This is a genomic window from Agitococcus lubricus (assembly GCF_003051055.1).
Taxonomy (GTDB): domain Bacteria; phylum Pseudomonadota; class Gammaproteobacteria; order Pseudomonadales; family Moraxellaceae; genus Agitococcus; species Agitococcus lubricus.
Genome location: NZ_QAON01000006.1, coordinates 57,672 through 115,342 on the forward strand (window position 1 = coordinate 57,672; position 57,671 = coordinate 115,342).

The following is a 57,671-nucleotide window of genomic DNA, read 5'->3' on the forward strand; positions in this document are numbered from 1 at the left end:
CATCACCGCGTGCAAATAGATAGGTATTATTACCCGATGCCCCGATAATTGAATCATTACCTTTAGCACCTTCAAAAATGTCGTCTCCACCTGCACCATCTAGCGTATTATTGCCAGCATTGCCTGTGATTTGATTAGCTGTACTATTGCCTGTAGCATTATTGTTTGACGAGCCTAATAAGACAAGATTCTCAAAATTAGCTAAGAGTGTATAGCTGGCTTCGCTATACACAGTGTCTGTTCCTTCATTCGCGACTTCTGTCAGCGTTTCACCCACAACATCCACAAAATAAATATCATCACCTAAACCACCAATGAGTGTATCGACACCTGCCCCACCATCTAAGGTATCGTTACCAGCTAAAGCCGTTAAGGTATTAGCAGAGTTATTACCTAATAGGTAGTTGGCACTTACATCTCCCAATAGGTTCGCTGTACCGACAATATCGTCTAATATATAGTTTTCTATGGTGCCAGAGACAGTATAGGCACCAGCAGTTTTAACTACGATAGTATCACTACCTAAATTACCGCCCGTTGTTTCATCAACAGTATCGCCTGTTCCTACAATATAAATATCATCACCACCTAAACCGCGTAAAATGTTTGCGCCACTGTTCTGCGAACCATCTAATAAGTTAGCTAAACCATTACCCGTACCGTTAATGGCTGTAGTACCCAACAGAATAATATTTTCGACATTAGTGGCTAAAGTATAGGTTGTACCAGCGGTAGTAATATTCACATTTGCGGTATCGATGCCCTCGTCTAGCAATTCAGTAAGAGTGTCACCAACAACATCAACAATAAAGGTGTCATTACCCAAACCACCAACCATCGTATCTGAACCCGCTAGGCCATCTAAGGTATTATTCCCTGTATTACCCGTGACAGTATTGGCGACACTATTACCTGTACCGTTGATATCTGCACTACCTGTCAAGGTTAGATTTTCCACATCATCTGAAGCGGTATCAATAGAGAAGGTAATACTGGACTGTACGACATCTGTACCTCCCCCCCCTACAATAGAGTCAGAGAGATTATCTACTACTAAGGTATCGTTACCTGTACCACCGTTTAGAGTATCAGCCCCTATGCCACCATCTAAGGTATCGTTACCGCCGCCTCCATTATTTAAGACGTTATTAAAGCTATTGCCTAGTAAGTAATTAGCTGAACTATTACCTGTACCTGTAATAATAGTTGCATCTTCGATAAAAATCAGTTGTTCTACGGTCGTATTCGTGATGGTATAATTATTAGTGTACGTATAGACAATATCTGTACCCGCACCACCAACGACGCTATCACCTGCGCCTACAAAATAGAAATCATTACCACCATTACCTGTTAAGGTATTCGCACCTGTACTAAAATTACCATATAAATAGTTAGTAGATGTATTGCCTGTTAAACTACCTGTATGCGTACCAGAAACAGCAACCACTTCTAGCTCAACGCCTGAAGTAATGGTAAAGTTACCCGCTAAGACCCAAACAGTATCAAATCCATTACCCGCTGTCTCGGTGACGGTATCATTTAGGCCAATATAATAAACATCATCACCTGCTCCTCCATTGAGGTTTTGCTGTATGGTTGGGTTAGTGACATTGCCTACATAATCACCCAAAAGCGTATTACTTTGATTATTCCCATTAATGGTGATAACTTGATTACCGTCAGCAAGAATGCGTTCAATATATTGACTGTCTAATAAAGTATAAGTTGCTGTCGTATTGGCTGACACTACTAACAAATCATCATTACCGCGGCCTAGCTCCTCTATGACATTGTCCCCCTCACTGATATTAATATAGTAGGTATCATTACCATTACCGCCACTCAGCTGGTTTGCAGCAGCATTCCCAGTTGCTACCATGAGGTTATCTTCATCATTACCAATACCATTGCCCGAACCAGTCACATACAACTGCTCTACATAGTCGCCCAAAGTGTAGGTTGCCGTACCACTATAATTTACTCTATCAGTTCCTTCGTCAGATAATTCAGTGACCAAATCGCTAGGATTATCTATACTATAGATATCATTGCCAGCACCACCAATCAGGCTGTCATTACCCGCACCACCATCTAAACTATCATTACCTGTACCGCCATAAATAGTATCGTTATCATTGCCGCCATTTACTGTATCATTACCTGTTCCCGCATCGATAAAGTCATTACCAGCGCCACCTATTAGACTATCTTGCCCTGCATAACCGTATAATAAATCGTTACCATTGCCACCCGATAATGTATCATTAGCAGGGCGTAGTTCTGAACTATTCGCACGAATAATATTATCCGCGTCATTACCTGTAATATTGAGTGTTGGGCTCTGTGCTAAACGAATTTCAGAGACCTGCACCAAGGTATCACCACCGCCACCACGAATCGATTCAAACACAATACGATAATAGCGATAGGCTGTTTCATTAGCAAAATAGATATCGGGATAGGCTGTATTACGTGCATCCGGCGGAGCAAGGGCTCCACTGCTGATGAGTACCATACCTGCTGATGTACTGGTATTAGAACCGTAAATACTGTAACTGGTAGGATCTCTATACATTGCATCATTGGCTGTCGTTAAGCCTAGACCTGTAATCAGACGAGCAGTTCCCATATCAACTAACACACCTGTAGAAGCCCCTGAGTTATTAACATATTTTGTTCCTGTATTATCATCAAAGGCCTTAGTAACGTCTTCACCTGCCGGTGAAGTTCCTCCATAAATAGCGACTGCTGTTCCACTAGTTGTTAAATCCGTTGCAATTACTGTATCTTTAGTTGATAAGGTAAAGTTTTCAATACGACTACTCCCACCAAATGCACTGGTTAAATCAATGGTTACTGTATTAGTGTCAGCGACTAGTAGGTTAACGGTATCTATTCCCCCAGTAGTTCCATTAGCTTCGGATGCAGCAACAATATCTGCTACTTGGTCAATATAATAAATATCATTCCCCGCACCACCAATTAGTGTGTCAGTACCCGAAACATCATATAAAACATCATTTCCATTACCACCAGATAATGAATCATTTCCTACACCACCATCAATTGTGTCACTACCGTCATTACCATTGATGACATTAGCGCCACTTGCACCAATTAAAATATTATTAGCGCCATTACCATTAATGTTTTTGGAATCATCCCCATAGCCCAGACCTGTATAAAAGATGACATTCTCTAGATTACCACCACCAACAAAAATCGTCCCTGGATGGGTAAAATCATTTGTACCCGTATTTAGGTCTATGGTAACCGTTTCTTTACCTGTATTAGCTGTTAAAATAGGCCCTGTATAAGAACCACCACCATCGATTTCCTCGTCATCAACATCATTCCATATGATAATCAGAGTGTCAGAGCCAGTCGTACCCGTTTCTGTAATAGTATCGACAATACGCGGTATCTGACCCACTAAGAAATCATCATCAGAAAGAATGCCATCATTATTTACATCATATTCATCAAAAGTATTAACAACATAAGTATCACTCCCTTCACCACCAATTAAGGTATCACCTGTTATTAAATCAAGTCCAGATGTACCCTGCACCGTATTACTACTGTCTAAGTAATCATCGCCAGCACCACCATCTAAGGTGTTGCCTGTACTATCATTACTAACGATAGTGTTATTACGAACATTACCTGTGACTGTAGTCGCTCCACTGCCAGTAGCAAGTATGACATTTTCAAAGTTTGCATAGGTTGTTGTCAGGTTTACAGTACCTGCGGCTGTCCCACGATAATCTATCGTATCTGTTCCTTCATTTGTAGACTCATTCAAGATATCGAGTGTTAGACTGTCTATAATAAAGGTATCATCACCCATGCCACCATTTAAAGTATCATTACCCGCTAAAGCATCTAAGCGGTCATTGCCCGCATCACCATTTAATACATCGTTATCATTACCACCCGTTAAGGTGTCATTACCATCTCCTCCAATTAACGTATCATTCCCCGCATCACCGTTAATAGAGTTATCCTCAGAGTTACCTGTAATCGCGTTAGCAACCGTGTTACCTGCACCATTTACGGCACCAGTCTCCAAAACTAAATTTTCAAAATTAGTGAGAAGCGTATAATTAAAGGAGGCACGTACAGTGTCTGTACCTGCGCCTGCACCTTCGTTAATTGTATCCGTGCTATCTATATAATAAGTATCGTTACCCGCACCCCCTGCTAAACTATCTGTACCTGCACCCCCACTCAAGGTGTCGTTACCTGTACCCGATGTTAGCGTATCATTACCTTGTCCGCCTTCTAGGTAATTATTACCATTACCACCAACCAAACTGTTGTTACCTGTATTACCAATTAGCTGATTATCTTCTGCGCCACCTGTGGCATTAATATTTGCTGTTCCTGTTAATTCAACTCGTTCAAATGCACCACCCAGTCCTGATACATCTACTGTGGCATTAATCTGAATGGTGTCAAAGCCACCCGAATCAGAAATAGTATCTGTGCCTGCAGTAATGATAAATAAATCATCACCTAATCCGCCTACGAGGGTATCGTTACCTGAGCCACCATCTAAGGTATCGTTACCATCCCCCCCGACTAAAGAGTCAGCTCCTAAATCATCTACTAAATAATCGTTACCGTCTAAACCTGTTAAGGTGTTATTACCACCACCACCTGTTATCACATTGTCTGAGGTATTACCCGTTGCATTAATGCCATTCGTAGCAACAGTAATCAGGATATTTTCGACATTAGTAGAGGCTGTATATGTAACTGAGGTTTGTATCGTATCAAAACCTTCATCTGTATATTCTATAACCACATCAGCCGTATTATCTACAACAAAAATATCATTACCAGAACCACCATACATGGTATCTGCACCACCTAACCCATTAATAGTATTAGACTCTGTATTGCCATAAATGATATTTGCGTTCGCATCGCCATTGGCATTAGTTGCACTGTCAATCAGTCTTAATTCTTCGACATTAGCGGCAATTGTTGTGGTTCCAATAATGCTGGAGTACATGATGTCTGTACCTTGTCCTGCTGCTTCTGTAACGACATCTGTTGTACTATCAATATAATAAATATCATCACCGAGTCCGCCAACAAGCGTATCTACACCGCCATTACCAATCATGGTGTCATTACCATCGCCACCTGATAGTGAGTTATTCCCTGTTGTACCACTCAGTAAATTATTTAAGGTATTGCCTGTTGCATTAATATTACCCGTTCCTTGTAGATAGATATTTTCGACATTGGCACCATTAGTGGTTAAATTAAATGTTTGGCTGGCATAAATAGTATCTATACCCTCACCCACTAATTCGGTCACCGTATCTAGATTATCTACATAATAGGTATCATCACCCGCACCACCATAAGCAGTGTCCGCATCTGCAATAGTATTTTGTATTATGATAGTGTTATTTGCACTATTACCACGAATCACATTTTTTAAGGTATTCCCTGTGCCATCAACATTATTTGAGCCAACTAATGTTAAGTTTTCCAAATTATTGCCTAGCGTATAGCTAATCAGGCTATTTACTTGGTCATTTCCTTCAGCAGTAAACTCAACAATCACATCACCGGTACTGTCTATATAATAAATATCGTTACCAATACCACCGACGAGGCTATCGTTACCGGCTTTACCGTCTAAAATATCACTCCCTCCTAAACCTATTAAGGTATTGCCATCCGCATTACCTGTGATGGTATTATTTATATCATTACCTGTACCATCTATACCTGTACCATCTAATTCTAAATCTGTCTCTAGTAATACTAATTTTTCAAAATTAGCATTTAATGTATAATCAAAGTCAACATAAACAACATCAATACCTGCCCCCACTGCTTCACTAATTGCAACGTCAGAAGCATCTATATAATAATAATCATTACCGTTGCCTCCCACTAAGGTATCAATACCTGTACCGCCCATTAAGGTATCGTTACCATCACCGCCCACGAGTGAATTATTTCCTTCATTACCTTTTAAAACATTATTTCCTGTATTACCTGTTGCATTTAAGTTACTTGTGCCTAGTAGTTTAATATTCTCAACATTAATTGAGGCTGCAATCGAATAACTCACTTCAGAAAATAGCCAGTCATTACCGTTACCTGTAGTTTCATCAACAACATCACCTGCATCATCAATATAATATGTGTCGTTTCCTAATCCCCCAACCATACTATCAATGCCGAGTCCACCGACAAAAGTATCATTACCGTCACCTCCGACTAAGGTATCATTGCCTTGTTCACCATATAAAAAGTCATTGCCTATTCCCCCTGTGGCACTATCGTTTCCTTCACCAGAACGAATAATATCATTACCATTTTCACCATTTAGAGTATCATTACCTTCTCCTCCCCAAACAGTATCATTTCCATCGCCTGCATTTATAATATTTGCTAAATTATTGCCATTAATGACATTATTTGCAGTATTACCATTACCATTAGCAACCCCAAATGTTAAATAAAGATTTTCTGTATTCGCTGCTAAGGTATAACCTGAAAAGCTCGCATGAACTGTGTCTGTTCCTTCGGCAGCAAGCTCTACAATAACGGCATCATTACTATCAATATAGTAAATATCACCTCCTGTACCACCAACAAGCGTATCTACACCATCTCCCCCATCTAGGACATCATTTCCGCTACCACCAACTAGACTATCATTACCAACTCCACCAAACAGCTGGTCATGATTTGCTCCACCATCTAGAGCATCATTACCGTCCTCACCATATAAAGCATCGTTTCCGCTACCACCAAATAAACTATCATTGCCTAGAGCTCCATAAATTCGGTCAGAACCTAACAAACCACTCAAGACATTGTTGGAGCTATTTCCGTAAAGAAAATCGTTATAATTTGAGCCTGTCAAATTAGTAATTGCAATTAAAGTATCTGTACCAAAACCATAGGTATTTTGAGCAGTCGTGATGGCTAGGCTGACATTAACCCCCGCCGTAGTGCCCGACACATATGAGCTATAAGAGGCTGTATCTGTACCACCACCGCCATTTAAGGTATCGTTACCTATTCCGCCATCTAGGGTATCATTACCCAAGCCACCGTTAAGACTATCATTTCCATCAAGACCATTAATGGTGTCATCTGTTGCTGTACCATTTAAGGTTTCACTTGCATTAGTACCGTTAATAACTGCCATTTTGATGACTCCTGTTGAGATAGCGTATTTAAATCAGTGTAGTCGCTATTCTGATGATTCAATCGATATGGAATAGATTTTTAGCGACGCATCGAGTTATTTTTATTTAACGCTACTCTAAGAGTAGCGCCAGCCAAATAATTACTGGGGCTTTAATGTCAGTTTAGTATAAAGTTGACCACTAGGGATAACTAATTGACCAAAACGGTAGGTTTGAGGCGATGCTCCACCTGTAATAACCTGAACATCGTTAGCGGTATAAATACCAGCATCAGGTGATATATCTAAGGTATACTCGAAGGTGATGGAATCATTTAGTGCATCACTGACAGTATCAATTTTACCATTCACAATATCAATACGCCCTGTAATGTCACCATATTGAAAACGAGGACTATTGCCACCTGTAGAACTAGGTTCACTCAACGTAATCGAGTTACTATTTACGGTATCACCATCTAAAGGCGTATCACCAAATCGCAAAGAGCCACTAAAGCCTAAATAGTTACCTGACGTTGGAGGTGAAAAGGTTAAATGTGTACCAGAGCCACTTTCTATATCAATTGCCAAACCAAAGCCGTGTCCTGTTGTTGGCATACTAGTAATCGAGCCGCCATCCGGCAACTGCCCGACGGCAAACTGGCCACTCGCGGAAAGTTTTAAACTTTCAGCACTGATACGAATACCATTCACACCGTCATTCACCGTATCAGCCACATACAATTGGCCTTGCCTAATCTCAGCAGCTAGATTGACATTACGCCAACCTAAATAAGTCCCAACAGCAGGGTCAGCTACTAAAATATGGGTACCCTCAGTGCCTGACGCATTACGGCCTTTGGTCGTCAATTGCATGTCAAAGCCGATACCGCGTTGTTGTGCCGCAGCAAGACTAGGATGACCGCCACCCATCATTACTAAATTTGCATCTAAATCATGGAGAGTACTAATAAATGCCCAATTTTGAGCATGTGCGACGTTAGTATCCACATCAAAAAAGCTAATCACTTTTGCATAGGCTTGGAAGTTTAAATCACGTACTGCGACAAATAATGCATTATCCACCGTTGTCCATGGACTAAATGCTAAGCTCGAAACAGGACTAGTGAGTGCAGGGACTGTCACACCCGAGCCTAAGAGATTAAGATACATATCGCCCAAGCTAATATATGGACTAGAAGGAGATATTGCAGCACCGTTAGAAAAATCTACCCATTGAGAAAAACGGATACCATCAGCACCTGTACCATTACCCGCCTCTGAAAGCTCAAGTGCAAAGTTACCGCTGGACAAAATACCGCTAGTACTGATTTTAATCCCCGAACCACTCCCCATGAGGCTATTATCTGGACGCATTCTAAAATCAAAGTTATTAATTGTTCCTGAAATCCCCACACGCAACATACCTTTTGAACCTACATTGGTAAAACCTGTTGGTATACCTTCATTATGAGAAATATCAAATTGGAAGCCATTATTCAAACCTGAGCGAATGAGAGAAAGCGTCCCTTGTGCACGAATCCCCTCAGTTGCATCAATAGCAAATTTACCATCAAAACGGCTATTAATAATAAGATTATCTAAAATCGCTAAGCTGCGGCGCCCATTAAAGGTTTGTGCCAAATACAACTCCGCATCATTAATATTGACACGTATGCGCGCATTACTCGATGTACTATCAAAAAAACCATTGGTATTAAAAAAACTAATGGTACTATTTTGATTCGTGAGTAATGCAAGCTCCCCCATTGTCTTAGGATTACTCGCACCATTAACGCCACAATTGGCAGCATTGGCCGCAGTGACACATAGTTGACCGAAAGATAGCGTAATAGGGGGAACAACCACATTGATTGAAACAGCTGGTGTACCCGATGCAGTCGCCGTACTCGAACCAATATCAACGCCAATGGTTGCTAAGGTAAAATCAGACACTGATTTGGGGGTAATACTCAAGCTACGAAGTTGTAACTCTCTTCCATCTTCTTGCCAATAAGCACGCTCTGCGGTGACTTGACTGGCAACAGACATCAATTGAATACCATCTTGACCCGCAACCTCACCTAAAGACTCGTCATTCAGAGCATCCAATGCATATACTGGTATCGCAGTAGTAGATAAAACACTCGCTAATATATGACAAACGCGTTTATTGTATTTTTTAGCCATGATGTTTGTCCTAACAAAATTTTAGCGTACCAAAACAGTTATCAACTGTCCCTACACCTAAATCAAGGTTTTCGAGGTTTACCCCTTCATTCAAGGCAGCAATAACATCACCTATCGCATTAATTGGCGGCGCATTTGCAGGCAAATTCAAAATTCTTAATCCTGGTAAATTAAACCACCAACCTGTATTAGCAGGTGTAGAAAAGGCAGTACCTGCAAAATTTGGATAAGAAACTCGCTCACGCTGAGATGACATACCAAAACTATCAGGCACACTGCCATCAATACTAATTTGATGAATCATTTTTAGACTTTCTTTTACATCAGCGAATGCTTGGTCAATCCCTAATAAAGCCAATGCAAAAGAGCGGTTATACACATTTAAGGGAATATTTGGAATTAAGACGTTACTCATCCTCGTGCCGACTGCACTGGCAAAAAACTTATTGCCAGGCCCACAGTTTGCTATTGCATCAGCATTGCCTGCAGTCACGTGGCCAAAACAAGCATCAGCAGTACCCACTCCACCTAACACACTAATTGGTGTGTAACCAGACATTTCAAAACCTAAGTTACCACTAATAAAGTTAATGCCTGAGTGACAAGAGGCACGACCTGCTGCATTGTTTGCCGCAGTACTGGTATTACAAATACCACCATTGCCATTGTATAAGCCATCATTGGCAAAATCTTCTTCTATATTCATTTCACCGTTGTTATATAAACGGCCAATACCCATCATACCATCAGCAAACTGCGAACCAATCTTATAACCTACAATTTCACGTAAGCTGGCGGTATTATCATTTTTAATCGCAAACTCAAAGTAAGGTCGTGTCAAAATAAAACTACTGGTCGCTGCAGCGCCTTGAGCAGAGCCACTTCTACCCATAAAACTAAAAAAGTCAATATCAATATCACACCCCACTACGAGATTATCATTAACACCATTACATCCTAACTGAAACTTATTAACGTTAGCGTTGAGTCCTAACTCAACATCTAAACCAACACGATAGAAAGTAAAGTCATCAAATGTTGAGCCACCTGCAGGCCCTGTAATTTTATCCGCCACAAATAAGGCTTGACCAACAACGGCATCTAATTCGTTATTTTCGAGTTCTGTCCATGCATATGCCTGTTGCTGACAAAGACTTAGTGCAAGAACTGTGATTATGTTTTTATATTTATTTATTGCTTGCATAACTAAAACCTTAGAATCCATAGACTAAAACACGACCATCAATATCTATCTTGGCTGTTAAATTTTGACCACTGACATAAGCACCATTACTATCTGCGACTCTAAAGCCGTTATAACCAGGATTGGTACTGGCGCTATATCCCGCGGCAGAGACTTCCATTGACAACACACCATTCGCTAAAATTTCATAGTCCACTTCTGTTGTCGTCGCATTACCTGCAAAACTGAGTTTTAATGCAGGCAGACCATTTGGAGTACATCCCGCTAAAATACATGCCCCCGTACTATCCTTAAAACGATTGGCATCCGCATAAACACTAGAGGTAGAGGGCAATGTGGTTGCATCTAAGCGCAGATTATTCAGTTTTAGCACCATATAAAAGTTTTTATATACTAACCATTCGTTAGTTCTATTATTAGCTTGCCAAGCCATGCGACAGGCATTATTGCCATTTAATCCAGTACAGCTATTGTACGGAGCAGCTGCCAACGGTGAACCATCCGCATTTGCATTAAGGCGCATCTCTAAGTCAAGTGCCACACCAGCTTGCCCCGTTGTTCCACGTAACTCTTGGTCGTCTAAGGGAACTTTGTCTGCCCAAACACCACTTGAAATAGATGAAAGACATAAACAGAGCAGACTTTTTTTATACTTATTCATCAGTTTGCTCCCAACATCTTGACGTATAAATGGTGAACCAATAAACCATCAACTTGACTATCTCCCAAGTTGACTACTTGGCGAGGAGTCAAGGTATAAGATAAAGTAGGTGTTGTTGCCACATCCATATTGCTCGTATCAGGACGCGAGGCAAAAGGGACAAAATTAGAAACGCCCACATAATATAGACCATCAGTTTGGTCTATGGAGCGATTTGCGACTGTACCTGTATCATTAGCGTTACCTGACTGCCCCCATACAATAAAACCATGCGTCTCGTTATAACGTGCAGGACGATTTGTACGTTGATAACCACAGTTAGCACCTGTACAACCTACCGTAGGTGCACTATAAAAATCATTGTAGACAGAAGGATTATTGGGAATTTGAGTAATTTCTGTAGTCACGTTACCTAAAGGAGCATTATATTTTTGTATTGGGCTAGTTGGACTGGTTGCCTTAAAGGTCATCGACTGATAGTGCAATTGCCCTAAAGGAACATGCGCTTGCACTCCTTTTAAGAACATACCTTCATTATCACTAAAATTAGGTACGACTCCCATACCATCTGTATTATTTTTTTGATTAAAGCTGAGGCGAAAATCACCTGTAAGATGACTATCATATACTAAGGCATAGGTTGGGTCGGCAGGGTCTGATGACGTTGTAAAGCGCATGGCCGCACCTTTATTACCATACTTGGTGGTAGTCGCCTTTCCCATAATAATCATTTGGGATTGTAAATAACAACGGTCATCTGTCACACCACCGTTACCATCACAATCATTAACGCCGCTCGCTGGGCGACCAACCTCGGCCTCACCCCAAATTGCAAAGCGCCATGTAGGTTGATTGGTTGGGCCTAAAAACTCTAACACTGTACGATTACGACTAACACCATCAAACTCAATTTGATTATAGTCAAATACACGGAGTAAGAAGGGGTTGTCATGGGCAGCCATACTAAACGTACCCGTGCCTAGTGGACAACGAACATCGCCCGCAGAACAAGCTGAACCATCAAAATTAGTCCCAGATGTCCCACCAGGTGTCCATGACATACCATAATAACGGACATCGGCGCGTTGCAAATCGGTGGTACCTACAGGCGTTCCGCCCACCAGTTCGATATAGCTCGTTGGTGCTGTTACAAAACGAATATCGTCAAAAACAAATGCAATGCCTTCACCTGTTGCTTCACTGAGCGCATTTTCAGATAAGGCTTCTAATTCCGCATGTGAGACACTCGCCATGGCACACAATAAAGGTAACATAGCAAATTTAGGCTTAGTGGTCATAAACGCGCCCTATTTTTGTTGTAGTGCTTGCTTAGGGTATTACTATGGATTGAGCAAGCATCGTTTTATCATCTCCTGATTATGCCGCGTTTTCGCAATTTTGCCAAAGGGATAAACCTGTCAGACAGTCGTATTTTTGTAATAGGCGATAAATGGCTGCTTTTTCATGGCACATGGTATAAAAAACAATCATTTTAGAGGGTAGACCACGATGGAAATGCTCCATCCGTGGTCTTTAGGTCATTACATCGTATCGGCTGGTACTCGCACTACCCCTTCCATAATAATGCGTGCACTGCGGCTCATGATGGCTTTAGTGACTGTCCATTCACCATTCACTTGTTTAGCTTCTGCACCGACGCGTAATGTGCCTGATGGATGGCCAAAACGTACTGCTTGACGCTCACCGCCCCCTGCCGCCAAGTTAACTAATGTGCCTGAAACGGCTGCGGCTGTGCCAATGGCAACAGCGGCTGTGCCCATCATGGCATGATGTAATTTACCCATTGATAAGGCACGAACCAACAAATCGACATCACTGGCTTTTACTTGCTTACCACTGGATGAAATATAATCTTTGGGTTGTGCAACAAAAGCAATTTTTGGTGTGTGTTGACGGGTTAATGCTTCATCTGGGTGTTTAATTAAACCCATACGTAAAGCACCCGCAACACGAATCGCTTCAAATTTAGCCAATGCTTTGGCATCACTGTTAATGGCTTCTTGTAATTCTGTACCTGTATAACCAATGTCTTCCGCATTGACAAAGACGGTTGGAATACCTGCGGTAATCATGGTCGCTTTTAACGTGCCCATATTGGGGACATCTAAATCGTCAATTAAATTTCCCGTTGGGAACATTGAGCCACCCGCATCGCCCTCACCTTCGTCCGCTGGATCTAAAAACTCTAAAACGATTTCGGCAGCAGGAAAAGTCACACCATCTAATTCAAAATCACCTAGCTCTTGAACTTGGCCGTTCGTGACAGGTACATGGGCAATAATCGTTTTGTTAATGTTGGCTTGCCAAATTCTGACCACACAAATACCATTTTGAGGAATACGTGCAGCATCAACTAAACCCGCATGAATAGCAAATGCTCCCGCAGCAGTCGATAAATTGCCACAGTTTCCACTCCAATCGACAAAAGCTTTGTCGATGGAAACTTGGCCATATAAATAATCAACGTCGTGTTCTGGCTGGCTACTTTTTGACAAAATCACACATTTACTGGTGCTTGATGTTGCACCACCCATACCATCAATGTGTTTGGCATAAGGGTCTGGGCTACCAATGACGCGCATAAATAAACGGTCACGGGCAGCGCCCGCTTTTTGGCAGGATTCAGGTAAGTCTTGGAGACGAAAAAACACTCCCTTACTAGTGCCACCACGCATATAGGTTGCAGGAATTTTAATTTGTTGACTCTGTGTCATGACGATTCCATGATTGATGAAGTAAACGAGACCGTATGTCTCAAAGTATAAAACACGTTGTACGCACTGTATGTATTTGCATACAACTTGCCCTGTCTATCTTAAGATATCGCTTTAAGCGTATAACCTTGACGTGGAAAATGAACGTGTAAGGTGCCTAGCTCTGTATCTTGACGCGCCACAATATAACGCTCTGTGTTTGCACCCACTAAAACACCCATAGTCGGTTCGCAACCATAATCGGCAGGGGTAATGGTGACGGTATGTCCAATTAATAAATCTTGGCGATATGTTTCTGGAATCGTACGGGGTTCAGCTTTGGCGGCTAGCAAGGCATGTGCTTCATTCACATCACGACTGAGGCCATGTCCAAAATTTTTCATACGTGCCATCCATGCTAATAATTTAGGATGGCCTTGCAAAAATGGCGCTTCGGCTAAATCGTGAATAAACCACAAACTATGATAGGTGGAGAAATCGGCATGGGTTGGTTGTGCACCAAACAAGAACTCTTGACTTAAACGCTGCTCTAAATCCGCAATATGCTGCTTAATCACGGCTTTAGCTTTTAAGGGACTCACCGCTTTTACACGTGCTTTACGACCAACATTAATACGGTCAACTAAAAAACGACCGATATCTAATAAAGACATGGCTTTTAACACTTTTATATTGAGTGTCATGGTACCTGATACAAACAAACTGGCAAAAAATAAATCTAAATCCACTTTGCTAATATAGGCTTGTTGCTCAGCGTCTAAATTTTCGACCGCTAATAGAGGCTTTTGGCTTAATTGCGCAATTTCGGCGGCAATAATTTTGCTATCACAAAAAATATCTGCGCCCATTTGTGCCACAGGAATTTTACGATAACCACCTGCTAAACGCGCTAATAACGGACGCGGTGGCATTTCACGGGTCACACATGACAACCAATTTACTTGGGCATAACCGAGCATGACACGGATTTTTTCGGAAAATGGGGACATCGAATAGTGATGCAAAATAAAATCAGCCATATTCACTCCAAAACAAATGACAATAAAGATGGCTGATTATAAGCATTTAGCGTATTAAAATAGTGATTTGATGGCTAGATTTTTCATCTTAAGGTGATTTCACCTTGATAATTTTTGCTCTGCATCATTCCTCTCCCAAAAAACCACCACTTTGTCTTGCCCATAAACGGGCATACAAACCATTAGCGGCTAGTAGTTCGGTATGTGTCCCTTGCTCAATAATTTTGCCTTCATCGACTACGACTAACCTATCCATTGCCGCAATCGTTGATAAGCGATGCGCAATCGCAATGACTGTCTTCCCTGCCATTAATTGATATAAACAGGTTTGAATCGCAGCTTCGACTTCAGAGTCTAAGGCACTGGTTGCTTCATCTAATAATAGAATAGGAGCATCTTTTAACATGACACGAGCAATCGCAATGCGTTGACGTTGTCCACCTGATAATTTTACGCCACGTTCCCCAACATGCGCTTCAAACCCCGTACGCCCTTCTGCATCTTTTAAGGACAAAATAAAGTCTAAAGCCTGTGCTTTAGTCACCGCTTCTATCATGTCTGCTTCTTGAGCTTCTGGTCGACCATACAATAAATTATCTCGCACTGAACGATGTAATAAGGAGGTATCCTGTGTCACCATACCAATATGACTGCGCAAAGAATCCTGTGTGATTTGGGTAATATCTTGTCCATCAATCAGAATTTGACCGCGATTGACCTCGTAAAATCGTAATAATAAATTGACTAAGGTACTTTTTCCTGCACCTGAACGACCCACGACACCAATTTTTTCGCCCGCTTTTATGGTGAGATTAAAGTTATGAAATACGCGTTTGTGAGGATTATAGGCAAACTCTATCTCCTTAAAACAAATTTCACCTTGTTGAATCGTTAAGGGTTTAGCATTCGGAGCATCACTGATACTGTGTGGTTTTGACAATGTACTCATCCCATCACGAATAGTGCCAATATGCTCAAATAACATCGCTAACTCCCACATAATCCAATGGGAAATACCATTCAAACGTAAAGCCATTGCTGTAGAAGCCGCCACCGCACCGACTGACGTATCACCTTTAGACCATAACCATAAGGCGAGGCCTGCGGTACCTGCGACTAAAATCATATTCACTAGCTGGTTGACGGTTTCAAACAAAGAGACCAAACGCATTTGCTGATGTACCGTGACCATAAACTCTTGCATTGCATGTTTGACATAAGCCGATTCACGCTGACTATAGGAGAATAGTTTAACGGTACTGATGTTGGCATAGGCATCGGTAATACGACCTGTCATCAACGCACGTGCATCGGCTTGACGCTCGGCAGTACGGCCTAACTTGGGAATAAAGTAGGTCAATGCCAAACCAAAAAGGAGTATCCAGACGGCAAATGGCAGTAACAGCCACATATCAAAACTTTGTAAGACAACACCACACGTAATAAAATACACCAACATAAACATGACCATATTGGCAATTACCATAATGGCATCACGAACGGCCAATGCTGTTTGCATCACTTTTGCCGAAACACGGCCTGCAAACTCATCTTGATAAAAACCTAAACTATGGTCGAGCATTAAACGATGGAAATTCCAGCGCAAACGCATTGGAAAATTGCCTTGTAAGGTCTGAAATTTGACGAGGGCTTGAAGTAAGACCAACAAAGGACTAGCTAAGACCATCACAGCCATTATCGTTAAATAATGACCTTTTTCTTGCCATAACTCGGTTGGACTGAAATGATTTAACCAGTCAACCACACTTCCCATCATACTAAATAGAAAGGCTTCAAATGCACCAATCAGCCCCGTCACTAACATGAGAGTGATAATCCATGGTCTAAAACCTTCGGTACAAGAATAAATAAATGCCCATAACCCTAATTTGGGGGTTGTTGGTGCATCTTCAGGATAGGGATTAATGCGGCGTTCAAACCAAGAAAACATGCTGGCTCACAATGTATTATCGTTGAAAATAGATTAAGGTCTGTTGATAGGTTGATTGAATCTAGGCACGATGATAAGCGGAAGCACAAAACACTTTTTCTCATATCACAAGCATCTTAGCGATGAAGAATCTTGGTATAACGTATGCTTTTGGCTTCAGTCTCTAACTTGCTTAAATTCGTGCTGACCGATGGCTCATCGCTAACACGTCAACAATCCCTCGTACCATTTGGCTGGTTGGTGCTCAACAGAAATTGAGCTCAAGGGGCTATGACTGTATTAAAGCGTCTTTGGCTCAACATCACAATAAAAAAATCGTTGAACAAGATACCCTCTCTGTTATGCCTTAAACTGTATTGTTGTGACATAACAATAGATAACGAGACACTTACTAATGATATTTATATCTGTTTGTGTTATACAAGCTCGCGCCTAATAGGCAAAAGGTACATTATTCAAGCAAAATAGACGTTAAATAGGAAATAAACCGCTACGTTATGCTTTATTTTAGTCATTTTGACTGCAATGATGTGTTTCATATCACCATGTTATAACCACAACCGCACCACTGAGGTTTAATCATGTTAAAAAAATGGGGAATAATTAGCGTCATGCTGTTGTCTAGCCTATCGGCTGGCACTTATGCTGCTAATGATGACTTAAGCGAACTCCGTGATACCAATCCTGATGAATGGCAACTTGTCAAAAATGATGCCCGACGTGATATCAAAACCTATTCCAAACGGGAAGACGGTAAACGTATACGCTCGTTTAAGGTGGATATGATTGTTGACGCACCGCTAGAAGCTGTGGCACGTTTGCATTTTGATTATGAAAACTATCCACGCTGGTACTTTAAGGCCAGACAATCCCGTTTACTCAAAAAAGTCTCACCAACCGAGCTCTATTATTATCAAGTCTTTAGTGCGCCCTATGGTCTGCCTGACCGTGATGTGATTTTACATAATGTGATTGAGCCTTATACCCCACAAAAAGGCTTTTTACGTTTTAATATTACCGCTGTGCCTAATTTCATGCCTGAGCAACCCACCTTAGTTCGCATTTTGGCAATGAATATGACGGTAACATTTACCCCATTAGGCGGTGGTAAAACACGTTTAGAATCTGAAGGGTATTTAGACCCTGGTGGATTAGCCCCTGCATGGGCAACGAACTATGTACAACGCAACGCACCCTATGCAGTGATGTTGGGGGTACAACGTATGGTACAAAGTGATGACTATTTGAATAGTAAATTGCCGATGCCATTTAAGTATAAAGAGTAATCACAGGGCATCTTTCGATGCCCTTTTTTATTTAAGCCCCCAACACCCTTGCCATCACACATTTTAAGTAGGATGTTTCTGGAATGGCTGGATGAACAGGATGGTCTGCCCCCTGCCCACCAATAAACACTACTTGTGTAGTTTTATCTAAATGACGACTTGCGCCACGAATCACATCGACCAACTCTTCGGTTTTTAAGTGCATTGAACAAGAGCCAGAGACCAACACCCCATCTTTAACCAACAAACGCATCGCCAATTCATTAATGCGACGATAAGCTTGTAAACCATTAGCATGGTCTTTACGTTTTTGCATAAATGCAGGTGGGTCTAAGACAATCACGTCAAACTGTTCGCCTTGCTGTTTTAGCTGAGTCAATACCGTAAACGCATCACCTTGTAAGGTTTTTACATTTTCTAAGCCATTAGCTTGGGCATTCTTTTGCACAATCTCTAAGGCAAATTCCGAGGCATCCACACAAGTGACTTCGGCCGCACCAAACGCGGCGGCTTGTACGCCCCAACTGCCTGCATAAGAAAACACATCTAAGACGCGTTTGCCCTTAACAACACGTTGTAATTGAGCGCGTGATTCACGATGGTCATAAAACCAACCCGTTTTTTGTCCTTCATACACAGGCGCAAAAAATTTAACGCCATTTTCAACCAAAGGCACTAAACCGGGTACTTCGCCATAAGCCACTTCGATATAACTCGCCAAGCCTTCTAAAGCACGCGCTTTGCTATCATTTTTAAACAAAATGCCTTGTGGATTAAGCACTTTTACTAAGGCCTGAACAATCTCATCTTTCACCAATTCCATGCCTGCGGTGGTGGTTTGTACCACACAATAATCACCAAATCTGTCTACCACTAAACCGCATAAACCATCACTATCGCCATACACTAAACGATAATACGGTTCAGGATAAAAACGTTCGCGTAAACTTAAGGCTTGATTGATACGATGCACCAATAACGATTTATCTAAAGGATGTTTGACATCACGACTAATTAAACGCGCACAAATTAAAGATTGTGGGCTAACAGTGGCAATCCCTAATTTTTTACCTGCAAAGTCCTCAATCACGACTTGTTCACCAGCGTTGAGTGTTTTGAGGGGTGTTTTTGCGGTATCAATTTCGTTGGAGTAAATCCATAAATGACCTTCGCGTAAACGGCGGTCTTCGTATTTTTTAAGGGAGAGAGTTTTCATTAGAATATCCGAAAATAACATTGGCAAAGAAAAAAGGCGCAACATTGCGCCTTTTTCTATTGAGAGCTTTACTCTGCTTTAGGCTGCCAGACTAAATCTAACTCACGCGCGGCACGTACGTCATCTAAACGGCGAACAGGCATGGTATGCGGTGCGCCTTTGACCAATTCTGGTTCGGTTTTGGCCTCTTCCAAAATTTTAACTAAAGCCGTCGCAAAGTTGTCTAATTCATCTTTGGCTTCGGTTTCGGTTGGCTCAATCAAAAAGCACTCCGGTACTAACAATGGGAAGTATGTTGTTGGTGCATGGAAACCATAGTCCAACAAACGCTTAGCAATATCCATTGCCGATACACCCAAGGTCTTCGCTTCTTTGGCAAAGGTAATAATAAACTCATGCGAAGCACGACGCTCTGGATAGGCTAATTGCAAGCCAGCTTGTGCTAATTTGTGCATTAAGTAGTTGGCATTGAGTGTTGAGTATTCACCCACACGATGCAAACCTTCACGACCCAACACAGCCGCATAAAAATAAGCACGCAACAATACGCCAGCATTACCCATAAACGCAGATAAATGACCAATACTTTGTGGCAAGTCATTTTTGTCTAACCAACGATAACGGCCATCTGCTTCTTTACCAACAATCGGTGTTGGTAAAAATGGTAATAAACGCTCACCCACACCCACAGGGCCTGCACCCGGCCCACCACCACCGTGTGGTGTGGCAAAGGTTTTGTGTAGGTTCATGTGTAATACGTCAAAACCCATGTCACCGGGTCTAACTTTACCTAAAATCGCGTTTAAGTTTGCACCATCGTAATATAACAAACCGCCTGCTTCGTGAACGATTTGGGCAATTTGGTCGATTTGTTGTTCAAACACACCACAGGTTGATGGGTTAGTCATCATCAAACCCGCAGTTTGTGGGCCAACCGCTAATTTTAAGGCTTCAACATCCACGTCACCATTGGCAAGCACAGGAATTTCACGCACCTTATAACCACACATCACGGCGGTTGCTGGGTTTGTACCATGTGCAGCCGCAGGAATTAACATTTCGCTACGCTCATGGTCGTTACGTGCTTGGTGATAGGCACGAATCATCGCCACACCTGCAAACTCACCTTGTGCACCTGCGGCTGGTGTTAAGGACACACCTTTCATGCCTGTCACTTCTTTCAAGACTTCTTGCAAGTCATACATACAAGCCAAAAAGCCTTGAGAGTGCGTAACGGGTGCTAAAGGATGACGACCTAAAAAGCCAGACATCATTGCACCTTTATGCGCACCACGTGGGTTGTATTTCATCGTACAAGAGCCAAGCGGATAAAACTGAGTATCAATACTAAAGTTTTTGCGCGATAAATTGGTGTAGTGACGGACAACTTGCAGCTCAGATACTTCTGGCAACACAGCCGATTTTTTACGACGGAATTGTGCAGGAATATCAGTGGCTTCCTGACGAACTAAAGGTGCTTGAGAAGTCGCACGACGGCCTTCTTGGGAACGTTCAAAAATTAAGGTCATGGTCATTTTCCTAAGCAGCTAAAGCTTGTGTTAATGCTTGAGCAAAACGCGCTAAATCAGCGGCATTTTTGGTTTCGGTGGTACAAACCAATAAGGCATTGCCTAATTCTGGATAATAAGGACTTAAATCCAAACCACCCAACACGCCTAATTCCGCCATTTTGGCTAAAACAGGGGCAACTGGTTTATCTAACTGTAATACCACTTCATGGAAAACCACGTTATCAAACACACGCTTTACCCCTGCAATTTGACTAACTTGCTGGGTTAACGTTTGAATATTATGGTGAGAAGCTAAGGCAACACGCTCTAAACCTTCTGCACCCATTAAACTTAAATAAATGGTCGCCGCAGTCATGGCTAAGCCTTGATTAGTACAAATATTGGACGTGGCTTTGGCACGACGAATATGTTGTTCACGCGCTTGTAAAGTTAAGGCAAAACCTGTTTTACCTTCTAAATCCACGGTACGGCCAATAATACGCCCCGGCATTTGGCGAACGTGTTCTTGTTTACACGACAAGAAACCGACATAAGGGCCGCCAGAAGATAAAGGAATACCAAAAGGCTGACCTTCACCGACAACAATATCCGCGCCTTTATTACCCCATTCGTTGGGTGGTGTTAAGATAGCTAATGCCATTGGGTTAACCACAGCAATCACCAAAATATTATTGGCCTCTGCCCAACGTGTTAAGGTGTCAACGTCTTCTAATGCGCCAAAGAAGTTAGGATAAGGAATCACTAAGGCAGCATAATCTTGACCACTAAAGGCTTCTAAACTGGCAGGATTGATTGTGCCGTTATCTTGTTGATAATCTAATTCAACTAATTCAATGCCTTGCATTTCAACAATGGCTTTGACCGCACTACGATATAAGGGCGATACAGTCTTTGGCATCAGAATACGTCTAGATTTGGATTTTTTATGGGCGCGAATCGCCATTAACACTGCTTCAGATAAACCAGATGCACCGTCATACACCGAGGCGTTACACACATCCATACCCGTAATGTGTGCCATCATACTTTGGAATTCATAAATAACTTGTAACGTGCCTTGTGAGGCTTCTGCTTGATACGGTGTATAAGCAGTCATAAATTCGCCACGAGCCACTAAATCCCATACAGCCGCAGGAATATGATGCTCATAAGCACCTGCGCCAATAAAACACAAAGCACCTGCATCTTGTTGGCTACGCTCTTGCATAATACGCAAAGCGTCCATTTCGCTTAAACCATCAGGAATAGCGGTTAAGGGTTGGCAACGTAAATGGGCAGGAATCTCATCAAACAAAGCACTAACGCTGTCAACACCCATCGTGTCGAGCATCGCACGTACATCAGAGTCGGTATGCGGAATAAATGGCATGGGATTTTGCTCAGATTAAGCGGTAAACGTGGGAAAACAACATGTTCCCCTCCCTAATTTTAGGGACAGGGTTAGGATGAGGCTGTCATCTCCTCACCCAATAATCGTAGCCTGTATGGAGCATCGCGTCATACAGGACACCAAATATGCAGTGACTCCCGTGTTATCACACGGGCTACACAATCAATGCTCAGCAGCAACTTGCTCGTCGTACTCGTCGCTTGATAACAAGTCATCTAACTCTTCAACTGAAGATACACGGATTTTGTACATCCAGCCTTCGCCGTAGGGGTCAGAGTTAATCAACTCTGGTGTGTCTTCTAACGCGGTGTTAATAGCAACCACTTCACCAGAAACAGGGGCGTAAATATCCGAAGCCGCTTTTACAGACTCAACCACACCTGCTTCGTCACCTGCGGCAACGGTATCGCCAACTTCTGGCAACTCAACAAACACCAAATCACCTAATGCTTCTTGAGCGTGGTCAGTAATACCCACAACCACGATATCACCTTCTAAACGTGCCCATTCGTGGCTAGAAGCATATTTTAATTCGCTTGGCGTATTGCTCATCTTTCATCTCTCTCTATCTATAAAACCAAAAATACTCCTCCCCTTATTAAGGGAGGTCAGGGAGGGGTTTGTTGCCCCAACCCCCTCCTAGCCTCCCCCTAAACTAGGGGGGGAATAAATACAAATTTACACTAACACTTTACCCAAACGCACAAAGGGAGGCTTAACGATTTTAGCGGCTAGGCGTTTACCCCGAATCTCTACCCACACGTGGTCAAAGTGACCTGCTGGAATACGCGCTAAGGCAATCGACTTATCCATAGTCGGCGAAAAAGTACCCGATGTTGTCTCGCCTTCACCCACACCATCGATAATCACTTTCTGATGTGCGCGCAATACGCCTTTATCTAGCAATACCAAGCCGACGAGCTGTTGCGGTACACCCGCTTCTTTTTGGGCAACTAAAGCAGGTTTGCCAATAAAGTCATGTCCCCATGTCACTGTCCATGCCATATTAGAGACTAACGGCGTTGTCTCTTCGGTCATGTCGTTACCGTAGAGATTCATACCTGCTTCTAAACGTAAGGTATCGCGTGCCGCCAAACCACAAGGCACTACGTGCGCAGCCAATAATTGTTGCCAAAGCGCGGCCGCTTGCGTGTTGGGCAGTAAAATTTCTAACCCTTCTTCGCCTGTATATCCCGTACGCGCAATAAACCAGTCATTATATTCTCGCCCTTGAAAGACTTTTAAGGCTTGAATAATCGCGCCAGCTTCTGCACCTAAAACATCACTCACCACACGGTAGGCTGTTGGCCCTTGTACTGCCAACATAGCTAAATCCGTACGTTCAATGAGGTTAACGGCAAAATGTTGCGCTTGTTGTTGCATCCATGCTAAATCTTTGTCATGGGTGCCACAATTGACAATAATACGCCAGACATTGGGTCGATGTACCGTGGGAGCATAAACAATCAGGTCATCAATAATGCCCCCTTGTTCATTGAGCATCGCCGAATAAAGGGCTTTACCCGCAACAGCCAAACGGGTGACATCATTGGCTAAAATACGTTGCAAATAGGGAATGGCATCTGTGCCCGTAAGCTCCAAAAAAGTCATATGTGAGACATCAAACATGCCCACCGCTTGCCGTACTGCATGATGCTCGGCTAAAACCGAGCTGTATTGGACGGGCATATCCCACCCACCAAAATCGACTATACGGGCGTTTAAGGCTAAATGCTGCTCGTATAATGCTGTTTTGTGTCCCATAAGACTTCCCCAAAATGAATGCGCGATATTTTACACATTCTAGCGTATTCTCTCTACCTTTAATGACTAACAGGCCTAAGACAATAAAATGATTTGACCATTAGCCACAGACAGCCTATTTTTAGGACGGTGGTACTGATAAGGGGTGTTTTTGTGCGATGTAACAAAGCATGACTATTGTTACAGCAACGCTCTAGGTTATTTGCAGTCTCAAGTTTGTCTAAACAAATCTCCTGCACAACCACAATCACACCGTTAACAGCCACTAAAAACTAAAATAGTAAAAATAGAGGGTCATAATGAAGAATCTTGAACAAAAAATCGTTGTTGTCACAGGGGCAGGTTCAGGTATTGGTCGGGCATTAGCACTACAACTGGCGGCACAAGGTGCACAATTAGCCTTATGTGACGTAAATGCTGATAATCTACAAAAGACGGTCGATATCGCCTCGGCACACGGGGTTAAGGTATATAGTGCCACGGTGGATGTCTCCAAACGCGAAGCGGTACAAACTTTTGCCGACAATGTGGCGCGTGCCTTAGGAAACGCCAGTGTCATTATTAATAATGCAGGGGTTGCTCTCTCTCAAAACGTAGAAACCATGAATCGTCAAGATTTTGAATGGGTATTAAATATCAACTTTTGGGGAGTAGTGAATGGGTGTGAAGCCTTTTTGCCCCAGTTGCGTCAGCAAAAAGATGCCCATATCGTCAATATTTCCAGTATTTTTGGTATTATCGGGGTGCCTTCTCAATCTGCTTATAATGCCAGTAAATTTGCCGTTAAAGGCTTTACCGAAGCCTTGCGTCAAGAATTAAATGGCAGCAATATTCATGTTACTTGTGTGCATCCTGGTGGGATAAAAACCAATATTGCGCGTAATGCACGCGTACATAACGACATCATGGGCAAAGCGGCTGACCCCAAAAAGCTCGCCGCTGACTTTGATAAATTAGCCGCAACCACCGCCGAAGAAGCCGCACGGCAAATTGTCCGCGCCATCGAAAGTAATCAAAAACGTCTATTAATTGGCAAAGACGCCAAAGCCTTAGATGCCATTCAACGTTTATTACCCAATCATTATGATACGGTTTTGGGGATTGGTTATAAATTGATGGATAAGTTTGGTAAACGTTAAGCGCTATTTTTATTCGGGTAACCTTGCGGGTTACCCTTATACGGTTGCACCCTCATCACCTTCTTCTTAGAATAGGCAACCCTTCTGTGTGCAGCATTGCCTATCTACCATGAATAATCTTAATCCCCGTCAACAAGAAGCCGTCAAATATATTGATGGCCCACTCTTAGTCTTAGCAGGTGCGGGTTCAGGCAAAACCTCGGTCATCACCCGAAAAATTGCCTATTTAATCAATGAATGCGGGATTAAAGCGCATAAAATTTTTGCCGTTACTTTTACCAATAAAGCGGCCAAAGAAATGAAAGAGCGCGTCAGTAGGCTGGTACAAGGCAAAGAAGCCAAAGGGCTCACCGTCTCCACCTTTCATACCTTAGGCTTGACGATGATTCGTTATGAATTAGATGCCTGTGGTCTTAAAAATAATTTTTCTATTTTAGATGCTGACGATTGCCAACGCTTATTAAGCGAATTATTGCATAAAGACAACAGTCCCGAGGCTGACCAAAAACAGGCATTAAAGTGGATTAGCAAAAAAATTTCTGATTGGAAAAATGACCTCATTCCACCTGTACAGGCCGTCAGTGTCGCTCAAACCAAAGAAGACTTAATGGCAGCGCATATTTATGATGCGTATCAACGCCATCTACGCGCTTATAATGCCGTTGATTTTGATGACTTAATTGCCCTACCCACCCGTTTACTACAAGAAAACCAAGCCATTAGAGAAAAATGGCAAGACAAAGTGCATTATTTATTAGTTGACGAATACCAAGACACCAACACCGCACAATATTTAATGGTCAAATTATTAGTGGGCGTGCGTGGCCGTTTTACGGCCGTGGGCGACGACGACCAAAGTATTTATGCGTGGCGCGGTGCACGTCCTGAGAACATGGTCGAACTCACCAAAGACTACCCCCAACTCAAGGTCATTAAGCTGGAACAAAATTACCGCTCTATGGCACGCATCTTAAACGCAGCCAATGCAGTCATTGCCAATAATCCTCACGTCTTTGACAAAAAACTCTGGAGTCAACATGGTTTAGGGGACTTGATTCGTGTTATCACCTGCCCCACAGACCGTGATGAGGCCGAGTATGTTGCGAATGATTTAGTCAATACGAAATTGATGAACCGACGGACGTTTAAGGACTATGCCATTTTGTATCGAGGGAACTTTCAGGCGAAAGCCATCGAAACCCAATTACGCGAATTACAAGTGCCTTATAAATTATCAGGCGGTACGTCTTTTTATTCGCGTGCCGAAATTAAAGATGTGATGAGTTATTTACGCCTGATTATCAACCCCGATGATGACAGTGCCTTTTTACGGATTATTAATACGCCCAAACGCGCGATTGGCCCTGTTACGCTAGAAAAATTGGGCGTGTACGCACAAAGTCGAGGCGTCTCTTTACTGACTGCCTGTACAGAGTTGGGTTTAGCTGCTCATTTAGGGCAAAAAAAAGCAGTCGTCAGCTTGCATGAATTTGGTACATGGTTAGAAGAACATCAACGTGAAATTTTAGACAACACCGACCCTGTGCCCAAAATTAGGCAATTATTGAGTGATATTGCCTATGAGGACTATATTCGTGAAACTGCCCCCACGCCTCAAGGTGCGGAAGTGCGTCTAGAAAATATCAATTTTTTATTAAACTCTATTCAAAATATGCTTAACAAAGCAGAAGATGAAGAAGATAAAAATATTGAAGCCATCATTCGTAAATTGGTCTTAATTGATTTACTTGAACAACAAGCAGAAGCGGATGACAGTGACCGTGTACAACTGATGACGCTACACGCCGCTAAAGGTTTAGAGTTTCCACATGTGTATATGATTGGTTTAGAAGAAGATTTGCTGCCACATCGGAATAGTATTGATGCGGATACGGTCGAAGAAGAACGCCGTTTAATGTATGTCGGTATTACCCGTGCCAAACAAACACTCACCCTTACCTTAGCCGAACGCCGTAAATCGGGTGCTGATTTTAGAAGCACTACGCCAAGTCGCTTTTTAGAAGAATTACCGCAAGACCAAGTTGAGTGGCAAGGTCGCCGTAGTCAAAAATCGCCTGCCGAGAAAAAACGTATTGGCGGTGCACACTTAGCAAACTTGAAAGCCCTGTTAAACTCATAATGTCATAATGGCTGTTGCGTGATTGCTTAACCAATACAAGAGAAATTATCATGACTGATGAAATGTTGACTCAATTAGGCATGCAATTAGGCATTCCTGCATTAATTTTGTTTTTAATGTTTATCATTTGGGACCTAGCCAAAGAAGCCAAAGCTGGCAAAACAGGCATGATTGCCCTCTTTGTTGCACTGGGTGTCGGCATGATGGGCTATGTGATTAAGGTCATTTTACAGTGGCAGTTAGAACACTAAGTTTGCCCTAAATCCTCTCATAGGCAAGAGCCATGATGCCTTAGCTTTAATGATTGATTCATAAGAGACTCTACCCCTTGGCTACGGTTCTTTTTAACAGCTCACCTGATATCTTAGGCCGTTCTCAACTCCGCCAACAGCTACGGCATCAGCGAAGACAGTTGACTTTTTACCAACAAAAACAGGCTAGCCGCGCGCTAATACAACGCTTACAAAAACAATCTTTTTTTAAGCAGGCTCAAAAAATCGGCATCTATGACGCAATGGATGGTGAGTTAGATATTACCGCTCTCATTCAACAAGCTCATAAATCCTATTACTTGCCTGTATTACGACGTTTTCCCAAACAACGATTGGCATTTGTACGGATAACAAGTTGGCATCGTTTAGCCAAACACCGCTATGGAATGAAAGAGCCGCAATACAGACCTCGGCTGATGATTGATGATTTGGATATCGTACTCATGCCGTTAGTCGGTTTTGATAACGCTGGGAATCGACTTGGCATGGGTGGTGGGTATTATGACCGTAGTCTTGCCTATCAAAAAAAGACCACCTTAGTTAAAGTAGGCATTGCCCATGATTGTCAAGAAGTTGGTAGTTTAGCTAACATGGCGTGGGATATACCACTCGATGTGATTGTGACACCTAGCCGCTTACTCATCACCTAATCCACTGATGTTTAATGTGAAAACTGACGATAAAAGCGTAGCTTTTTGGCCGTTTCTTTGGCATCACGGTCACTGATAGATTCGGCATAATCCAAGATGGCATCGGCATATTCGCGATTTTGTCTAAACCACACTAAATCTATCACTCGGCCACTAGCCCGACGCAAAACCACATATAAACGGGTTTCTAGGGCAAACTCGTCTTCTGTTGTTACTATGTCGCGCGATAACGTCATGTACCACCCCTTTTACTTCGTCAGTCGTTCTCAGGGGCTATTGCCCCTAGCAACTCAGGATAGATAGCCTGAAACTTACTCGACTACTGCCGAAACATTTTGTAGCAATTATGCTTAAGTTTTCTACAGCAACAAATTAACAAACGCAGGGGGAATATTCGCAATCAATCGTCAAACAGTCTAACAATTCATAGACCTTTCAAGGGTTAACGGTATGTTTTTGGCGACGAGCGGTGCTTAACCGCAGACCAGCTCCCTATTATGTCTGTACGGCTAATCTTTATTTGCTATATACGCATACATGACTAGCCTCGTAAATCAAGTACCGACCAGCCCGATGCTTGGGCAACTGCCAACAACTTCGCGTCTGGATTAACCGCAACGGGGATATCGACTTGTTGTAATAAAGGTAAATCGTTATGCGAATCAGAGTAAAAATAAACTTGTTCAAACTGAACATGTTGTTCGGTTAACCATGCCTGATAACGGGTAATTTTACCCTCTTTATAACACGGTACGCCCTGCACTTTACCCGTATAGCGCCCTGCTATTTGCTCTGGCTCCGTGGCCAATAATTCAGGAATCCCCAAGGACTGGGCAATCGGCTGGGTAATAAAACGGTTGGTTGCTGTAATAATCAGTAATCTATCGCCCTGCTGTCGATGCTGCGCTATCAGTTGATGTGCTTTGATGAGTTGCAATGGCTGAATAACCTCTTGCATAAACTGTTGATGTAATTGTTGTAAATAACTGGGTTCATGTTGCGCTAAAAACTCAAACACAAATTCACTATAGGCAATAATATCTAATTGTCCCGCACAATAATCGGCATAAAATTGGTCGTTTTTGTGTTGATAACGCGCTGCATCTACCAAACCTTTGCTGACTAAAAACTCACCCCACGCATGGTCTGAGTCGCCCGCAATCAAGGTATTATCTAAGTCAAAAATCGCTAAGTTCATATTTTTTCATCTATTAGAGCTACAATTGCTAAATGATAACAGATAACGCTTGCCGCCAATGTAGTGACTAGGGTATGAATAGTACTAAGTGATTGGGTTTAAGCAATAGACGAATTTTGTACGTTTTTCAGGCTTCATATGATGCTGCCTACAAAAGCCGCGATTGTCACTAAACCCGCGACTGTTTTATTTGTTGAGTAGTGAATTGTGATTGATGCTGAAGGGTTTAGACCCAATGTGGGTATTATTTTAACGAATGGTAAAGGCCAAGTATTGTGGGCGCGCCGTCATGGTCATGACGCATGGCAATTTCCTCAAGGGGGTATCAATCAGGGTGAAACTCCCGAACAGGCCATGTTACGCGAACTATGGGAAGAAATTGGCTTAGAGCCAGAAGACGTAAAAATTGTTGCCCAAACACGGGGCTGGTTACGTTATCGTCTACCGCGACGTTATGTGCGTCACGAGAATCCGCCACCTGTTTGTATTGGTCAAAAACAAAAATGGTTTTTACTCTCCTTACAATCGAGTGCAGAACATATTTATTTGAATAAATGTCAGCCACCCGAATTTGATGATTGGGAATGGGTGAGTTATTGGTACCCACTCAACCAAGTAGTGTCTTTTAAGCGTGAGGTCTACCGAAAAGCCTTATTGGAATTAGCGCCTCGTCTGCCTATTATCGAAAGCTAAGCCCCACGCTTAGCTGAAGGCCAAGAGCACTCTTTCTTGGCTTTGAGAGAATAAAGACGGATGCGTTGGCAAAACGCCAATCGCTATGCGCTTGCATCGGTCTTAAACGGTGAATACCGTGATAATAATAATGAAACAAACGTGATTAAATCATTCTGGAATTGAGCATGTTAGATATTTTACGCAAACTGGTACAAGACGTTGATGCTGCACCCAATTTGGTGTCAGCATTAGATGTTATCGTGCAAAGTGTCAAAGATGCACTCAAAACGGAAGTTTGTTCTATTTATTTGCTAGACGAACGCAATAGCCGATATGTCCTTATGGCAACACAAGGCTTAAATCCTGAAGCGGTCGGGGTGGTTTCTTTAGGCATATCCGAAGGTTTAGTTGGCTTAGTTGGTCAGCGCGAAGAATTAATTAACCTCGAAGATGCCTCCTCTCACCCTCGTTTTCATTATTTACCCGAAACAGGCGAAGAAAAGTACAACTCTTTCCTTGGCGTGCCAATTATGAATCGGCGTAAAGTTTTAGGGGTAATGGTTGTACAGCAACAAGACAAACGCCGTTTTGGTGAAGCCGAAGAAGCCTTTTTAGTCACGCTTTCTGCGCAAATTTCAGGCGTTGTCGCCCATGCGCGTGCCTTAGGCCAGCTCGAAAATCTGCATGCCCCCAAAAGTGGGGTTGCTAGCCCCCGTATTTTTCATGGGGTGGCAGGTGCAAGTGGTATTGCGATGGGTCGTGCCGTCGTCATTTATCCCCCTGCCGATATCGAATCCGTACCAGACCGTGCAGCCGACGATATTGATGCGGAATTAGATTCTTTTGAGCAAGCCCTGAACGCAGTTCGCGGTGAAATTCAGACCCTTGATAAAAAAATGGCCGAGTCGCTCATGCCAGAAGAGCGTGCCTTATTTGATGTCTATTTACGGATGTTAGATGATAATGCGCTGGGTGGCGAAATTGTAGAGCGTATTCAGGCAGGTAATTGGGCGGCTGGTGCGTTGAGAGCGGTAATTGATGAACACATGCAGAGTTTTGCCGCGATGGATGACCCCTATCTGCGTGAACGCATGGCCGATGTACGCGATTTAGGTCGTCGCTTATTGGCACACTTACAACAACAAACGACGCCTAACCGTGATTTTCCCGAAACCAGTATTTTGATTGGGGAAGATATTTCTACCGCCACCTTAGTCGAAATGCCCTTAGAAAATATTGCCGCCATTGTCACCACGACAGGTGCAGCCAACTCACACATGGCGATTGTAGCACGCGCGTTGGGTATTCCTACCGTCGTGGGCGTGGCTGAATTACCCGTCAGTAGTCTCGACGATGCCGAAATGATTGTGGATGCCTATCAATCGCGGGTTTATGTGCATCCCTCACGCGAGCTACGCCGTCGTTATAAAGATATTATCAAAGAAGAACGGCAATTAGTGGCAGGTTTAGACGCCTACCGTGATTTGCCTGCGGAAACACCAGACGGCCACCGTATTACCTTATACGTTAATACAGGTTTAATGGCTGATGTGGCACGTGGCCGTGAACGTGGTGCCGAAGGGGTGGGTTTATATCGTAGCGAAATTCCATTCATGCTACGCGACCGCTTTCCTAGCGAAGAAGAACAGCGCAATATTTATCGTCAACAGCTCTCTGCCTTTGCTCCCTATCCTGTCACTATGCGTATGCTAGATATTGGCGGCGATAAAGACCTGCCCTATTTTCCTATCGACGAAGTCAATCCTGCGCTAGGCTGGCGTGGCGTACGTATTACCCTCGACCATCCTGAAATCTTTATGGTACAAGTCAGAGCCATGCTGAAAGCTGCTATTGGCTTAAATAACTTACAAATTTTATTGCCGATGGTGTCATCAGTCTTTGAAATTGAAGAAGCACAACATTTACTACATCGCGCTGTTGCCGAAGTACAAGAAGAAGAAAAAGTCACTATTCACCCACCTAAGTTAGGCATTATGGTCGAAGTACCATCAGCTTTGATTCAAATCAAAGACCTAGCACACATTGCCGATTTTGTTTCTGTTGGCTCTAACGACTTAACACAATACCTTTTGGCCGTTGACCGCAATAATGCACGTGTCGCCGACTTATATACCCCCTATCATCCTGCGGTCTTACGCTCACTGCAATATGTGGTTAAAGAAACCCATGCGGCGGGAAAAATGGTCAGTATTTGTGGCGAAATGGCTGGCGACCCTGGGACAGCGATTTTATTGATGGCGATGGGGTTTGACTCTCTCAGTATGAGTGCGAGTAATTTATTAAAAATTCGCAAGGTCTTGCGTACTGTGCCCATGTCTGTGGCTAAAAATTTGTTAGAGGAAGCTCTAGTCATCGATAATGCGGCGGTCATTCGCAGTATGGTCGAGTTAGAGCTCAACCGACTGGGCTTGTGGGAGCTGGTACGTCCTACCCAAAAACCCGTTGGTGGTAAAGTGCCCGCTTAACTGACGGTCGTTAAGCGGCGGGCACTGATAACATTGGGTTGTTGTTCGATTTTCGCCAACACCCGCCCCAATTGCTCTAAGGTTTTTACCTCCACGGTAATTTGCATTTGAGCTGTCCCATCTTGCTTATTTGACTGTGTATTGACGCCAGTCACATTGACATGTTCGTTGGCTAATACCCCGCTAATATCACGCAATAAGCCCGTTCTGTCCCATGCTTTGACAGCAATATTGACCGACTGAACCGCATCTACCGTTTGCTGCCAGTGTACTTCTATCACACGTTGCGGTTCTTCTTCTTGCAAGCGTAATAAGTCGCTACAGGCACGCGCATGTACACTGACACCACGGTTATGCGTGATATATCCGACAATAGGCTCACCGGGAATCGGACGGCAACACCCCGCAATATGGGTCATAATATTATCAATACCGTCAATCACAACCCCACTACTTTGGCCTTTTCGGCTACGACTGATAAAGTCACTGGCAGCAGGCTCAACCTCAACCGTGGGCAAGGTGTCAGCCACAAGATTAATCACTTGCGCTGGTCGAATATCGCCTGCACCAATACCCGCTAATACATCGTCGGCAGTTTTGACATTCAGACGCGTAGCAAAGTCCGATAAACTAATTGATTTATAGGTAAGGGATAAACGCGACAATTCTTTTTCTAAAATTTCGCGTCCTGCACTGATATTATTTTCGCGGTCTTGTAACTTAAACCATTGCTTAACTTTCGCCTGCGCTCTGGATGTCCCCAAATAGCCTAAACTAGGCAATAACCAATCGCGGCTGGGGCTTGCGCCTTTTTGGGTCAGAATCTCAACTTGGTCACTGGTTTGTAATTTATAGCTCAACGGGACAATACGGCCATTCACCTTTGCCCCCCGACAAGAATGGCCAATTTGCGTATGAATGCTATAAGCAAAATCTAAAGGCGTTGCTCCCGCTTGCAAATCAATGACATGCCCATCTCGAGTAAAGACATAGACGCGCTCATAACGAATGGCTCTTGTTAATTGGTCAGCCAATTCATCCATTTGTGTTTCGCCCATGTCCTCTTGCCACTCAAGGACTTGGCGTAACCATGCAATTTTACTTTCGTAACCTGTATCTTTATTACCACGCGCACCTTCTTTATAAACCCAATGTGCGCATACGCCTAATTCTGCTTCTTCGTGCATAGCCAAGGTACGAATTTGTACTTCTAAGGCTTTACCTTCTGGGCCAATCACGGCCGTATGCAAAGAGCGATAACCATTTTCTTTGGGGGTGGCAACATAATCATCAAACTCTTTGGGAATATGTTTCCACAACGAATGGACAACACCCAATGCTGCATAACAATCTTTTATTTCGGGGACTAAGACACGTACGGCACGAATATCATACAACTCATGAAAACTGAGTTTTTTACGCTGCATTTTGCGCCATATCGAATAAATATGTTTTGCTCGACCTTTGACCTCTGCGTAAATACCTGAGGCTGCTAAAGTCTCGCGTAATGTTTGGGTGACATTATGAATGTATTCATCGCGCTGAAGCCGTTTTTCATCTAATAAACGGGCAATATGTTTATAGGCTTCTGGTTCTAGATAGCGAAAGGATAAATCTTCTAATTCCCACTTAATATGACCAATCCCTAAACGATGGGCTAAAGGTGCATAGATATCGAAAATTTCGCGTGCCACCCGCTTTTTACGTTCATCACTGGCATCTTTGAGTTCACGAATGGCAAAGGTACGCTCTGCTAATTTGATGAGGGCAATACGCACATCATCAATCATCGAAACCAACATTTTACGAATATTATCGAGCTGTAAATGCGACTGACTAAATTTTTGGTTATGGTGATTGGGATTGATGACTTGACTGATGGTCGCCATGCGCAGGACACCATCAATTAAGTGCGCAATATCTTGCCCAAAGACTTTACTGATAATCTCTAAACTGGTCTTTTCTTCACGGACTGCCCGATATAACACGGCAGCGACTAAGGATTCTTGGTCTAACTTTAAGTCAGCCAAAATATCGGCCATTGCCAAACCCGTTAAGAAGCTGCTGGTACGCATACTCCACGAATGTTCACGGTCATAGGTTTCATCGGCTTCTTTGGCAAACAAACACGCTTTTTTGAGAACGTCTGGCGAGTGTAAATCGACACGTACCGCAATACGATTCAACCAACGTTCCAAATCGACTTGTCCATCGGCTTGTAATGGATAATCTTCGCGGACCTTCACCATAGATAACTCCATTGCACACGAGCGCAGGCAGTCTAAGACGCATTTGCTCAGAGGCTCATCAGTATTCCGCTTAGGGGCTTGATATTCGGGTTATAAGCGGATATCAACCCCCTCACAATTCAACATAGCATTAGCGTGCTATCGTCAACTAATAGCCTGTGGTTTAGGCTTTCACAAACAATGCAATAGATTCTACATGGGCAGTATGGGTAAACATATCCATCACCCCTGCGCTAACTAAAGTATACCCAGCTTTGGCTAATTCGGCAGCATCGCGGGCTAAGGTCGCAGGATTACATGACACATAGACAATACGTTTAGCACCAAAATTAGGTAAATACTTGACCACTTCTAATGCGCCAGAACGTGGTGGGTCAATCAACAAGGCATCAAAGCCCTCTTTTGCCCATGGTTGATGGGAGAAGTCTGCCGTTAAATCTTGTGCATAAAAACTGACATTGGTCAGTTGATTGTATTGCGCATTTTCATAACCGCGTTCCACCATGGCGGCATCGCCTTCGACACCAATCACCTGCTGCGCGCGTGTAGCCAGTGGCAAGGTAAAGTTACCTAAGCCACAAAATAAATCGAGTATCCGCTCGTGGGGCTGAGGGTCTAGTAAGTCAACAGCCAGTTTGACCATTTGTTGATTAATCGCCGCATTGACTTGTGTAAAGTCGAGCGGATAAAAACGCATTGTGAGGCCAAAGTCTGGCAGGCTATAGTGCAAGCGGTCTTCGCCGATAGGCGGATACACACGATGCACCGTGTCGTAACCTTGGGGCTGTAAATAACATTGCCAATCACGCTGCTGGCAAAAATCAATTAAGGCTTGCTGGTCAGTGTCAGTTAATGGGCTCATGTGCCTAAAAATGAGTGCAACACGGTCGTCGCCTGCAGCGACTTCCACTTGTGGAATATCTTCTTTAGCCGTTAGGCCATTGATTAAGGCGCGTAATGGCATGATGGCCTGTCCTAAACGCGGGTCAAGGACAGCACATTGGGTCAATTCTGCTAAATAATTAGAGCCTTTTTCTCTAAAGCCTACCAATAGGCTGTCTTTTTTGATAACAAAACGTACACCCAAACGCGCCTTACGACGATAGCCAGCGTGTTGCTGCGCTGTTAAAGGTGGCAGCCATGTTTGTGGCTGTAGATGTGCAAACTGCTTAAACTGTTCGGATAATACCGTTTGTTTTAATTGAATTTGCGCTGACGGCTCAATATGTTGTAAAGAGCATCCCCCACAAACCCCAAAATGTGGACACGGCGGTGTGACACGTAAAGGTGAGGCCTCATGTACAGTGACCGTATCTGCTTCACTGTATTTACTCCGTACTAATGTAATTTTGGCATCAACAGATTCGCCCGTTAATGCACCTTCGACAAAAACGACCTTATCTTGATAATGTGCCACGCCACGGCCATCATGAGTGAGGCCTGTAATCGTTAACGAGACAGGCTCTTGTTGTTTCAAACGCTCACGTTGCTTTCTATTCATTCGTCTCTACTTCTTGCTCTTGCCATACCGCTAAAAATTGCAATAAATGGGGCTTTTGACTACTGGCTAAATGATGTTTTAATAGGGTGATTTCTTGTTGATATTGTGGCTTCATTAGTTCGCCACGTAACAACTGAAAACGTAAATAAATCAACCATGTATTCAAAACATCGGTTTCACAATAATGGCGAATATCGGCAAGACGTCCTGCTTGATATGCGCCATAGACTTGACTGCCGTCCATGCCGAGTTTGCCTGGAAACCCCAAAAAACTGGCCATTTGGTCGAGTGGTTGTGCAGCACGTGCCTGATACAAGGATAAAATATCCATCAGGTCGATATGACGCATATGATAACGATTAATATAGTTATTATAACGGTACTCTTTATAGTGGTCGCCCAGCTCCCAATACATCGGCGCTGTCAACTCATGTAACATGGCGCGATAATGCAGAACGGGCAAATCAAAACTGCTGCCATTCCATGACACCAAACATAAATCGTATTTATCAATAGCGGTAAAAAAGCGCTTAATCATCTCTGATTCACTGGCATTTTCCTCACCCAGCGACCACACTCTGACGCTGTCACCTAAGCGTAAGACCACAGAAATACAGACTATTTTGTGTAAATGGTGTCTAAAAAAATCCGAACCGCCTGTTTCTTGACGACGCATATTTTGCAGTGCCTCGTAGGCTTCGGCATCGGATAGGCTGGTTAAACCATACAATTTTTTAGCTTTGCTAATATCAGGAATGGTTTCTATATCAAAAACTAAGGTGGCTTTTTCTCTGTACATGATTGCGCTCCCTATTCACAGTTTGGCTTTTTGTGGCTTAAGCTACGTTATATCCCTGATTATTTGCCTATGGCTGTATTTATCATCCTGTATTTGTCACGTATTCATAACAAACAGACGATGAGCGTATCGGGCTAGCCGATAAAACGATAGTAAGTGCAACATAAATTATTGACTAAATAAGCCCGTCGATAAATAACGGTCGCCTCTATCACAGACAATCGCGACCATGACTGCGTTTTGTACTTGCTCGGCTAATTGTAGCATTGCCCATACTGAACCGCCTGAAGATACACCTGCACAAATGCCTTCATAACGGGCTAAATCGCGCATGGTTTGTTCGGCAGCTTGTTGTGGAATATCAATAATACGGTCGACACGCGTGGCATCAAAAATGGTCGGCAAATAGGCTTGTGGCCAACGACGAATTCCTGCAATTTGCGCCCCATCTGCGGGCTGTAAACCAATAATTTCAATGGCAGGATTTTGCTCTTTTAGAAAGCGCGACACCCCCATAATGGTGCCTGTTGTCCCCATTGAGCTGATAAAATGCGTGACTTTACCGTCTGTATCACGCCAAATCTCTGGGCCTGTGCCTTCATAATGTGCAATCGGATTATCAGGATTGCCAAATTGATTTAAGACAATCCCTTTACCTTCGGCTTGCATTTTGAGTGCTAAATCACGAGCGCCTTCCATGCCCGATTTTTGTGATACTTCAATTAAGGTTGCGCCGTAAGCTGCCATTGCATCTTTACGTTCTTGGCTCATGTGGTCAGGCATAATCAAAATCATCTGATAGCCTTTCATTGCTGCTACCATCGCTAAGGCAATCCCTGTGTTACCACTGGTTGCTTCAATCAGCGTGTCACCCACTTTAATTTGACCACGCGCTTCTGCACGAGTAATCATGCTCAAGGCAGGACGGTCTTTGACTGAGCCCGCAGGATTATTGCCTTCTAATTTCACTAAGAGGGTATTGCCTGTTTGTGCCCCTAAACGTTGTAAACGGACTAAGGGTGTATTTCCAACACACTCCGCTAAGCTCATAATTGGCATCATTCAGCCCTCTCACCAAATTAGGCGGCGATTGTAAATCACTCTGCCTAGAATGCTGAGCTTTATTTTTTATCCCAAGAAAAGACTTGGTTTATTTGCTGTTTTTTTAAGCATTACTGGCCAAAATGCAAGGATTATAGGCATAATAAAACCGCGCATCCTCTAAAAATAATCTCTTTCGCAACCAAATTCGTCACGTTAACAAGTCCCCAATGAGACAACATGAAAACAGTCAGCCTACATTCGCGTCTATTATTAGCATCCATGATTCCAACCGCCCTATTCATGGTCATTTTTTCAATCATTGTGGTTTCTTTTCGCTTTCAAGATATCGACTCACTCAAAACCGAAACAGGCGCTATTTTATTGGGGCGTTACAGTGTTGAACTCAATCAAATCAGTGAAAATCAATGGGCTACACTCTTACAACATGCCCTAGAAGAACCCAATCTTCGTTCGATTAGCCTTGTGAATCATCAAGGTCAAATGATTCACCATGCAGGACCGCAATTGAGTTACCCTCTCGCCAATATTCAATTACCTAATAACCAAAAAAGTAGTGACTACAACCACATTCAACAGGGTGCTACCGATATTTTTATTAAAGCGACCAATCAACATATTCAACAGCCATTATGGTTATTAATCGAACTAAATCCTAACTACTTTACAATTGCTCGTTATGAAGCCCTCATTGGCGTCACGATTACTGCTTTTGGTTTAATTACGATTTTGATGTTATTGATTAGCGGCGGGATTAGACGTTGGTTAGAACCTATCAAACGTATTAGCCAACAAATTAAGAGTATTGATAGTCAATCATTACACAAACGTATCAATAGTAAATCGGTGGGTGATTTGGCATTGCTTGAAGAAGTCTTAAATGACTTTTTACAAGTAATGGAAAAAGAACATGAAGAATTAAAACATTCGATTGAGCAGGCGAATGCCGACTTAAATGAAAGTTTAGAAACAATGGAAGTGCAAAATATTGAATTACGGATGGCGCGTAATGAAGCGATTGAAGGTAATCGTGTCAAATCAGCCTTTTTAGCGAATATTAGCCATGAACTACGCACACCACTCAATAGTATTAACGGCTTTACCCAAGTCTTATTAAAAATGCAACTGGCGAGTAAACAACGCGACTGTGTAGAAACCATTCAAAAATCTTCCAATAACTTATTAGCTATTATTAACGACGTGTTAGATTTTTCCAAAATTGAGGCAGGTAAATTTTCCTTAGATAAACAACCCTTGTTACTTGAAGAAGTTATTTTTGATGTATTGGAAAGTTTATCACCACAAGCCGAACAAAAAGGCCTAGAACAAATTGCCTTTATTTATGATGATGTCCCCAAAAAAGTGATGGGCGACGCCCTACGGCTCAAACAAGTACTCACCAATTTAGTCAGTAATGCCATCAAATTTACCCCCAGCGGTGAAGTCGTTGTCAGGGTTATGTTAGAGGATACACGCCCTACCCATCATTTAATTCGTATTAGTATTACAGATACAGGCATTGGTTTATCGGAAGCGGCTAAAAATGATTTATTTAAAGCCTTTCAACAAGGTAATCCCTCAGTGAGTCGTCAATTTGGCGGAACAGGTTTGGGCTTAGCGATTTCTAAAAATATTGTCAAACTGATGGAAGGCGAAATTAGTTTTGAGACCCAACAAGAAAAAGGCTCAACGTTTTGGTTTACCTTTAAGGCGGGGCTTTGTCAGGACGACAGTGCGCATCTGATTAACTTAAAAGATAAAAAAGTACTCACCCTAGAAAGCCACGAAAAAAATGCACAACTCCTCAAAGCTAGTTTATATGCCGCACATGCCGACATGCGTGTCGTCAGCGAATGGCCAGAATTGATAGAGGCATTAACGGATAGCTATGATGTGGTTATCCTCAACGGTAAACTCTTAAATACCGAAACACTGCCCTATTTACAGCGTATTCGCCAGCGTTTTAGTGGCTTTATCATTATGTTTACAGGCATTACTGACCACAATTTAGAAGAGGCAGAATTACAACAGCTACAAATTCATAGTCTGACTAAACCCATTAGACCCCGTAATTTATTGAGTCTATTAGCGCATGGTTTTTTAACCGCTAAACTTAATCCGCAGCCCTCCAACACAAGTCTCCCGCGTCTTATTCCTGACTTACACATCCTTGCGGTAGACGACCATCCCTTAAATCTGAAGTTAGTATGTACCTTACTCAACGACTTAGGCATTAAAGTCAGCGCAGCCGAAAATGGCCAACAAGCCGTAGAAATGGCGAAAAAAGAGCACTTTGATTTAATATTTATGGATATTCAAATGCCTGATATGTCGGGTTTAGAGGCAACAAAACTGATTAGACAACAGGAACAAGATGGCCAACATGTGCCCATCATTGCTTTGACAGCACATGCCTTAGCCGATGAAAAAGAAAATATGTTAGCACAAGGCATGAACGACTACCTGACCAAACCCTTACAAGAAAACCAACTGATTTATATGATAGAAAACTGGACAGGTAAACTCTTACGCAGCAATACAACACAGACTCAGATAAGCCTACAAAAAAAACATGTCCCAACATTGGCACTGGTAGATAAGCAAGAGTGTATTAAACTCGCGGCGGGAAAAATTGATTTAGCACAAGATATGCTGAATATGTTACTCAAAGGCTTAGACAGCCAACGCGAGCGACTGATTAAATCTTATCAAGAACATAACCTACCTGCACTACTGGCACATACCCATTATTTACATGGAGCGACACGTTATTGTGGTGTACCTCGTTTGCGTACCAGTACACAAGCATTAGAGACGCATCTTAAAATGGCACTCAAGCAGGATACCTTAGCGACCATACCTGAGGTTGTGAGGCAGCATTTAGAGCATTTATTGACCGTGATTGATGAGTTGATTGACTGGCGAGATAGCCATGATGCGAATTTTATACTCCATACAACAGTATCCTGAGCTTAGGGTCTGTTGGCGCTTTCTCTGATTGAGTGCTCATACAACTTAATTTGAAACAGGTATTCTTTAGGTGTATTACGATATGCCCATGACCTTACTCGCTAAGGCCAATAAAAAAGATACAACTATTAACTTGAGAGAGTGCCTAATTTATAATAGGCGGCAATATTGTGGCTTTTAGTCAGCGATTTAGACTATCAGAGTACGTCATTAAGCATAGCTATGCTCTGAAGACCCGCCTTATTAAAGGGAAATGCTCGGATAGAAATGGGGTATCTTATAGGCTATGTGGCAGACAATAACAAAATAAAACAGAGTTTTGCGTTGTAAATTTAGCATTTTTGAAACCAGTTGGTTCTTTCATACTGCATTTACGAGTAATATTCGAGCCATTGATGCGGGTCTTAAAAAAATAATGGGGAATTTTATGAACGGCTTCAGATTAGGATTGTCGTTACTGAGCTTAGCTGCCTTAGCAGCATGTAGTACACCACAAAAAATCATTCACCCAGTCAGTAATCCAGAGTTGACACAGCTACGCGGACATATCGACCACCTGATTGATAACTATCGTCCACGCGGCTTTAGTATTGGCTCTTATCTAATGCCGACGGAAGGTGGTTTATTCCAACCTGTGCCTGTGACAGATGCTCGAAACGCGATTGTCTATATTTATCGACCATCCAGTGCATGGAATAAAGAAGAAGTCATTTCACCGAGTTTATTTCTTAATGGTCGTCGTTTACATGGTATTCGTGACGGCTCTTATTATTGGATGGAGTTACCTGCGGGCGAGTATGATTTTGCCGCTCGCCGACCGATTGGCCCTGTCTATTTAACTTATATTTTTAAGACAAAACTGCGTGTTACGGGTGGTAAGTCTTATTTCTTTCGTTACGATGAGGAAAACTTTCGTCCACAACCCGACAGCAGTTTGGGGTTGATGAAAGAAAAATACTTAACTGAACTGCCTGAAGCGATGGCTATTAAAGAGATTCGTGAAACACGTTTAGATAAACCAGGCTGGGCATTTGCCACACCGACACAAACACGCTGGAAACCATTTGACCTGTATCCAGACGGAGAGCATCCTGTCCCAGAAGAGCGTTTACAACAACAACGCGATATACAAGTTGAAAAACAAGTCTTGATGTGGAAACCCACTACGTGGTAAAGAATCAAGCCGAGCCAAGAATTGTTATCTCATTATGGCTAGTCGTTTTAGATGTCCTCGGACTAGCCATCATGGGGGTGGGGATTGCAGAGCAACTTGGCCGAGTGCACGTATTAACATCCGTTTGGCCACATCCTTATGCGGGCGCAGTATTGATGGTAATTGGGGTAGCATTCATGCTGCCCCTTTTATTATCGATTCTTAAGGGTGTACAACGTGTTAAACAAGCCGATCAGGTATGGCTACAACAATTGCCAGTAGAGTTACAAAAGAAATTAACGGAGCGAGTGAAGAATGAATCTCGAAAATAAAATAGCAATCGTCACAGGTGGCGCATCAGGTTTAGGTTTAGCCACTGTTCAAGCCTTTCTTGCCAAAGGTGCAAAAGTGGCAATTTTTGATTTGAATGCTGAACAAGGAGCTACTGTTGCCGCAGAGCTTGGGGCAAATGCACTGTTCTGCCGTGTCAATGTTGCCGATGAAGCCTCAGTGCAACAAGCGATTGCCGACACCGTTGCCAAATTTGGTGCTATTCATATTGCTGTCAACTGTGCAGGTATTGGCTCTGCCGTACGTACTGTAGGTAAAAATGGCCCCATGCCTTTAGAGCAATTTTCTAAAGTGATTACGGTCAATTTAATTGGTACATTTAATGTGACGCGTCTAGCCGCAGCAGAAATGGCTAAAAATACTCCAGACAACAGTGATGGCGAACGTGGTGTTATTATTAATACAGCATCTGTTGCTGCCTTTGATGGTCAAATAGGCCAAGTGGCTTATTCGGCGTCTAAAGGGGGCGTTGTGGGCATGACATTACCTTTAGCGCGTGACTTAGCGACGATTGGTGTGCGTGTAAATACCATTGCACCTGGTATTTTTAATACGCCACTCATGAATGCCTCTCCAGACTCAGTAAAATTGCCACTGATTGAAATGACACAGTTTCCTAAGCGTTTAGGTCATCCGAGTGAGTATGCACATTTCGCAACACACATTGTTGAAAACAGCTTTATGAATGGCGAAACCATCCGTTTAGACGGTGCCATCCGTATGGCGCCACGTTGATTTTGGAAAAGGTTTAAGCATAAAAAAACAGGGCATTTAATATGCCCTGTTTTTTTATCAGTCTCGCGTTAATCCATGTGTGATATGATTGCGTCACCAAACTCCGAGCAACGGAGTAACGTCGCATCTGGCATCAGACGTTCAAAGTCATAGGTCACGGTTTTGGCCTTAATAGCACCCTGCATACCTTCGACAATTAAGTCAGCCGCTTCAATCCAACCTAAATGACGCAACATCATTTCGGCGGACAAAATAATCGAACCAGGATTTACCTTGTCTTGACCTGCATACTTAGGTGCTGTGCCGTGTGTCGCTTCAAACATCGCAACAGAGCCACCAATATTGGCACCAGGTGCAATACCAATACCCCCGACTTCTGCGGCTAATGCGTCAGAAATATAATCACCATTTAAGTTTAATGTGGCGATTACGGAATACTCGGCAGGACGCATCAAGATTTGTTGCAAGAAGGCATCGGCAATCACATCTTTGACAATAATATCTTTACCCGTTTTTGGATTTCTAAATTTCATCCAAGGGCCGCCGTCAATTAACTGTGCGCCAAAACGTTCGGCCGCTAACTCATATCCCCAATCACGGAATGCACCTTCGGTGTATTTCATGATGTTGCCTTTATGAACTAAAGTCACCGAATCTTTATTATTATCAATTGCGTACTGAATGGCTTTACGCACCAAGCGTTGAGTCCCTTCTTTAGAAACAGGTTTAATACCAATACCACAACCTTCGGGGAAACGAATCTTTTTCACGCCCATTTCTTCGCGCAAAAATTTAATCACTTTAATGGCTTCTGGGCTATCGGCTTTCCATTCAATACCCGCATAAATATCTTCAGAGTTTTCACGGAAAATGACCATATCCGTTAATTCTGGGTGGCTTACTGGGCTAGGCACGCCTTCAAACCAACGTACGGGGCGTTGGCATACATATAAATCTAATTCTTGACGTAAGGCCACATTTAAGGAGCGCATACCCCCACCCACAGGCGTGGACAACGGCCCTTTAATACTGACCACAAATTCACGCAAGGCTTCTAAGGTTTCTTCGGGCAAGTAGTTGTTATTGGGATATAAGCGTGATGATTTTTCACCACAATAAATTTCCATCCACGAAATGGCGCGTTTACTGCCATACGCTTTACTCACTGCAGCATTGACTACTTTAATCATGACAGGAGTAATATCAACACCAATACCATCGCCTTCAATAAATGGGATAATTGGAAAGTTTGGAACGTTGAGTGAGAGGTCAGCATTTACGGTGATTTTGTCACCATCGGCTGGAACCACAATCTTTTGGTAACCCATTGTACAGGTACTCCCTTGTCGTGTTTGAGAAATATGTGAATGACTGCCGTCGTAATAAATTAGCCAGTCACTCTATTAAAGAATTTATGAACAACCCTGAGTGGTATCTTTGAGTTGTTTATCGCTTTTATCTTCAACCGACACCCGCTAAGCTACGTGTCTAGAAACAAGCAAGCAGACGAAATCATGGTTGCTACGTTGTCTAATGTTAATCGTTATTTGCAAAAATTTATGCCCCAAATTCATTTTTATAATAAATAGCGGTATAAATAAAATTGATGATATTTGAGTCTAAGTCTATGAGTCGCTTAATTTTATTTAATAAACCCTATGGCGTGTTATGTCAATTTCGGCGTACGGATGAACGACCAACACTGGCCGACTTTTTTGATGACCCGACTATTCATCCCTGTGGTCGGTTGGATTATGATTCTGAAGGCTTATTATTATTAACCGACGATGGCAAACTGAATGCACGTATTACAGAGCCGCGTTATAAGTTAGCTAAAACCTATTGGGCACAAGTTGACCACCTGATTTCTGAGAGTGCATTACAACAATTACGACGCGGTGTGGTCTTAAATGATGGCCTCACTGCCCCCGCAGACGCGCAACGCTTAGATGAGCCGACGTTATGGCCAAGAACGCCACCTATTCGTTATCGCGCCCATATTCCTACCTCTTGGCTGAGCTTATGTATTCGTGAAGGGCGTAATCGTCAAGTGAGACGTATGACCGCTGCTGTAGGCTTTCCGACTTTACGCTTGGTAAGAGTTCAAATTGGTGATTGGTCTGTGGATGGCCTCGGCGTAGGTGAATGGCGAGAAATTCGCGTATGATTTTTAGTCGCCGCGTATCGTGCATTCCGTACGCGGCTTCATACACACACGGCCTATTTACACACGTTCCATTTCTACGGCTGCGCGTGTGGCAAACATAGTCAGCACCGATAGGACAAAATCGGGATTGTGGATAGGTTCCTTAAATAAGACAAATAACTGGCCTAGATTAGTGCCTTCGGCATTATTCACTTGCCGTCCTACATAAGATTGCGCCCCAATTACTGCAAGATTTTCAGCATATGGGAAAATTTTAATCGCATCTTTAGTCACCACAAAGGACTCTTGTGTGAGTAAATATTCGCAGGGTGTTCCTTGTAGTTGATACCGCATATTGTCGACAACTTGGCCTTGAATAACCGCACTGATGGTATCTACCTCATCACTCTCTTGATGTAAACGGGTAATAAAACCAGCGATTGCGCCCAATGTTTGGGTCATACTTAAGGCTAGACGCTCCATGAATTTGTATCCCGTTGTCAACGCGATACTTTCTGAAATGGTTAAGATGGCAGATAACATTTGTTGTCTTTCTTGTTGGGCGCGGATATTTTTAATACCAAATGCTAAGTTATCGGCCAACTCTTGTAAGAGGGCTATTTCATCTACTGACAATTTTAATAGAGTGTGCGCAGTATATAACCCAAGTAGACCAAATATTTGGTCTTTATCACGTAGAGGTAAACAAATAATCCCTCTAAAGCCATACTCATAGGCTTGCTTACGCCAATACATGGCTTGGCTAATACTCACATCCTCACAAACAACCACCTGACCCGAACGAATGGCTTGACCACAAGGCCCTTGACCACGTAAATCGTTGGCATCCCACGTGACTTTGGCATAGGTTAAATAGCCACGCTCTTCGCCTGCATAAGCGACAGGGGTAATATTCTTTTCTTCATCATATTCGGTATAACCTACCCATGCCATACGGTAGCCCCCTCCGACACTGACCATTAATTGGCAAATATCCTGAAGTAGCTTTTTTTCGTCTTGTGCATGAATCAGGGCATAATTACAGGCACTTAGTAGGCGTAAAGCGCGATTAAGACGGGCTTTTTCTTGTTCTGCCGCTTTGCGATGGCGAATATCATTGACGTAAATAAAGGCATACTGCTCTTGCTGATAGGCAATATAATTTGCGGAGACCTCGACACTGATTTCTTCACCGTGAATATGTCGATAATTGGCCTCAAAACGCTGTACACCTTGGCGTTTGAGTTGTTGCCATAAATGCGGCCATCCATTGGGTGCTAAATGATGGTCAACATGATAAATCGACTGCCCTACCAATTGCGCTGGTGTTTGACCCAGTAATTGACAAGCTGACTCATTGACTGAAGTGATTAAGCCTAAATGATTCACTTGTAATAAAGCATCAGGCGCGTGGTCTACGGCAAACTGAGTCAACCTTAAGGCTTGTTCGGCGGCGTTACGTTCAGTAATGTCATGCGAGGAAGGCACTAAATAGGCAACACGACCGTTTTGCTCAAATACAGGTGTTAAAGAAAAATCAAAGGTTCTTAACTGTCCTGAGGCATCCAACATGATATGGCTAAAACGCGACGCATGACCTTCTGCTGCCTGCTCAATGGCAAGACGTAACTTTTGTCGTTCAGTGTCAGAATATGACCACCAAATGGTAGACTCTAAGGGTTTACCCACAACATCTTTTAATAACAGTCCCATACTATTTAGGGCAGCTTTATTGATGTAGGTTACTAAACCCGTTGTGGTTACTACGCCAATAAATAAAGAGGCATCGAGACCATCCATGACCTCGCGCAAACGTTTTGAAGCTTTATCCACCATTTCTAAAGGATTACTATAATATCTTCCCGCTAATGGCATGACTCTCAAACCTCGTTTCGTAAATTATTTCATTTAATTAGTCGCATCTGTTGAGATGTTGCCTGTGAACCGCACAATCCAAACATCACTAGATTACGACTTACGCATTTCAACGAAATTAGCGCATTTTTTGAGCTAAAAATCGTTAAACATGATTTTTTGGTGAGCACATAAGCGATAACCGCGTAAGTCCTAAGATGCTATTATTTGCAAGTTTATATCAGCGTAGCGCGTGGCTAAGTCATACAACAACGCCACGCCCATATCATGCATGAGAACATTTATTCATTATAGAAGTCTAAACGTATGCACACTGAGCCAGCAATGCTTAGATAAGCATGGATTGTGGAATTGACAAGTTTTTAGGATAAATGTTTGCTTATTTTTACAATAAGTCAACAATTGGCAGGTTTACTCCCTCATAAAAACCTATAAATGGATTTATAACACATCAGGTCATCTCGCTGATGCTAAACATTAGCGAGACTTAGACCTCACTCTATATCACCTCTTGGTGTAATTGTTGCAATAATTTATGCAACTGTGACGTTAGCACGACATAAGGCGCATAACTGGTTAAATCACTCGGACTTAAACGACATCGAAATTGTCGCCAATCCGCCAATTGTTGTTTGTGCCGTTCTAACCAATTTACCAACCACAGATGTTTATCTTCGGCATTCTGTTGCCATTGTCCGAGCATGTCATGCGTTAAGCTGGCCATATCTTGCAATAAACCAGCTCGTAATTGGTCGCGGGCGGCAGCCTCCCAACTGTTAGCAACCAATAAATCTTGTAAAGCACGCTGTACGTCTGTTAAGCCCAACATTTCCTCAACACGTTCATACATATACGCCGCAATTTCAATGGGCACATGACATTCTTGCGCTAAACGGCAAATATCGAGTAAAGGCAATATTTGGTCTAGCGACGACAATCGTGCGGCTAAACTATCAGGAAGTCCCTGCGTAACTAGGCCATTTTTAGCATGATTCCATGACTCTAAGCGTTTGTGGTTCAAATGTTGTGGTAGTTCATTAAGTAAGGGTAATAACATGGCGAATTGCGTAATCACCTGCTGACAGGGTTGATGTGCATAAGGCAAAAACCAACCGCAGGCGCGGCGTGCATAACGCTGTAAAGCGGCATATTGTGCTAATAAAATGCTGTGCGACACTTTATCGGTACATTCATCTAATTGTTGCCACAACTCATCTAGTGTTAATAAGTGACGGGCAATGACAAAGGCGCGTGCTACCTTTAATGGATTACTGCCCTCATGGCGTAATAAACGCGGCAGTGCCCCCATGCCCAAACGTTCCGTCATTGAGCCAGCTAAACGCGTGGCAGCCAATGACACGGCTAAGGGGTGCTTTAACAGCGTGGAGCTGTAATTTTTTTGAATAGCAACGGGAAAGAGTTTTTTAGCTTCTGCCAATAAATGTGGGTCAGTAGCTAATTCACTCAAGGCAAGTTGTGACTTAAGCCAGTTTTTACTGTATGCCAGTAAAATAGCTAATTCTGCACGTGTCAGTGGTTGTTGTGTTCGACCGCGTGATTCCCACATTTTAACATCAGGCAAGGCTTCTAATTGACGGTCTAAGCCCGCTTGACCCTCTAAGAAATCGGCGAGCGTCCCGTATTCACGATGTCTTAATAAGGCCTGATGATTGGCAATCGCTAAAAACTGCGTTTGCGCCTTGTTATCTGTAAGTACCGATTGCGCAACTTCATGCTGCCACTCTGCCAATAAACGGCTGTAATCTTTTTGTGATAAACGGCGTGCTTGTTGCTCACGCTGTAAAAAGATTTTGATGTTGACTTCATGGTCTGAACAATCGACACCACCTGAATTATCAATAAAATCGGCATGCGATAAGCCGCCGTTTAATTGATACTCAATACGAGCTCGTTGAGTTAAGCCTAAATTACCGCCTTCGCAAACAATACGTGCTCGTAATTGATTCGCATTGATACGCACACTGTCATTTGCTCTATCGCCAACATCTTGGTGGTGTTCCTCGCTGGCTTTGACATAGGTACCAATACCGCCGTTCCACAGCACATCTACGGAGAGTTGCAAAATCTGACGCACCATGTCGTCAGCCGATAACACATCGACACTCAAGCCTAATAAGGCTTTAACCTCTGGACTTAATTTAATTTTTTTATCTTGTCGACTAAAAATACCGCCACCCGCAGACAAGACAGAACGATGATAATCTGACCAGTTACTTTTGGGTAAGGCAAATAGCCGCTGACGTTCGGCAAAACTAGCTGCAGGGTCTGGGTTAGGGTCGATAAAAATATGGCTATGATTAAAAGCAGCTAGCAATTTGACGGTTGAGGTTAATAATAAGCCATTACCAAACACATCGCCCGACATATCCCCAATACCGACCATCGTAAACGTATCTGTAAGTGGGTTAAAGCCCCGCTCTTTGGCTAAGGCATGTAACGAAACAAACGCGCCTCGTGCGGTAATTGCCATTTTTTTATGGTCATAGCCATTACTGCCCCCTGAGGCAAACGCATCGCCTAACCAAAATTGATAATCTGCAGCTAGACTATTGGCCGTATCCGAAAATGTAGCCGTTCCTTTGTCTGCTGCTACCACTAAATAAGGGTCATCTTGGTCATGGCAAACGACGAATTTGGGTTTAATCACCGCATCTTTATGACGATTATCGGTCAGCTCTAATAGCCCTCTTAAAAATTCTTGATAGGCTCGTAAACCCAACTCTTGACGGTCACCGTAAATGGTACGTACCACAAATGCACCTTTCGCTCCCACAGGCACAATGACCGCATTTTTGACTTGTTGCGACTTAACCAAACCTAAAACTTCTGTTCTAAAGTCTTCGGAACGGTCTGACCAACGAATGCCGCCTCTTGCCACCGCGCCAAAACGTAAATGCGAGCCCATCACATCAGGACTGTACACAAAAATTTCGCGCCACGGTTTAGGCTCGGGCAAATCGCGTAGCTGTGTGGTATCAAACTTAAAAGCAATCCGTTGCGCTTCGATAGCCGCAGGGACATAAAAATTGGTACGTACAATCGCATTAATCAATTGCAGGTATTGGCGTAAGATACGGTCATCAGCAACAGAACTGACTTTATCTAAAGCAATTTCTATACGTTTAACGACGGATTGCGCACGCTCACTACGGTCTGCGCCCTTATTGGGGTCAAAGCGTATTTGAAATAACTCTAATAAACTACGGCCAATAGTAGGATAGCGGGTAATGGCTTCTGCTTGCGCTAAGGCCGATAAGGGGAATCCTGTCTGTTTTAAGTAGGCCGATAAGACACGAAAAATATGTGCTTCGCGCCAGCGACATGGCAAAATGGTCACTAAACGATTAAACACATCGGCTTCTACCCCACCTTGCCATAACACCTGCATCGCATCGCGCACATAGGCTAAGGATTGTGCATAAATTTCTCTGGCTAGGCCTTCGGGTAACTCCGTTCTAAAATCATGTAGCCACAAGCAACTATCTTCATGCAACAAAGGAAAGGCTTGCTCTTGTAAGACTTTTAGCCCAAAACTTTCTAAAATAGGCATGACACGGGATAACGATAACTGTTGGTGCCATTGTAATAACTTAAATCGTGCCGAATGGCCTTCACTGGGTAAGACTTCAACCGCTAAGGGGGCGTCTTGCCTCAGGGTTTCTAACAGACCAATATCGCTGATGGCATCTTGTGGCCGATAGTTGTCTTTGTAGGCTTCTGGAAAGACATTTTGATAACGTCTAAACAGTTGATTGGCTAAAACAGATTGATATTTTGCCATTAATAGGGTTAATAATTCATCTTCCCACGTACGCGCAAGACGTTTTAAGACCGATTCCGTTTCTTCTATGTTAATACGTGGCGGGTCTTTATCTTCAAAGACTAATAAGCTATGCAGCCGAATCCAACGATGCTCTGAGACAAAAGGTGTCATCACCACATCAGAGGCATTAAAGCGTGCTTGTAAAAACTCACCTGTACGGCTGACAAAGGTTTCGTTGTACAAAGGTTTAGGGAGATAAATAAAAATAGAAACAAAACGCTGCCACGGGTCTACGCGCCACACAAAACGCAATTCATTGCCATATTTTTGTTTAACCATGGGCAAGAAGGCATTTAATAAGTCTTGTTCACTGGCTAATAAGAGTTCGTCACGCGGGTGTGTACGTAACATACGGTCAAAATTACGGCCATCGTGACTGATTTTTCTCAGGCCAGAAAAAATATCTACCGTAGTAATTTTATGACGCAAGACAGGCATAGTCATCGGGTCATGCTGATTGACTCGACTGGTGTATAAGCCTAAAAAGCGATATTCACTTTTACCGTCAGGCATGGGCACAATCACGACATCGGCATAACGGTCGTGATGAATAGGCGCACGCGTTAATGATTTACCAAACAAGAGCTGGCAATTATTGGGGCTATATTCGATATCCTCTAACCAATCCATGTGTATATTTGGCCATGCGCCTAAACCTGAACACTCTACCTCGCCAGCTTCGTTACGATAACGTACCGACAAAAAGGTAAAATGACCACGCATGACCCATTGCAAAAAGGCATGCCCCTCCATACGGATGACTGCTGCCTCACCTTCTTTAGGCATTTTTTCGATAAGTTTTTGCCCTGCATCACGCAGTAAGGTTTGCATGCGCGGAAAACTATCAACCACTTTTTTTAGCATGCCCATCGCTTGATGAATTTCCGTTTCCAAGGCTTTGAGCGCATCACCTTGATAAACCTCGCCTAACTCAATATGAATTAAGGTACGGTACTCCTCACTATTGGCATTTGCTGCAGAAGGCAAAGCCGTCATATTAAAATATCTATCACGACGTAACGCGATATTTAAATCCATCAACACACTGAGGTCATGGCCACCACGTTGCAAGGCAATACGCAACGTATTGAGCAAAAAAGGTAATTCTCCGCTATACAGTTCAATCACGGTGCCATCTGCACGCCAACCTTCTTTAGTCGGTTCGGGATTAAAAATACGGATATTGATTTCTTGTCGGCTATCCTCTACGAATAACCAAAAGTCCCATAAACACGCGGCTAAGGCATGTGGCGTGTAACGTCGTAACTCGTCTGCTAATAAGGCTTTGAGTGCACGTTCTGCAAATTGATTAAACAGTTTATTGTCGCGAGCAGCACAAACATCTAAACATTGTTGACGCGCTTGTTGTGACCACGCTTCTGTTGTCGATAACATTTTTTGACTCCTTGTACTGCTTTTTGGAGATATTATTGTTTCTTTTTAGACTATTTATAAAATGTTTTTTCTACTTAGTTATAGACGATTTGCAAGTCTGTCACGTGATAAGGTAGAAAATTAAGGCTTTGATTTGATTAAGTTCAATTGCCTTTAGCAAGTAACAATGTAACGGTTAATATTCTGCCATGATACGCACTTAGTCAACGGCATTCTGCAACCAAACTGAATAAACGTGCGCTAATCGCCGATACAGAATATCGACAGGCTTCAAGCTCCGTTGAAGCCCTCACCACGAACCACTAAGCTCTTAATAAGCGATTTAAGGTTTCAAAGGTATCATTCGATAAAACCTGTTGTGCTAATTGAGTTAATACACGCTCAGCTTGCTGTTTACGTCGATTCTCTAAACGCCGCCACTTACTAAACGCGCCCAACAAACGAGAGGCAATTTGTGGGTTAATTTTATCTAACTCCGCAATTTTGTTAGCGACAAATTGATAACCTGCGCCATCGGCTTGATGAAATAGCACAGGATTAGCATTAGCAAACTGAGCGACGACCGAACGTAAACGATTAGGATTAGTCAAGGTAAAGGCCGAATGGGCGCATAATTGTTCAATATCACTCAAACTGGCTTTAGCATTAGTGGCTTGTACGGCAAACCAACTATCGACCACTAAAGCTTCATCAACAAAACGCTGATAAAAATCGGCTAATGCGCTGCTTGCTTGTGCTGCTTGACTATAGACCAAACCACGCAAAGCACTCATGCGCGCACTCATATTATCGGCTTGTTGATATTGCTGTGCAGCTAAGGCTTGTGCCTCTGTGCTGGCCGTAGATTGCAATAAATAACTCAAACATTGGTCGCGCCATGAACGCTGAGCAATCGCCGCGCTGTTGTAAATATAGCTAGTTTGCGTGAAGGCCATATATTGCGTACGGAAAAAATCAGCTAAAGCATTGGCAATCGCTTGTTGTAAGGCTTCTCGGGCTTGGGCGATATGGCTTGGGTTAATCACCGCCACCTTTTCTGCTAAATAATTTTCGGTCGGTAAACTGAGAATTTTTGCCGCTAAAGCCGCATCTTGTTGTGCTAAAGTGGGTAAAAAAGCAGCTAAGCCTGTTAACAACTCATCCATGGCTAAACCTGTTAACGGTTCTTGTTGTTGGTCAATATTAGCAATCATCGCCAACAATAAACGCTCATACAGACTTTGTGCGGCCAACCAACGATTAAAACCATTATTGTCATGCTGCATTAAGAACAATAATTCCGCATTAGAACTTTGATAATCCAAGACCACAGGTGCAGAAAAATCGCGTAATAACGAAGGCACAACGGCTTGTTCAACATCAACAAAAGTCCATGTTTGTTGCGATTTGTCCGCAATTAACACGCGCTCTTTACCTACGGCCTGTGTCTCACCTTGCAAACGTAAAGCAATCGCTTGGCCTGTGTGTTGGTCAAACAAGGCTAACTTAATGGGAATCGGTAAATACTCAGGATTCGGATAACCTTCTTTGGCAGGTGTTTGTTGGCTAATGCTTAAGGTATAGCTTTTTGCTTGCGCATTATAATCCGTATTGACGCTCAATACAGGCGTACAGGGCTGTCTGTACCATTGCATAAACGCGCTTAAATCTTGTTGATTGGCATCTGCTAAGGCTTGGACAAAGTCCTCAACTGTGACTGCTTGGCCATCGTGGCGGCTAAAATATAAATCTGTGCCTTTTCTAAAGGCGTCTACGCCTAAGACAGTATGTAGCATTCTGACGATTTCCGCGCCTTTCTCATACACCGTCGCGGTGTAAAAATTATTGATTTCAATAAATGATTCGGGGCGGACAGGATGGGCTAAAGGACTGGCATCTTCAGCAAATTGCACATTTCTCAAAACCGCGACATCTTCAATCCGTTGAACACTGGCAGAGAGTTGGTCGGCAGAAAATTGTTGGTCTCTAAAAACGGTAAAACCTTCTTTTAGACTGAGTTGAAACCAATCTCGACAAGTGACCCGATTACCGCTCCAATTATGAAAATATTCATGGGCAACCACAGACTCAACACGCTGAAAACCTAAATCAGTGGTAGTTTCGGGATGTGCTAAGACACACGAAGTATTAAAGATATTTAAACCTTTGTTTTCCATTGCCCCCATATTAAAGTGGCTAACGGCAACAATCATAAAAATATCTAAATCATATTCTCGACCATAGACTTGCTCATCCCAACGCATTGACGCTTTGAGTGATTCCATTGCATGGTGACATTGGCGCAAATCGTGCGGTTCTACATAAATTTTTAGGGCAACCTCGCGGCCAGTCATGGTGGTAAAACTATCTTCTAAACAGGCTAAATCACCTGCCACCATGGCAAATAAATAACTCGGCTTTTTGAAAGGGTCTTGCCAAGTGGCAAAATGTCTACCCTCACCTGCATCACCTTGGGCAATCAAATTACCGTTAGCTAATAAAGTGGGATATTGGTTTTTATCGGCGGTAATGGTGGTAGTAAAGGACGATAAAACATCTGGACGGTCTAAATAATAGCTAATTTTTCTAAAGCCTTCTGGCTCACATTGAGTGCAGTACATGCCTTTAGAGAGATACAAACCTTCTAAGGCCAAATTTTTAGCAGGATAAATTTTTACCACACTTTGTAGGCTAAACGGCTGATTAGGCACGTTATGAATGACTAATTCTTCACCTTGTAGTTGATAATCATCAGTTGATAATAATTGATTATCCAAATGTAAGGTTTGTAATTCTAAGTCAACACCATGTAACACCAACGCTTGATTTGCCTGTTGAGGGGTTAAATTTAGGGTTGATGTGACTAAAGTATAATCGTTAAAAATATCGACCTGTAAATTAACTTGCTCAATGCTAAATAACGGGGCTTGATAATCTTTTAAGTAAACGGTTTTGGGATTGCTCATGTGTGTATCTCATACAGATTCTTGACGAATGATGACTTCATAACCACCAAATTTACGAATATTGATGACTCCCGTATCAAAGATTAAATATTGACCTTTAATACCCATCAATTGCCCCGTTATTTCGGCTTGTGTATCTAAATTAAATGCTTTTACTTTACTGGGATATTGCATCACAGGAAATAAAAAGGACTGCACATCGGGCGTTAATAAGGCAAATTGCTCTGGAAACTGTTGTTCTAATTGTGATAATTCATCTGCACATTGTGCTAACAGTTCATCACGAATCTGTACTAAATCTTGCACTTCGGCATCTGCTTTTAATAAACGCTGCCAATGGGTTTTATCGGCGACATGTTGGGCAAACATGACTTCTAACAACCCTGCCACGCGCCGACTTGCCACTTCAAATATGGCTAAGGCTTGTGCTGCACCTTGGTCAAGCCAACGTGTTGGTACTTGTGTACGACGGGTAATCCCGACCTTAACCCCCGAAGAATTAGCCAAATAAACAATATGTGGCTTAAAACAATGGTTTTGTCCCCACTCTGGCTCACGACAAGTCCCTAAATGATAATGACAAGTTTCTGGCTTCATAATGCACATATCCGCCGATGCACTACTTCTAAAACATTTGAAACAATAGCCCTGATTAAACGATTTAGTCGTTTTTTGCCCACAATGTAGACAAAAAATTCGACCTGTATACTGTAAATATAATGTCTTACCGAGATAATCGTTGACAGGCAATGTCATTCCGCCTAAGGCTAGTTCATAATGTATAGGCGTTGTCGCCTGTGTACGCATTTTTTGTAAAATACCTTGATAAATCATCACGAGTTAAACCTGTATGTGGCCCGATATCACCCCATTATTGCAACAACTAAAAAACGAATGCTCCGATAAGGATTGGTTAATCACGGGTTATGTCTTGGATTGTCCGTTGGCTAGTGTAGACCTTGGCACAACACGCTTACAATCTATCAATGCGGAGAATTTGCTACAACGCCCATTTACTGAGCGTTATGCCGCTGCATTGATGTTGATAGAGGAACAACAGGATAAACAGATACTCGAGCTGTGTATCAGTCGCCTACGCGATGTACTAGCAGAGCGTGTGTTGGTAGTGACTCCTCAACACAACAATTACTGGTCAACTGCTAAAATGCTCGGTTTTGGCTTTAAGCGTATTGCCGAGCCGACAGGTTGGCAAGTTTGGGGCTTTGATATTCACACCTATAAAGAAGTCCCTGATTGGCTTAATGCTAAATTCTGGGCAAACCCACAAAATTGGGGCAAATATTGGTGGTAAGTTAGCCGTGATTTAATACCCGACGACGCTGTTGCCAATCGGGTAAAAATTGGCTCATCAAATTGTAAAAACGTTGATTATGGTATCGCTCTAATACATGCACCATTTCATGCACCACCACATACTCTAAACAGGACGGCGACTTTTGCGCTAAAGCTAACGCCAACCAAATACGCTGTGCTTGAATATTGCAACTGCCCCAACGCGTGTGCATCTTTTTAATGCCCCATGTGTTGACTGTGACACCCATAATGGGTTGCCAATACGCAATTAATGGCGGAATCTGTAAACGAAGCTGCTGCCGATACCATTTGTCAATCATTGTGGCACGCTGTGCAGGTGAACTGCTTACGGGAGCATAAATATCTAAATAGCCTGCACGTGGCTCAACCTTTGCCTGAGTGCTATCTGTTATGACATTCAGGGTATAGGGTTGCCCTTGAAAATACTGGATATCCCCCGTTTGATACATAGGTGTTTGTTGCACTGATTGGCTTCGACATATCTGTTGCTGTGCTAAAATCCAGTCATAACGTGTACTAACTAACTTTTCTAACGTAGACACGTCAATATGTAAAGGCGCACTCAATCTAATCCTGCCATCAGGCGGGTAAACACGTAAATGAATATGTTTAATCGCTTTACGGATGAGTTC

38 protein-coding genes (2 of these 38 cut by a window edge) are annotated in these 57,671 nt (G+C 42.9%); 13 read left to right on the forward strand and 25 right to left on the reverse strand.

From position 1 onward, the window contains the following. The 8 genes from C8N29_RS07735 to C8N29_RS07770 form a co-directional block, all read right to left on the reverse strand. Positions 1 to 7,192, reverse strand: partial view of a calcium-binding protein gene (locus tag C8N29_RS07735; RefSeq protein WP_107865488.1) — the 5' portion only. The gene continues 338 nt to the left of window position 1, outside the view; the window shows 7,192 of its 7,530 coding nt (coding positions 1-7,192); it begins with the start codon at positions 7,190 to 7,192; its stop codon lies off the left edge, out of view. 141 nt (positions 7,193 to 7,333) lie between these two features. Next, entirely contained in the window at positions 7,334 to 9,361 is a 2,028-nt protein-coding gene (locus C8N29_RS07740; protein ID WP_107865489.1) for a hypothetical protein, read from the reverse strand. Between the two features lie 10 nt (positions 9,362 to 9,371). Continuing rightward, on the reverse strand, positions 9,372 to 10,565 hold the full coding sequence (locus C8N29_RS07745; RefSeq protein ID WP_146164436.1) for a hypothetical protein: 1,194 nt from the start codon (positions 10,563 to 10,565) through the stop codon (positions 9,372 to 9,374). 10 nt (positions 10,566 to 10,575) lie between these two features. Then, positions 10,576 to 11,226, reverse strand: a complete 651-nt coding sequence (locus C8N29_RS07750) for a DUF6160 family protein (RefSeq protein ID WP_107865491.1) — start codon at positions 11,224 to 11,226, stop codon at positions 10,576 to 10,578. After that, positions 11,226 to 12,524, reverse strand: a complete 1,299-nt coding sequence (locus tag C8N29_RS07755) for a hypothetical protein (RefSeq protein ID WP_107865492.1) — start codon at positions 12,522 to 12,524, stop codon at positions 11,226 to 11,228. The genes C8N29_RS07750 and C8N29_RS07755 overlap by 1 nt, the downstream gene beginning before the upstream one ends. A gap of 243 nt (positions 12,525 to 12,767) precedes the next feature. Next, on the reverse strand, positions 12,768 to 13,961 hold the full coding sequence (gene prpF / locus C8N29_RS07760; protein WP_107865493.1) for a 2-methylaconitate cis-trans isomerase PrpF: 1,194 nt from the start codon (positions 13,959 to 13,961) through the stop codon (positions 12,768 to 12,770). A 101-nt stretch (positions 13,962 to 14,062) separates the two neighbouring features. Then, positions 14,063 to 14,980, reverse strand: coding sequence for a glutathione S-transferase family protein (locus C8N29_RS07765; RefSeq protein ID WP_107865494.1), 918 nt, complete (start codon positions 14,978 to 14,980; stop codon positions 14,063 to 14,065). A gap of 124 nt (positions 14,981 to 15,104) precedes the next feature. Beyond that, positions 15,105 to 16,931 (reverse strand): ABC transporter ATP-binding protein, encoded by a 1,827-nt coding sequence (locus C8N29_RS07770; RefSeq protein WP_107865495.1) that lies wholly within the window; start codon positions 16,929 to 16,931, stop codon positions 15,105 to 15,107. Between the two features lie 581 nt (positions 16,932 to 17,512). On the opposite strand from C8N29_RS07770, the gene C8N29_RS07775 reads away from it, so the two are divergent. Further along, positions 17,513 to 18,217 carry an SRPBCC family protein gene (locus C8N29_RS07775; protein WP_107865496.1) on the forward strand — a complete coding sequence of 235 codons (705 nt, stop codon included), beginning with the start codon at positions 17,513 to 17,515 and terminating at the stop codon, positions 18,215 to 18,217. 31 nt (positions 18,218 to 18,248) lie between these two features. Here C8N29_RS07775 and C8N29_RS07780 read toward each other — a convergent pair whose 3' ends face one another. The 5 genes from C8N29_RS07780 to gcvT all read right to left on the reverse strand — a co-directional run bounded on the left by C8N29_RS07780 (position 18,249) and on the right by gcvT (position 24,119). Then, positions 18,249 to 19,433, reverse strand: a complete 1,185-nt coding sequence (locus C8N29_RS07780; RefSeq protein WP_239986997.1) for a class I SAM-dependent rRNA methyltransferase — start codon at positions 19,431 to 19,433, stop codon at positions 18,249 to 18,251. A 68-nt stretch (positions 19,434 to 19,501) separates the two neighbouring features. Then, the gene (gene gcvPB, locus C8N29_RS07785) at positions 19,502 to 20,962 is read right to left on the reverse strand and encodes an aminomethyl-transferring glycine dehydrogenase subunit GcvPB (protein WP_239986999.1); all 1,461 of its coding nucleotides are present in this window, start codon (positions 20,960 to 20,962) and stop codon (positions 19,502 to 19,504) included. A gap of 10 nt (positions 20,963 to 20,972) precedes the next feature. Then, on the reverse strand, positions 20,973 to 22,334 hold the full coding sequence (gene gcvPA / locus C8N29_RS07790; protein WP_107865498.1) for an aminomethyl-transferring glycine dehydrogenase subunit GcvPA: 1,362 nt from the start codon (positions 22,332 to 22,334) through the stop codon (positions 20,973 to 20,975). A gap of 183 nt (positions 22,335 to 22,517) precedes the next feature. Further along, entirely contained in the window at positions 22,518 to 22,907 is a 390-nt protein-coding gene (gene gcvH / locus C8N29_RS07795) for a glycine cleavage system protein GcvH (RefSeq protein ID WP_107865499.1), read from the reverse strand. A gap of 126 nt (positions 22,908 to 23,033) precedes the next feature. After that, entirely contained in the window at positions 23,034 to 24,119 is a 1,086-nt protein-coding gene (gcvT, locus tag C8N29_RS07800; RefSeq protein WP_107865500.1) for a glycine cleavage system aminomethyltransferase GcvT, read from the reverse strand. Between the two features lie 299 nt (positions 24,120 to 24,418). On the opposite strand from gcvT, the gene C8N29_RS07805 reads away from it, so the two are divergent. The 4 genes from C8N29_RS07805 (at position 24,419) to C8N29_RS07820 (ending at position 28,320) form a co-directional block, all read left to right on the forward strand. Continuing rightward, the gene (locus tag C8N29_RS07805; RefSeq protein ID WP_107865501.1) at positions 24,419 to 25,258 is read left to right on the forward strand and encodes an SDR family NAD(P)-dependent oxidoreductase; all 840 of its coding nucleotides are present in this window, start codon (positions 24,419 to 24,421) and stop codon (positions 25,256 to 25,258) included. A gap of 109 nt (positions 25,259 to 25,367) precedes the next feature. Next, entirely contained in the window at positions 25,368 to 27,398 is a 2,031-nt protein-coding gene (rep, locus tag C8N29_RS07810; protein WP_107865502.1) for a DNA helicase Rep, read from the forward strand. Between the two features lie 50 nt (positions 27,399 to 27,448). After that, positions 27,449 to 27,649 (forward strand): DUF2788 domain-containing protein, encoded by a 201-nt coding sequence (locus C8N29_RS07815; RefSeq protein ID WP_204509300.1) that lies wholly within the window; start codon positions 27,449 to 27,451, stop codon positions 27,647 to 27,649. A gap of 77 nt (positions 27,650 to 27,726) precedes the next feature. Beyond that, positions 27,727 to 28,320: a 5-formyltetrahydrofolate cyclo-ligase gene (locus tag C8N29_RS07820; protein ID WP_170106930.1), complete on the forward strand. Its 594-nt coding sequence runs from the start codon at positions 27,727 to 27,729 to the stop codon at positions 28,318 to 28,320. Between the two features lie 11 nt (positions 28,321 to 28,331). Here C8N29_RS07820 and C8N29_RS07825 read toward each other — a convergent pair whose 3' ends face one another. Together C8N29_RS07825 and C8N29_RS07830 are read right to left on the reverse strand one after the other, a co-directional pair. Continuing rightward, on the reverse strand, positions 28,332 to 28,556 hold the full coding sequence (locus C8N29_RS07825; protein ID WP_107865504.1) for a hypothetical protein: 225 nt from the start codon (positions 28,554 to 28,556) through the stop codon (positions 28,332 to 28,334). A gap of 305 nt (positions 28,557 to 28,861) precedes the next feature. Continuing rightward, on the reverse strand, positions 28,862 to 29,518 hold the full coding sequence (locus tag C8N29_RS07830; RefSeq protein WP_107865505.1) for a histidinol-phosphatase: 657 nt from the start codon (positions 29,516 to 29,518) through the stop codon (positions 28,862 to 28,864). A gap of 207 nt (positions 29,519 to 29,725) precedes the next feature. Between C8N29_RS07830 and C8N29_RS07835 the strand changes: the two genes are divergently transcribed. After that, positions 29,726 to 30,211, forward strand: coding sequence for an RNA pyrophosphohydrolase (locus C8N29_RS07835; RefSeq protein WP_107865506.1), 486 nt, complete (start codon positions 29,726 to 29,728; stop codon positions 30,209 to 30,211). 155 nt (positions 30,212 to 30,366) lie between these two features. After that, positions 30,367 to 32,679 (forward strand): phosphoenolpyruvate--protein phosphotransferase, encoded by a 2,313-nt coding sequence (ptsP, locus tag C8N29_RS07840; RefSeq protein ID WP_420836655.1) that lies wholly within the window; start codon positions 30,367 to 30,369, stop codon positions 32,677 to 32,679. Here the strand turns inward: ptsP and relA are convergent. The 4 genes from relA to cysM form a co-directional block, all read right to left on the reverse strand. After that, the gene (gene relA, locus C8N29_RS07845) at positions 32,676 to 34,928 is read right to left on the reverse strand and encodes a GTP diphosphokinase (RefSeq protein ID WP_107865508.1); all 2,253 of its coding nucleotides are present in this window, start codon (positions 34,926 to 34,928) and stop codon (positions 32,676 to 32,678) included. The two genes, ptsP and relA, sit on opposite strands and share 4 nt — an antisense overlap. A gap of 163 nt (positions 34,929 to 35,091) precedes the next feature. Beyond that, positions 35,092 to 36,429: a 23S rRNA (uracil(1939)-C(5))-methyltransferase RlmD gene (rlmD, locus tag C8N29_RS07850; RefSeq protein WP_107865509.1), complete on the reverse strand. Its 1,338-nt coding sequence runs from the start codon at positions 36,427 to 36,429 to the stop codon at positions 35,092 to 35,094. After that, positions 36,422 to 37,228, reverse strand: coding sequence for a 3'-5' exonuclease (locus tag C8N29_RS07855; RefSeq protein WP_107865510.1), 807 nt, complete (start codon positions 37,226 to 37,228; stop codon positions 36,422 to 36,424). Before C8N29_RS07855 ends, rlmD begins: the two co-directional genes overlap by 8 nt. Positions 37,229 to 37,396: 168 nt before the next feature. Continuing rightward, a complete protein-coding gene (cysM, locus tag C8N29_RS07860; RefSeq protein ID WP_239987001.1) occupies positions 37,397 to 38,290 on the reverse strand; it encodes a cysteine synthase CysM in 894 nt (297 codons plus the stop codon). Positions 38,291 to 38,509: 219 nt separating this feature from the next. Between cysM and C8N29_RS07865 the strand changes: the two genes are divergently transcribed. The 4 genes from C8N29_RS07865 (at position 38,510) to C8N29_RS07880 (ending at position 43,499) form a co-directional block, all read left to right on the forward strand. Beyond that, positions 38,510 to 41,260, forward strand: coding sequence for a response regulator (locus C8N29_RS07865; RefSeq protein ID WP_107865511.1), 2,751 nt, complete (start codon positions 38,510 to 38,512; stop codon positions 41,258 to 41,260). 427 nt (positions 41,261 to 41,687) lie between these two features. After that, positions 41,688 to 42,434 carry a DUF2846 domain-containing protein gene (locus C8N29_RS07870; protein ID WP_170106931.1) on the forward strand — a complete coding sequence of 249 codons (747 nt, stop codon included), beginning with the start codon at positions 41,688 to 41,690 and terminating at the stop codon, positions 42,432 to 42,434. Continuing rightward, positions 42,428 to 42,745, forward strand: coding sequence for a hypothetical protein (locus C8N29_RS07875; RefSeq protein ID WP_107865513.1), 318 nt, complete (start codon positions 42,428 to 42,430; stop codon positions 42,743 to 42,745). Before C8N29_RS07870 ends, C8N29_RS07875 begins: the two co-directional genes overlap by 7 nt. Then, complete coding sequence (locus tag C8N29_RS07880; RefSeq protein ID WP_107865514.1) at positions 42,729 to 43,499, forward strand: 3-hydroxyacyl-CoA dehydrogenase; 771 nt, start codon at positions 42,729 to 42,731, stop codon at positions 43,497 to 43,499. Before C8N29_RS07875 ends, C8N29_RS07880 begins: the two co-directional genes overlap by 17 nt. 68 nt (positions 43,500 to 43,567) lie before the next feature. Here the strand turns inward: C8N29_RS07880 and icd are convergent, their stop codons facing one another. After that, complete coding sequence (gene icd / locus C8N29_RS07885) at positions 43,568 to 44,827, reverse strand: NADP-dependent isocitrate dehydrogenase (RefSeq protein WP_107865515.1); 1,260 nt, start codon at positions 44,825 to 44,827, stop codon at positions 43,568 to 43,570. 299 nt (positions 44,828 to 45,126) lie between these two features. Between icd and C8N29_RS07890 the strand changes: the two genes are divergently transcribed. Then, positions 45,127 to 45,666, forward strand: a complete 540-nt coding sequence (locus C8N29_RS07890; protein ID WP_239987004.1) for a pseudouridine synthase — start codon at positions 45,127 to 45,129, stop codon at positions 45,664 to 45,666. A 57-nt stretch (positions 45,667 to 45,723) separates the two neighbouring features. Here the strand turns inward: C8N29_RS07890 and C8N29_RS07895 are convergent, their stop codons facing one another. The 4 genes from C8N29_RS07895 to C8N29_RS07910 all read right to left on the reverse strand — a co-directional run bounded on the left by C8N29_RS07895 (position 45,724) and on the right by C8N29_RS07910 (position 56,538). Further along, positions 45,724 to 47,520 carry a PAS domain S-box protein gene (locus tag C8N29_RS07895; RefSeq protein ID WP_107865517.1) on the reverse strand — a complete coding sequence of 599 codons (1,797 nt, stop codon included), beginning with the start codon at positions 47,518 to 47,520 and terminating at the stop codon, positions 45,724 to 45,726. A gap of 499 nt (positions 47,521 to 48,019) precedes the next feature. After that, positions 48,020 to 52,759 (reverse strand): NAD-glutamate dehydrogenase domain-containing protein, encoded by a 4,740-nt coding sequence (locus C8N29_RS07900; RefSeq protein WP_107865518.1) that lies wholly within the window; start codon positions 52,757 to 52,759, stop codon positions 48,020 to 48,022. Positions 52,760 to 53,061: 302 nt separating this feature from the next. Beyond that, positions 53,062 to 55,704, reverse strand: a complete 2,643-nt coding sequence (pepN, locus tag C8N29_RS07905) for an aminopeptidase N (protein WP_107865519.1) — start codon at positions 55,702 to 55,704, stop codon at positions 53,062 to 53,064. 9 nt (positions 55,705 to 55,713) lie between these two features. Further along, a complete protein-coding gene (locus tag C8N29_RS07910) occupies positions 55,714 to 56,538 on the reverse strand; it encodes a DUF2797 domain-containing protein (protein WP_204509305.1) in 825 nt (274 codons plus the stop codon). Between the two features lie 16 nt (positions 56,539 to 56,554). Between C8N29_RS07910 and C8N29_RS07915 the strand changes: the two genes are divergently transcribed. Continuing rightward, on the forward strand, positions 56,555 to 57,016 hold the full coding sequence (locus C8N29_RS07915; protein WP_107865520.1) for a DUF6231 family protein: 462 nt from the start codon (positions 56,555 to 56,557) through the stop codon (positions 57,014 to 57,016). A 1-nt stretch (position 57,017) separates the two neighbouring features. Here the strand turns inward: C8N29_RS07915 and C8N29_RS07920 are convergent, their stop codons facing one another. After that, positions 57,018 to 57,671 carry the 3' portion of a M48 family metallopeptidase gene (locus C8N29_RS07920; RefSeq protein ID WP_204509301.1) on the reverse strand. The gene runs 36 nt beyond the window's last position, so the window shows 654 of its 690 coding nt (coding positions 37-690); its start codon lies beyond the right edge, outside the window — the gene reads right to left on this strand; its stop codon occupies positions 57,018 to 57,020.

What these genes read in the sequence shown, in the direction of transcription:
- C8N29_RS07765 (WP_107865494.1), bottom strand. Translation starts at nt 14,980, where the DNA reads ATGGCTGATTTTATTTTGCATCACTATTCGATGTCCCCATTTTCCGAA.
- relA (WP_107865508.1), bottom strand. Translation starts at nt 34,928, where the DNA reads ATGGTGAAGGTCCGCGAAGATTATCCATTACAAGCCGATGGACAAGTC.
- C8N29_RS07780 (WP_239986997.1), bottom strand. Translation starts at nt 19,433, where the DNA reads ATGAAAACTCTCTCCCTTAAAAAATACGAAGACCGCCGTTTACGCGAA.
- C8N29_RS07805 (WP_107865501.1), top strand. Translation starts at nt 24,419, where the DNA reads ATGAAGAATCTTGAACAAAAAATCGTTGTTGTCACAGGGGCAGGTTCA.
- C8N29_RS07865 (WP_107865511.1), top strand. Translation starts at nt 38,510, where the DNA reads ATGAAAACAGTCAGCCTACATTCGCGTCTATTATTAGCATCCATGATT.
- C8N29_RS07825 (WP_107865504.1), bottom strand. Translation starts at nt 28,556, where the DNA reads ATGACGTTATCGCGCGACATAGTAACAACAGAAGACGAGTTTGCCCTA.
- C8N29_RS07745 (WP_146164436.1), bottom strand. Translation starts at nt 10,565, where the DNA reads ATGCAAGCAATAAATAAATATAAAAACATAATCACAGTTCTTGCACTA.
- gcvH (WP_107865499.1), bottom strand. Translation starts at nt 22,907, where the DNA reads ATGAGCAATACGCCAAGCGAATTAAAATATGCTTCTAGCCACGAATGG.
- pepN (WP_107865519.1), bottom strand. Translation starts at nt 55,704, where the DNA reads ATGAGCAATCCCAAAACCGTTTACTTAAAAGATTATCAAGCCCCGTTA.
- C8N29_RS07900 (WP_107865518.1), bottom strand. Translation starts at nt 52,759, where the DNA reads ATGTTATCGACAACAGAAGCGTGGTCACAACAAGCGCGTCAACAATGT.
- C8N29_RS07770 (WP_107865495.1), bottom strand. Translation starts at nt 16,931, where the DNA reads ATGTTTTCTTGGTTTGAACGCCGCATTAATCCCTATCCTGAAGATGCA.
- prpF (WP_107865493.1), bottom strand. Translation starts at nt 13,961, where the DNA reads ATGACACAGAGTCAACAAATTAAAATTCCTGCAACCTATATGCGTGGT.
- C8N29_RS07830 (WP_107865505.1), bottom strand. Translation starts at nt 29,518, where the DNA reads ATGAACTTAGCGATTTTTGACTTAGATAATACCTTGATTGCGGGCGAC.
- gcvPA (WP_107865498.1), bottom strand. Translation starts at nt 22,334, where the DNA reads ATGCCATTTATTCCGCATACCGACTCTGATGTACGTGCGATGCTCGAC.
- C8N29_RS07870 (WP_170106931.1), top strand. Translation starts at nt 41,688, where the DNA reads ATGAACGGCTTCAGATTAGGATTGTCGTTACTGAGCTTAGCTGCCTTA.
- C8N29_RS07815 (WP_204509300.1), top strand. Translation starts at nt 27,449, where the DNA reads ATGACTGATGAAATGTTGACTCAATTAGGCATGCAATTAGGCATTCCT.
- rlmD (WP_107865509.1), bottom strand. Translation starts at nt 36,429, where the DNA reads ATGAATAGAAAGCAACGTGAGCGTTTGAAACAACAAGAGCCTGTCTCG.
- C8N29_RS07775 (WP_107865496.1), top strand. Translation starts at nt 17,513, where the DNA reads ATGTTAAAAAAATGGGGAATAATTAGCGTCATGCTGTTGTCTAGCCTA.
- cysM (WP_239987001.1), bottom strand. Translation starts at nt 38,290, where the DNA reads ATGATGCCAATTATGAGCTTAGCGGAGTGTGTTGGAAATACACCCTTA.
- C8N29_RS07740 (WP_107865489.1), bottom strand. Translation starts at nt 9,361, where the DNA reads ATGGCTAAAAAATACAATAAACGCGTTTGTCATATATTAGCGAGTGTT.
- C8N29_RS07750 (WP_107865491.1), bottom strand. Translation starts at nt 11,226, where the DNA reads ATGAATAAGTATAAAAAAAGTCTGCTCTGTTTATGTCTTTCATCTATT.
- C8N29_RS07880 (WP_107865514.1), top strand. Translation starts at nt 42,729, where the DNA reads ATGAATCTCGAAAATAAAATAGCAATCGTCACAGGTGGCGCATCAGGT.
- C8N29_RS07755 (WP_107865492.1), bottom strand. Translation starts at nt 12,524, where the DNA reads ATGACCACTAAGCCTAAATTTGCTATGTTACCTTTATTGTGTGCCATG.
- C8N29_RS07895 (WP_107865517.1), bottom strand. Translation starts at nt 47,520, where the DNA reads ATGCCATTAGCGGGAAGATATTATAGTAATCCTTTAGAAATGGTGGAT.
- gcvT (WP_107865500.1), bottom strand. Translation starts at nt 24,119, where the DNA reads ATGGGACACAAAACAGCATTATACGAGCAGCATTTAGCCTTAAACGCC.
- gcvPB (WP_239986999.1), bottom strand. Translation starts at nt 20,962, where the DNA reads ATGACCTTAATTTTTGAACGTTCCCAAGAAGGCCGTCGTGCGACTTCT.
- C8N29_RS07890 (WP_239987004.1), top strand. Translation starts at nt 45,127, where the DNA reads ATGAGTCGCTTAATTTTATTTAATAAACCCTATGGCGTGTTATGTCAA.
- C8N29_RS07910 (WP_204509305.1), bottom strand. Translation starts at nt 56,538, where the DNA reads ATGATTTATCAAGGTATTTTACAAAAAATGCGTACACAGGCGACAACG.
- C8N29_RS07855 (WP_107865510.1), bottom strand. Translation starts at nt 37,228, where the DNA reads ATGTACAGAGAAAAAGCCACCTTAGTTTTTGATATAGAAACCATTCCT.
- C8N29_RS07915 (WP_107865520.1), top strand. Translation starts at nt 56,555, where the DNA reads ATGTGGCCCGATATCACCCCATTATTGCAACAACTAAAAAACGAATGC.
- icd (WP_107865515.1), bottom strand. Translation starts at nt 44,827, where the DNA reads ATGGGTTACCAAAAGATTGTGGTTCCAGCCGATGGTGACAAAATCACC.
- rep (WP_107865502.1), top strand. Translation starts at nt 25,368, where the DNA reads ATGAATAATCTTAATCCCCGTCAACAAGAAGCCGTCAAATATATTGAT.